We start from the raw sequence: 55363 nt of genomic DNA on the forward strand, positions 1-55363 counted from the left end.
CGTTCCGCGAGCGTGTCCAGCAGTCCGTCGTCCACGCGGTGCCCGTCACGGTGCCGGGCGGCGCGAAGGTCAGGCTCGCGCTGCGGCGCGACGAGGAGGGTGAGATCTTCACGCAGGTGCTGGGCGAACGGCAGGCGCGACGTCCCGCCCCAGACCCACGTGACCGACAGCACGCGCGTCGCGGGGTCGAGCGACCCGCGGTCCACCTCGCTCCAGGGGACGCGGGCGACCTTGCCGTCCTCCAGGAGGTGCAGCGCCCGGCGGGACGCGACCGCCCACCGGCCGTCGCTCAGGTGCGCCTCGACGAGGACGCGGTCGCCGGGGCGCAGGTCGAGCAGCGCACGGTCCGCCGCAGGGAGCCGGCGTCGACGGGAGAGAGCCACCGGGCAACGGTACCCGCGCGGGGTGCGGCGCCCGCGCACGCGCGAGGGGAGGAGCGTCGGGTGGGGCAGGTGGGGCTTGAACCCACGACCCACGGATTATGAGTCCGCTGCTCTGACCGGCTGAGCTACTGCCCCGAGGCGGAGCCCAGGCTACGGCAGCGGCGCTCCGGTCGCGTGCGTGCCGGTTCGCTGCCACGATCCGACGCGACAAGCACGGGGGACGGGCGGGGGGGAGAGCGGGTGGTGAGGCGCAGATGAGCGGGACGACGACGCACGCCGAGCACGGCTGGGAGCTCGCGGCTCGGGCGGGATACGCGGTGAGCGGGGTGCTGCACGTGCTCATCGGCGTGCTGGCCCTGCAGGTGGCGGTCGGCGGCGGGAGCCAGCAGGCCGACCAGTCGGGTGCGCTGGGGACGGTCGCGTCGACGCCGTTCGGCGGCGCGGTGCTGTGGTTCTTCGTCGTCGCGTTCGCGGCGCTCGGCGCCTGGGAGGTCGCCAAGGCCGTCCGCGGTGCGCCGCCCACGTCGGACGGAGGTGCCCAGGGCGGGAGGACGACGGGCTGGCGCGCCAAGGCGGCGGGCCGTGCGCTCGTCTACCTGGCGCTCGCGGCCGCGTCGTTCGCCTACGCACGCGGTGGCGGGGCGTCGAGCGAGCAGCAGACCGCCGACCTCACGTCGCGACTCATGTCCGCGCCCGGGGGTCGGGTCCTGGTGGCGCTCGTCGGCCTGGCGATCGTGGGCGTCGGCGCCTACCACGTCGTCAAGGGGTGGAAGAAGAAGTTCCTCGCCGACCTGCACCGCCTGCCCTCCGGGACGGCGGGACGCGTCGTCGAGCGCCTGGGTGTCTGGGGCTACGTCCTCAAGGGGGTCGCCCTCGGCGTCGTCGGCGTGCTGTTCGTCGTCGCGGCCGCGAAGGCGGACCCGCAGGCGGCGGGCGGTCTCGACCAGGCGCTGCACACGTTGCGCGACCAGCCGGGCGGTCCGTTCCTGCTCGGGTTCGTCGCGCTCGGGTTCGTCGCGTACGGCGGGTATGCGTTTGCCCGCGCCAGATACGGGCGGCTCTGAACTTCACCCGTTTGCCGCACGCAACCGACGCGGAGTTTCTTGACTAACTGTCCAGAAACGGTCATAGTTCTTCTTGTCAGCGACAACGGCAAACCCGCCGCAAGGTGGGGACGCAAAGCCACGGGACCCACGAGGTCAGCCGAGCTACCGAACGACAGGAGATGATCATGGCTGTGTCCACCGACGCCCCCCTCACGCAGGGTGCCCTTCTTACCCCGGGCGAGGTCGCGGTCCTGTTCCGAGTGGACCCCAAGACGGTGACGCGCTGGGCGCAGGCCGGCAAGCTCTCGGCGGTCCGCACGCTGGGCGGCCACCGTCGCTTCCACGAGGCCGAGGTGCGTCAGCTCCTCCAGGGCGTCCCCACGCAGCGCGCGGGCGAGTGACCTTCCGCGGCTGCGGCCGCGACCTGCACGACCCCGGGACGCCGGCGGTGACACCAGTCGCCGCCGGCGTCCTGCTGTGTCCGGCGATCGTCGTCCGGTGATCGTCGTCCGGTGCCCGGTGCCCGGCGACGACGACGGGCCGTGACACCGAGCGGCGGCGGCCGCGGGCGCGTCGCTCCGGTCAGCGGACCGTCGTCAGCACCGCCGACCGCACGTCGTCGAGCGAGCGCTCCGGCTGGAACACGAGCCACTCGAGCCCGGCCACGACCGTGGCACCGAACAGCGCCGCCGCCGTGAGCGACGGGTCCCGGTCGGGCCACGCCGCCGCGACGGCCCCCGCGAACACGCCCATCGCGTCGTCCCGCAGCGCGCGGATCGAGTCCTGCCACAGCCGGCCCGTGCGGAACACCTCGGCGACCATGACCTTCGCGAAGTCGGGGTGGTCGCGGACCTGGGTGAGCAGCTCGGTGACGAGCGCGTCGACCGCGTCCGTCCCGGTGAGGCCGTCGACGGCCGCCCGGAGCGCAGCGGTGAGCCGCGCGACGCCCTCGGCGATGATGGCCTCGAACAGCTCGGCCTTCGAGCCGAAGTTGTAGAACACCGACCCCTTGGCCACGCCCGCCGCGGCCGCGATGTCGTCGACCGCGGTCGCGGTGTAGCCGCGCTCGGCGACGAGCGCGAGGGCAGCGTCGACGATGTGCCGGCGGGTGTCGGTGGTCCGCATGCGTGCAGCCTCCCAGAACGTGCGCTCGCGGGCGCCGGTCAGATCGTGAGCGCGGGGTGCAGGCGCGACAGCGTCCACGTCCGCATGCGCCCGGCCCGCCAGGACGTCACCGCGAGCGAGGCGACGAGGAGCGTGACGAGGTAGGCGACCGCGGTCCAGAGCCGCCCGTCGGGGTTGCCCGTGAGCAGCGCGCGCAGGCCGTCGACGCCGTAGCTCATGGGCAGCAGGGGGTGCAGCGCCCGGAAGAACGCGGGCGACGTCTCCACCGGGTACGTGCCGCCCGCCGACGCGAGCTGGAGGACGAGCAGCGCGAGCGTCGCGATGCGGCCGGCCGCCGTGCCGAGCAGCGCGAGCAGCATCTGCTGCACCGCGAGGAAGGCCGCGACCACGAGCACGGTGAAGGCGAGCGCGCCGACCGGGTGCGTCGGCGTCAGGCCGACACCCACCCGCAGGACCGTGAGCAGCACGACGACCTGCACGATCCCCATGACGAGCGCGGGCGCGTACCCGGACAGGGCCGCACGGACGCCGCGCGCGGGCGTGGTGAGGGCACGCGGCGGGACGGGCCGCAGGATCATCCACGTCACGACGCCGCCGAGGAAGAGCGCGAGCGGCAGGAAGAACGGGGCGATGCCCTCGCCGAAACCGGCGGCGGTCGCGCGGTCCGTCGCGTCGAGGCCGACGGGGTCGGCGATCGCGGCGGCCCGCGCCGCCCGGGTGCCGTCGTCGTCGGCCGGGATCTGCGCCGCGCCGTCGTCGAGGGACCCCGCGAGCGTGGCCGTGCCCTGCCCGAGCTGCCCGGTGCCGTCGACCAGCCGCGTCGCGCCGTCGGCGACGTCCTGCGCACCGGAGGCGACCTGCGCGGTGCCGTCCGCGAGCGTCCGCGCACCGTCGCGCAAGGACCCCGCCCCGGCGGCGACCTGCGCGGTCCCGTCGTGCAGCGCGGCCGCGCCGTCGGCGACCTGGCGGGCACCCGTGTCGAGCGCGTCGAGCTGCTGCCGGGCCGCGGCCAGGGTCGCGGCGTCGGGCAGGTGGTCGGCGGTCGAGGCGAGGTGCGCGAGGATCTGCGCGGCGTCGCTGTCGCCGGCCTGGGCCCGCGCGGTGAGGTAGGCGGTGAGCGTCTGCAGGTCGGCGGGGAGCCCGGACACTCCCGCGACCAGCCCGTCGACCTGCGTGGCCGCGGCGTGCACCCCGTCGGCGACCTGGGCGCTCCCCGTCGCGAGCCTCGCGGCCGCGGTGTCGGCCTGCGTCGACCCGTCGGCGAGCCGGGCGGCCCCGTCGCGGACGTCCGCGGCACCCGACGACGCCCGCTCGGCGCCGTCCGCCAGTGAGTCGGCACCGTCAGCGAGCGTCCGTGCGCCCGCGCCGAGCTGGTCCGCCGCGTCCCGCAGCCGGACCGCGCCGTCGGCGGCCTCGGTGAAGCCGTCGTGCGCCTGCGACAGGCCGACGAGCACCGCGTCGACGGCCTGCTCGCCGGCGGTCGCCGAGACGGCCGCCGTGATCCGCTCCATCGCGGTGCGACCGAGCGACGTGACGAGGAACGAGTTGGCGTCGTCGTAGGCGACGTCGATGCGCGCCGAGCGCGGGGAGTCGCCACCCGCGGAGACGAGGTCGGCGGAGAAGTCCGCGGGGACCGTGACGCTGAAGTAGTAGCGACCGGAGTCGACGCCGTCGGCCGCGTCGGCGGGGTCGGTGACGACCCAGTCGAGGCGGTGCTCGTCGACGAGCCGGTCGACGAGGTCGGCCCCCGCGTGCACGGGCTCGCCGTCGCGCGTGGCGCCCGCGTCGGCGTCGACGAGCGCCACGGGGATGTGGTCGAGGTGCCCGGTGGGGTTCCAGAACGCCCACAGGTACAGGACGCCGTACAGCAGCGGCACGACGATCATCGCGACGACGGCCAGTCGCGGCAGCGTGCCGCGACGGAAGCGGCGCAGCTCGGTGCCGGCGGTGAGCGAGAGCATGACGGTCCTCGGGGTGCGGTGGGTTGCGGGTAAGGCGTAGCGGACGAGTCAGAGGGGGAGCGCGACGACGGTCGGCGGCGTGACCCATCGGGTCCGGGCGACCTCGTCGGCGCTCGCGCACGCGGCGACGACCGTGAGGCCGCCGGCGGCGAGCTGCTCGAGCCGGGTCCAGACGACCTGGCGGCGGGCGTCGTCGAGCACCTGGTCGACGTCGTCGACCACGAGCAGGCGGGGCTGCTGCAGCAGGGCGAGGGCCACGCGCAGGAGCATCGCGTCGAGCTCGTCGAGGTCCCACGCGACGGTGCGCGGCGACGGGACGGGGCGGTCGCCGAACGCCGGCGCGAGCGCCTCGTCGAGCGCGTGCTGCGTGGGGCGAGGCTGGCGTCGGTACCACGGCCCGAGCCAGGCGAGCCGCTCGCGGACGAGCGCGCCGACCGTGACGGACTGGTCGAGGTCGTCGATCCCGCCGAAGCCGGCGATCGCGGCGGTGCGCTGGACCGCACGGCGCTCACGCGGCAGGCGGTGGCCGAGCACGTCGAGCCGCGCGTCGGCGTCAGGCACCATGCGGCCGGCGAGCGTGAGCAGCAGGCTCGTCCGACCCGAGCCCTGCGCGCCCTGGACCAGGACGAGCTCGCCGGCCGCGACGTCCAGGTCGACGGGGCCGTACACGCGACCGCGCGGCCCGTGCAGGGCGAGGCGCCGGGCGCGGACGACGGGCGCTGCGGGTGTCGCGCCGGGAGCCTCGGGGTTGTCGCTCGTGGCGCCGGCTGCGGCGGTGGTGCCGATCGCGGGGGTGGCGGTCATGTGTCGGATCCCTTCTGACTGACCGGTCAGTACAAACGATACGCCCGGTTCGCACCGCCGTCCCTGTCCGCCTGTGTCTCGCTGCTCACACGCCGCCTCCGGACGGCCCTGGTCCGCTGCCCGGGCATGAAAGGATCGACGCATGGCCATGCGAGAGATCCGCACCGTCGGAGACCCCGTCCTGCGCACCCCGTGCGACCCGATCACCGCGATCGACGACCGCGTCCGCTCGCTCGTCGAGGACCTGCTCGAGACGGTCGACCACGAGGGTCGCGCCGGGCTCGCGGCCAACCAGATCGGCGTCGGCCTGCGCGCGTTCTCGTGGAACATCGACGACGAGATCGGCTACGTGCTCAACCCCGTCATCGTCGAGCTGTCCGAGGACGAGTACCAGGACGGCGACGAGGGCTGCCTCTCGGTGCCGGGCCTGTGGTATCCGACGCGACGCGCCTGGTACGCGCGGGTCGTCGGCACCGACCTCGACGGCAAGGAGGTCGTCGTCGAGGGCACCGAGCTCATGGCCCGGTGCCTCCAGCACGAGGTCGACCACCTCGACGGCATGCTCTACCTCGACCGCCTCGAGCGGTCCGTGCGCAAGAAGGCGATGCGGGCGATCCGCGAGCAGCTCTGACGCATCCCCGCCCGGGTGCTTGGCGGTGACGCTGCACGTCGGGCATAGTGTGCACAGCACGCCGCGAGACCGTGAGTGCTCCTGAGCAGGACCCGAGGACGTTGGGGAAGGCGAACCTCGAGCCGACCAGGAGGACGACATGGCAGGTGCGATCACCCGCGGTGTTCTTTTCGTGCACTCTGCGCCCCGGGCGCTGTGCCCCCACATCGAGTGGGCTGCCGGGAACGTCCTGAACGCGCGGGTGACCTTCGACTGGATTCCGCAGCCGGCAGGACCCGGCTTCTACCGCGCCGAGCACTCGTGGCAGGGGCCCCAGGGCACCGGCGCGCGGCTGGCGTCGGCGTTGCGTGGCTGGGCGCACCTCCGGTACGAGATCACGGAGGAGGCGAGCCACGGCGTCGACGGGTCCCGCTGGAGCCACACGCCCGAGCTCGGGATCTTCCACGCCGCGACCGACGTGCACGGCAACGTCGTCGTCCCCGAGGACCGCATCCGCGCCGCGCTCGAGCACGCCGACGACCCGGCGCGCCTGCGCGCGGAGCTCGACCTCGCGCTCGGTCAGGCGTGGGACGACGAGCTCGAGCCGTTCCGGTACGCGGGTGCGGGTGCGCCCGTGCGGTGGCTCCACCGCGTGGGCTGACCTGCACCGACGTCTCGGTGCGTGAGCGCCTAATCGATTCGCGCGTGGACAGCCTGCGGACCCCGTCCGCCAAGGTGTGACTCCGGCGTCGCCCCCTCGACGCCTGCCGACCCGGGACCGCCCGGGCCACGAGAGGACGCACCCCGATGACCACGCCCCGCACGCCCGTGCTCGCCCTCGCGGGCCTGACGCTCGCCGCCGCCCTGACGGGCTGTGCCGCCGACGCGACGGCAGCCGACGGCACGACCGCCGCGGGCGGCCCTGCCGGGGCGGGCGCCGCCGGCGCGCAGGGTGACGCGAGCGGCGCCGTCGGCAGCTCGGCCTCCCCGACGAGCCGCGTCGTCGACGGCACCTACGCCGGGGTCGGCATCTACACCTCGCCCGCGGGCAAGGAGAGCATCGAGGTGACGCTCACCGTCGACGAGGGCATCGTCGCCGCGATCGACGTCGTGCCGCAGGCGACCAACCCGACCTCGCAGACCTTCCAGTCCGACTTCGCCTCGGCCATCTCGGCGCAGGTCGTGGGGATCCCGCTCGAGGACGTCGACGTCGACGTCGTGGCCGGGGCCTCGCTCACGACGCAGGGCTTCGAGTCCGCGCTGGCGGCCGTCCTCGCTGATGCGCGCGCGTGAGTCGTTCGACGCGATCGGCACGCGGTGGACCCTGCGCACGCCGGCACCGCTCGACGGGGCCGTGCTCGCCCGCGTCCACGCGTGCGTCGCGGCGTACGACGCCGTGTGGTCCCGGTTCCGCCACGACTCGCTCGTCGCCCGGATCGCCTCCGCTCCCGGCGTGTACGCGCTGCCCGCGCACGGCGTCGCGCTGCTCGACCTCTACGACGTCCTCGACGAGCGCACCGACGGCGCCGTCTCTCCGCTCGTCGGCGGGAGCATGGAGCGGCTCGGCTACGACGCGGGGCTGAGCCTGGTCCCCGACGGCCCTCCTGTCCCCGCTCCGCGGGCGGCCGACGTGCTCGACCGCGACGGCGACCGGCTCGTCGTGCGCGAGCCCGTGCTGCTCGACGTCGGGGCCGCGGGCAAGGGCCAGCTCGTCGACCTCGTGGCCGCGGAGCTCGCCGCGTGCGGGATCGAGGACGTGCTCGTCGACGCGGGCGGCGACGTCCTGCGGCGTGGTGCACCCGTCCGGGTCGGGCTCCAGCAGCCGGGGGACGCGGGCCGTGCGGTCGGCGTCGTCGAGGTCGGCGGCGCCGCGGTGTGCGGGTCGGGCGTGGACCGGCGCGCCTGGGGCGACGGGCTGCACCACGTCGTCGACGCCCGCACCGGGGCGCCCACCCGGGACGTCGTCGCGACCTGGGCGGTCGCACCCACCGCGATGGTCGCCGACGGGCTCGCGACCGCGCTGTTCTTCGCCCAGCCCGAGCGACTGCAGGTCCGGTTCGACCTCGAGTACGTGCGCATCCACGCCGACGGCCGCGTGCAGTGGTCGCTCGGGCTGCCGGGGGAGGTGTTCGCATGAGCCGCGTCGACGACCTGCTCGGCCGCGTCACCATGTACCGGACCGTCTCGGTCGCGCTGGGTGTCGTGCTGGCCGCGGCGCTCGTGCTGGCCGTCACCGGGCGGGTGCACGTCGAGCCCGTCGCGCTCGGGGTGTCGGTCGTCGTCGCGGTCGCCGTGACGCTGCTGGTGAGCCTCGGCTGCGGCGCGCTGTGGCGCGTGCCCGTGCACGGGGAGTCGTCGGTGATCACCGGGCTCATCCTCGCGCTCCTGCTCCGCCCGTCGACCGCGCCCCTCGACCTCGCGGTCCTCGCCGCGGCCGCCACCGTCGCGGGGGCGTCCAAGTTCGTCCTCGCCGTGCGGTCGCGGCACGTGCTCAACCCGGCGGCTGCGGGTGCCCTGGCGGTGGGCGTCGCGGGCGTCCCGCTCGGGGTGGTGCCGGCCACCTGGTGGGTCGCGACGCCCGCCCTGCTGCCCGTCGTCGCCGGCGCCGCGCTGGCCGTCGTCGTGCGGACACGTCGCGGGCTGCTCGTGGGCACGTACCTGGTGGTCGCGGGCGGCGTCGTGACGGCGGCTCGTCGGGCTGGGGTTCACGCTCCCCGACGCGCTGTGGACCGCGCTCGCGTCGTACCCGCTCGTGTTCGCCGCCGCGTTCATGCTCACCGAGCCGCTGACCCTCCCGCCCCGGCGTCGCCAGCAGCTCGCGGAGGCCGCGCTCGTCGGGGCGCTCACCGTCACGCCCTTCACGCTCGGACCCGTGTGGAGCTCGCCCGAGCTCGCGCTCGTCGTCGGCAACGTGCTCGCCTTCGCGTTCGGGCAGCGGCGCGCCGTGCGGCTCACCGTCGTCGGCCACCGCGACGTCACGCCCGCGGTGCGCGAGGTCGCCTTCGCGCCCGAGCGTGCGCTGCGGTTCCGGCCCGGGCAGTGGATCGAGCTGCACGTGCCGCACGCGGGCGTCGACCGACGCGGCACGCGCCGCGTCTTCTCGGTCGCCTCACCGGCCGGGCACGGCGACGGCGTGACGGTCGCGTACCGGCTCACGCCGGCGCCGAGCTCGTTCAAGCGCACGCTCACCGCGCTGCCGCCGGGTGTCGTCGTGCGCGCGACGTCGGTCGGCGGCGACTTCCTGCTGCCGCGGCGCGCCGACGTGCCGCTGCTCCTCGTCGCGGGCGGGATCGGGATCACGCCGTTCGTCAGCCAGCTCACCGCGCTCGCACGGGCAGGGGAGCGGCGCGACGTCGTGCTGCTGCTCCTGCTCGGGCCCGGCGACGAACCGCCGTACGCCGACGTGCTCACCGCCTCCGCGGCCCGCGTCGTCGTCGTCGCCCCGACACGCCCACGTGCGCTCCCCGAGGGGTGGGAGCACCGCAGCGCCCCGCTGCTCGAGGACGCGGTGCTGAGCGAGGGGGTGCCGGACGCGCACCGGCGGACGGCCTACGTGTCCGGGCCGCCGCGCATGGTCGTGCATGCGCGTCGCACGCTGCGACGAGCAGGTGTGCAACGGATCAGGACGGACGCGTTCCCCGGGTACTGATCGAGCACGGCGCGCGGGACGACACCCCGCGTCGCACCGCGCGCCGCACGACGCTCCGCATCGGGGTGCCCGCGGTCGGCGCTTCGCGGTGCCCGCGCCCGCGGCCCGACCGGGCGCGCGCGTCGGTCGCACCCCTCGCCGAGCGGGGTCCCTCGACGCCGAGGGCGCGCCACCCGAGCAGGGGTGACGCGCCCTCGGTCCGCCGGGGCGGACAGGTGGTGCTGCGGGTCAGGCGGACGTGACGACGAGCGCCACGTTGTGGCCGCCGAACCCGAACGAGTTGTTGATCGCGGCGATCTGGCCGTCGGGCAGCGCACGCGGCTTGTCGCGCACGAGGTCCAGCACGAGCTCCGGGTCGGGGTCGTCGACGTTGATCGTCGGCGGCGCCTGCCGGTCGTGCAGCGCGAGGATCGTGAACACCGACTCGAGCGCGCCGGCGCCACCGAGCAGGTGCCCGGTCATCGACTTCGTCGCCGACAGGGCGACGTGGTCCGCCTCGTCGCCGAGCACGCCGCGGATGCTGCGCGCCTCGATGAGGTCGCCGACCACGGTCGAGGTCGCGTGCGCGTTGACGTGCACGATGTCGCGGTGCGAGACGCCCGCCTCCTGCAGCGCCGAGCGCATGGCCCGGATCTGCCCGTCGCCCGAGGGCTCGGGGGACGTGATGTGGTAGCCGTCGGCGGAGAGGCCGACACCGGCGATCCGCGCGTACACGCGGGCGCCGCGCGCGGCGGCGTGCTCGGCGCTCTCGAGCACGACGATGCCCGCGCCCTCGCCGACGACGAAGCCGTCACGCGCGACGTCGTACGGGCGCGACGCGCGCTGCGGGTCGTCGTTGCGCTGCGACAGCGTGCGCGACGCGGCGAACGCGCCGATCGGCATCGGGTGGATCGGGGCCTCGGTGCCGCCCGCGACGACCACGTCGGCGCGACCCGAGCGGATCATCTCGACGCCGTAGCCGATCGCCTCGGCACCCGACGCGCACGCCGAGACCAGCGCGTGGGCACCGGCGCGGGCGCCCAGGTCGAGCGAGACGAACGCGACGGGCGAGTTCGGCATGAGCATGGGCACCGTCATCGGCAGCATGCGCCGGGCGCCCTTCTCGCGGAGCGTGTCCCAGCCGTCGAGCATCGTCCAGATGCCGCCGATTCCGGACGACACGACGGCCCCGAGCCGCTCGCCGTCGACCTCGGGGGAGCCGGCGTCGGCCCACGCCTCGCGCGCCGCGATCACGGCGTACTGCGCGGTGGGGTCCATCTTCTTGAGCTCGGGACGCGGCAGCACGTCCGCGGGCGCGACCTTGATGGTCGCGGCGAACGAGACGGGGATGCCGTAGGTCTCGGCCCAGTCGTTGTCGAGGGTGCGGGCCCCGGACTCACCGGCGAGGGCGGCGGCCCACGTCGAGGGCACGTCCCCGCCGAGCGGCGTGGTGGCGCCGAGTCCGGTGACGACGACGTCGGTTGCGTGGCTCATCGGTGCTCCTGGTGGCGATGGGGGTGGCCCGTCCCGGCGCCGGCGGCGGTGCGGCCGCGGTGGCGCCGGGACGGTGCCCGGGTCACAGCAGGCTCAGGACTGCGCGCCCGCGATGAACGAGACGGCGTCGCCCACGGTCGTGAGGTTCTTGACCTCGTCGTCGGGGATGCGCACGTCGAACTTCTCCTCGGCGAGCGTGACGATCGTCATCATCGACAGCGAGTCGATGTCGAGGTCGTCGGTGAAGGACTTCTCCGGCAGGACCGAGTCGGCGGGCAGGCCCGTCTCCTCGCTCACGATCTCGGCCAGACCGGCCAGGATCTCCTGCTCGCTGTACGCCATGGTGTCTCCTCTGGTGACTGCTGGAAGGGTCGGACGAACGGTACAGCCCGAGGGTGGACCGTCCCCCGAGGGGGCGGGCGGGCCCGACGAGCGCCGGACCAGGGTGGATCAGGGCAGGACCACGACCTGCGCGGCGTACACGAGTCCCGCGCCGAAGCCGATCTGCAGCGCGAGCGCGCCGCTGGACACCTGGCCCTCGCGGAGCAGGCGCTCGGTCGCGAGCGGGATCGAGGCGGCGGAGGTGTTGCCCGTGTCGGCGATGTCGCGGCCGACGACCACCGACTCGGGGAGCTTCAGCTGCTTGATCATCTGGTCGATGATCCGCATGTTCGCCTGGTGCGGGATGAACGCCTCGATGTCGTCGGCGGTGACGCCCGCGGCGTCGAGCGCCTTCTGCGCGACGGGGGCCATCTGCCAGACCGCCCACTTGAAGACCGACTGGCCCTCCTGGCGCAGCGTCGGCCACCCGGCGCCCTCGTCGCGCGTCGCGAGCCACGAGTGCGTCTGCCGGATCGCCTGCGCCTGACCGCCGTCCGAGCCCCAGACCGTCGGGCCGATCCCGGGCGTGTCGGACGGGCCGATCACGACCGCGCCCGCGCCGTCACCGAGCAGGAAGGAGATGGTGCGGTCGGTCGGGTCGACGAACTCGCTCATCTTCTCGGCGCCGATGACGAGCACGTGCCGGGCGGTGCCGGCGCGGACGAGCGCGTCCGCCTGGCCGATGCCGTAGCAGTACCCGGCGCACGCCGCGGAGATGTCGAACGCCGCGGCGGGCGTCGCGCCGATGCGGTCGGCGACGATCGCGGCGCCGGCGGGCGTCTGGTGGAAGTAGGTGACCGTCGAGAGGATCACCGCGTCGATGTCGGCGCCCGTCAGGCCCGCGTTCTCGAGCGCGGCGCGTGCGGCGCCCTCGGCCAGGTCGAGCACGTCGGTGCCCTCGCCCGCGCGGCGGCGCGTGACGATGCCCGTGCGCTGGCGGATCCACTCGTCCGAGGAGTCGATGGGACCGACGAGGTCGTCGTTCGGGACGACGCGCTCGCCGCGCACGCCTCCGATGCCGAGGATCCGGGTGTGGGCCGGTCCGGTGGCCTGCGTCAGGGTGGGTCGGGTCACGACTGCTGCTCCTGGGTGTTCGCGGTGGTGCCCTCGGGCGTGGACGCGGACGCGGCGCCGTGGCGGCGCACGAGGTCGCGTGCGGCGTCGAGGTCGGCCGGCGTCTTGACGGCGACCGTCTCGATCCCCGGCAGCGTACGCCGCGCGAGCCCGGTGAGGACGCCACCGGGGGCGACCTCGAGAAGGCCCGTCACGCCGAGCGCCAGCAGCGTCTCCTGGCAGAGGTCCCAGCGGACCGGGTTGGCCACCTGGGCGACGATCAGCTCGAGTGCGCGGGCGCCGTCGGGGACGACCGTGCCGTCGGAGTTGGTGAGCAGCGGCACGACCGGGTCGCCGGGCGTGATCCCGTCGGCCGCGGCGCGCAGCTCGGCGACGGCCGGCTCCATGACCTGGGTGTGGAACGCGCCGGCGACCTGCAGCGGCACGACGCGTGCCCGGGCGGGCGGGGCTGCGGCGAACGCGGCGAGCGCGTCGAGCGGGCCGGCCGCGACGACCTGGCCGCCGCCGTTGACGTTGGCGGGCACGAGCCCGTGCGCGGCGAGCGCGGCGAGCACCTCGTCCGGGTCGCCGCCGAGGACCGCGTTCATGCCGGTCGGCGTCGCGGCGGCGGCGCGGGCCATCGCGGCACCGCGCACCGCGACGAGCGCGAGGGCCTGGTCGTCGGTCAGGACGCCCGCGACGGCCGCCGCGGCGAGCTCGCCGACCGAGTGGCCCGCGGTCGCACCGACGACGCCCGCGGCGGCGGCGCCGAGCGGGGTGTCCGCGTCGACGTCGAGCACCGCGCGCAGGCTCGCGAGGGCGGAGGCGACGAGCAGCGGCTGCGCGACCGCGGTGTCGCGGATCGTGTCCGCGTCCGAGGTCGTGCCGTGCGCGCGCAGGTCGAGACCGGCGGTCCGCGACGAGCGGTCGACCGACTCCGCGACGACGGGCAGCTCGAGCCAGGGGGCGAGCATGCCGGGGGACTGGGCACCCTGTCCGGGGCAGACGACGACGAGCACCTGTCCACCTTGCCGTGCCGCCGGTCCCGTCCGGGCTCGTGGCGCACACCAACGTTCGCGGACCGCGTTGTGCGGACCCTACAAACCGTGCGGACCGGTCAGGGGCGCTCGATGATCGAGGTCACGCCCGCGGCGTCGAGCCGCCCCAGGGCCAGGGCCGTCTGCAGGACGTACGACTCGCGCGCGTCGAGCGGGTCCCAGCCGGTCACGTCGGCGACCCGGCGCAGCCGGTACCGCACGGTGTTGGGGTGCACGTACAGCGTGCGCGCCGCGGCCTCGAGCGACCGGCCGGTGCCGAGGTACGCGGACAGCGTCTCGAGCAGCGACCCCTGGCTCGCGGCGAGCGGCTCGTACGCACGGTGCACGAGCGCGCGGCGGGCCGTCACGTCACCCACGAGGACGCGCTCGGGCAGCAGGTCGTCGGCCTGCACGGGGCGCGGTGCCTGCGCCCACGCCGCCGCGGCGGCCAGGCCGGCGAGCGCCGCCCGCGCCGACCGTGCGCAGTCGGCGAGGTCCTGCGCCTCCGGCCCGACGACGACGGGCCCGGGCCCGAACCGCGGCAGCAGCGCCGTCACGGCCGCCCGCAGGTCGCCCTCGCCGCCCACCAGCACGACCAGCCGGTCACCGTGGATCCCGACGAGCGCGTCGTCGGCGGCCCGGCGCGTGGCGCGGCGCAGGTCCGCGGCCCGCACGTCGTCCAGCGGGGACGCCGTCGTGCCGACGATGACGAGCGTGGACCCACGCCCGCTCCACCCCAGCGCGGCGACGCGCGACCTCAGCGCGTCGTCGACGTCGCCGCGCACGATCGCGTCGACCACGAGCGCCTCGAGCCGCGCGTCCCACGCGCCGCGCACCTCGGCGGCCCGCGCGTAGACCTCGGCGGCCGAGAACGCGACCTCGCGCGAGTAGCGCAGCACCGCCTCGCGCAGCGATCGCTCGTCGCCGGGCGCCGCGAGCCGGTCGCTGTTCGACTCGACGACGTCGACGACGACGCGGACCAGCTGCAGCGTGTGCTGCAGCGAGATCGAGCGGGTCAGCTCCGGCGGGGCGGTCGCGAAGATGTCGCCCACGCCGTGCGGCGGGCGCGTCGGGTCCATGAACCACGTGACGAAGGCGGTGATGCCGGCCTGTGCGACGAGCCCGACCCACGACCGGTCCTCGGCGGGCAGGGCGCGGTACCAGTCGAGGTCCTCGTCGAGCCGGCGCATCGCCGCGGCCGCGAGCAGCCCGGACCCCTCGCGCACGCGCCGCTGCGTCTCGGCGTTCGCCCCGGTCTCGGCGCCGTCGGCGGCGTCGACGGTGCGGGTGCGCGACGGGGCGGCGTCGGCCGGCCGGGCGGCCTGCGCGCCGCTCGGCGGGCGTCCGCCGTGCGAAGGTCGGGGCATAGGGGGAGCATAGGAGGCGCGCTTGTGGGAAGTCGACAAAGGCGCGCGCCGGGGTCGGCGAGCGGTCCGGAACGGGGCCGGGTGCCCCGCCCGGTCAACGGCTAAGGTCTCGACATGGCTCTCCTGCCCCGACTGCGACAGCTGATGCGCCGCCCGAGCTCCGCCTCGCGCGTCGGAGCCCGACGACCCACCACCGCCGCCCGGCGGGGGGACACCTTGCACGAGGACGCCCTGCGGTCGATGCTCAGCGACGACCCGAACAACGAGCGCGCCTTCCGCGCCCTCGCCGAGATCGTGCGGCGTCGCGCCGCCGAGTCCGGCTCCGAGGAGGACCCGCTGACGGCCCCCGGGAACGAGACCGAGCGCGAGCGCGCCGCCGACCTGGCCGTGTGGGCGCTGGGCGAGGAGCTCGCCGGAAACCCGCGTGCGTGGTACCCGCTCATCGAGGTCGCGCGGCTCTCCGTGCGCGACGACCACGAGGGCACGCTGCGGCGGCTCACGACGGCGTCCGAGCGTGACCCGTCGGGCCGTGCGCTGGTCGAGTCGCTCGCGCTCCTGCGCAGCGCCGGCCAGCCCGTCGACGCCCTCGGCCTCGGCATCGGTCACTGGCGCCCGCGCGAGCACGACCCCGAGGTCGCCCGCCACCTGGTGCTCGCCGCGATCGAGGCGGGCCGCCCGCTCGAGGCGAAGCAGCACCTCGGCTCGCTCGACCTCTACCCGGACCAGGCCGCCGTCGCCGACCTGCGCAACGACCTGGCGCGGGCGGTCGCGCACGCCGAGCAGACGATCCCCGGCACCTGACAGCGCGCGCCGCGTCGCCCTGCACGGCGCGGTCGGGACGACGCCCGGAGCGCCGGAGACCACGAGGGCCCGCGGCGGATGATCCGCCGCGGGCCCTCGTCCGTCAGGTGACGGCGACCGTCAGGAGTCGCCGCCCGTGTTCCCGGACGTGCCGGCCGTGACGTCGTGCAGGCGGTACCGCTCGATGGCCTGCGCCGGAGCGTCCGCCGCGACCGCGCCGGTCCGCGCGAGCTGCTGCAGCACCCGCACTGCGGTCGACGGGCCGTCGATCTTGAAGTGACGACGCGCGGCGGCGCGGGTGTCGGAGAAGCCGAAGCCGTCGGCACCGAGCGTCGCGTACGTGCCGGGGATCCACGCGCGCACCTGGTCGGCGACGAGGTGGTCGTAGTCCGTCGTCGCGACGAACGGACCCTCGGCGCCCTGCAGCTTCTGCGTGAGGTACGCCTGGCGCGGCTCCTCGCCCGGCTGCAGGAACGCCTGCTGGTCGGCCGCCAGGCCGTCGCGACGCAGCTCGTTCCAGCTCGTCACGGACCACACCGCGGCGCGCACGCCCCAGTCCTCCGCGAGCAGCTTCTGCGCCTCGAGCGCCCACGGCACGGCGACGCCCGACGCGAGGATCTGGGCGCGCGGCCCGTCACCCTCGGCCGGCGACAGCAGGTAGATGCCCTTGAGCACGCCCTCGACGTCCAGGTTCTCCGGCTCGGCCGGCTGGACCATCGGCTCGTTGTAGACGGTCAGGTAGTAGATGACGTCCTTGTCGCGGCCGTCACCCTCCCCGTACATCCGCTCGATGCCGTCCTTGACGATGTGGCGCAGCTCGTAGCCGTACGCCGCGTCGTAGTGGACGACGTGCGACATCGTGCCCGCGAGCAGCGGCGAGTGGCCGTCGGCGTGCTGCAGGCCCTCGCCCGTGAGCGTCGTGCGGCCGGCCGTCGCGCCGATGAGGAAGCCGCGGGCCATCTGGTCGCCGGCCGCCCAGAACTGGTCACCGGTCCGCTGGAACCCGAACATCGAGTAGTAGAAGTAGAAGGGGATCAGCGGCTCGCCGTGCGTCGCGTACGACGTACCGACGGCCTGGAACGCGGCCGCGGAACCCGCCTCGTTGATGCCCGTGTGCATGATCTGCCCGGACTCGGACTCCTTGTACGAGAGCATGAGCTCCCGGTCGACGGCCATGTAGTTCTGGCCGTTCGTGTTGAAGATCTTCGCGCTGGGGAAGATCGAGTCCAGGCCGAACGTGCGGGCCTCGTCGGGGATGATCGGCACCAGGCGGTGACCGAACTCCTTGTCCTTCACGAGGTCCTTGAACAGGCGCACGAGCGCCATCGTCGAGGCGACCTCCTGGTGGCCCGACCCCTTCGCGAGGCCCTCGTACACCTTGGCCTCGGGCAGCGTGACCGCCTTGTGCGTCGAGCGGCGCTCCGGCACGAACCCGCCGAGCTGACGGCGGCGCTCGAGCATGTACTGGATGCCCTCGTCGTCGGGACCGGGGTGGAAGTACGGCGGGACGTAGGGGTTGGCGTCGATCTGCTCGTCCGTGATGGGGATGTGCAGCGAGTCGCGCAGCGTCTTGAGGTCGTCCGCCTTGAGCTTCTTCATCTGGTGCGTGGCGTTGCGCCCGGCGAAGCCCGAGCCCAGGCCGTAGCCCTTGATGGTGTGCGCGAGGATGACCGTCGGCTGGCCCGTGTGCTCGCGCGCGGCCTTGTAGGCGGCGTAGATCTTGCGGTAGTCGTGACCGCCGCGCTTGAGCGCCCAGATCTCGTCGTCCGTCATCTTCTCGACGAGCTGCTTGGTGCGCGGGTCGCGACCGAAGAAGTGCTCACGGATGAACGCGCCGTTCTCGGCGCGGTACGTCTGGAAGTCGCCGTCGGGCGTCGTGTTCATGAGGTGCACGAGCGCGCGGTCCTTGTCGGCGTTGAGCAGGACGTCCCACTCGCGGCCCCAGATGACCTTGATGACGTTCCAGCCGGCGCCGCGGAACTGCGCCTCGAGCTCCTGGATGATCTTGCCGTTGCCGCGGACCGGACCGTCGAGGCGCTGCAGGTTGCAGTTGACGACGAACGTGAGGTTGTCGAGGCCCTGCTGCGCCGCGTGCTGGAGCATGCCGCGCGACTCGGGCTCGTCCATCTCGCCGTCGCCGAGGAACGCCCACACGTCCTGCTGGCTCGTGTCCTTGATCCCGCGGTTGTGCAGGTACTTGTTGGTCCACGCCTGGTAGATCGCCGACGCCGGGCCCAGGCCCATCGACACCGTCGGGAACTCCCACAGGTCCGGCGCGAGGCGCGGGTGCGGGTACGACGGCAGGCCGCCGCCCGGGTGCGACAGCTCCTGCCGGAACCCGTCGAGCTGGTGCTCCGACAGGCGGCCCTCGAGGAACGCGCGGGCGTAGACGCCGGGGGAGGCGTGGCCCTGGAAGTAGACCTGGTCGCCGCCGCCGGGGTGGTCCTTGCCGCGGAAGAAGTGGTTGAGGCCGACCTCGGTGAGCGTCGCGACCGACGCGTACGAGGAGATGTGGCCGCCGACCGCGATGCCGGGACGCTGCGCGCGCGTGACCATGACGGCCGCGTTCCAGCGGATCCACGAGCGGTAGCGCCGCTCCATGACCTCGTCGCCGGGGAAGTACGGCTCGTCGTGCACGGCGATCGTGTTGACGTACGGCGTGTTGAGCGAGGCCGGGATGGCCACGTTCCGCTGCCGCGCGTGACGCAGCATGCTCAGCAGCACGTAGCGGGCGCGCGGACCACCCTTGTCGTCGATGAGCCCGTCGAGCGACTCGAGCCACTCGCCGGTCTCGGCGGGGTCGATGTCGGGGACCTGGCTGAGCAGGCCGCCGATGAGCGGGCCCGTCTCGTCGATGGAAGCCACCGGTGCTCCTTCTGCCTTCTCGTCCGCACGCACGGGCCTCGTGGCCCCGGCGCGCATCTCGGCCCGACCCTGGTCGCGGCACGTGAGGCGCGCAAGCGGCAGGTGCGGGTAGTCGGCCCATTGTCGGCCCCTGTCGGGCACAAAGTCACACCGTCCCGGCACTCGGGCCACGTGACGTCCGCGACAGTCGTAGGACGACTCGTGCGTCGACCGTCCGTCGCGCGCGCCGGACACGCCCGTCCGTGCGGGGCGTCTTGCCAGGGCCCGCCCGCGTGCGGTGGGCTACGGTGTGCGGACATCAGCAGGTCGTCCCGCCAGGGGCGACGCGACGAAGGGATCGGTCGGGACGTGTCATCCAGCACGGACGACGCCGCCTCGCAGGTGGCAGCGCGTCTGGGGTTCACCGCAGGACAGGTGATCCAGGAGTTCGGGTACGACGACGACGTCGACGAGGAGCTGCGCGACGCCCTCCAGGCCGTCACCGGCACCGAGCTGGTCGACGAGGACTACGACGACGTGACCGACGGTGCCCTCATCTGGTTCCGGGACGACGACGGCGACCTCACCGACTTCCTCGTCGACGCGATGACCGTCCTCGAGGACAACAGCCCCATCTGGGTCCTCACCCCGAAGTCCGGCCGGTCCGGCCACGTGTCGCACAGCGACATCGAGGAGGCCGCCACCACGTCGGGCCTGCACGCGATGACGACGTTCGCCGTCGCCGCCGACTGGTCCGCCACGCGCCTCGGCACGCGCGGCCGCGGCAAGTGACCGCGACGCCCGTCCTCGGCGAGCTCGCGCCCGACTTCACGCTCGTCGACACCCACGGCACGCCCGTGACGCTGTCCGCGCTGCGCGGCACACCGGTCGTCGTCGTCTTCATCCCGTTCGCGTTCTCCGGCACGTGCCGCGGTGAGTTGTGCGAGATCCGCGACAACATCGCCGCCTTCGACACCGCGGGCGTGCGCGTCCTCGTCGTCTCGTGCGACTCGATGTTCACGCTGCGTGCGTGGCAGGAGCAGGAGGGCTTCGGCTTCGACCTGCTCTCCGACTTCTGGCCGCACGGCGACGTCGCCCGCGCCTACGAGGTCTTCGACGAGAAGGCGGGCCGGCCGCTGCGCGGGTCGTTCCTCGTCGACGCCGACGGCGTGTTGCGCTGGTCGGTCGTGAACCCCGCCGGACAGGCCCGTGACCTCGCCGCCTACCGCGCGGCGATCGCGGCCCTCGCCGCCTGACGCGTGCGCCGACCGGGCGCTCGGGCGCCCCTCGGGCCTGCCCTCGCGCACGGGTAGGCTGTGCGCCCGTCGCACCCCCGAGCACGTCGCGACGAGGGGCCTGTAGCTCAGCTGGTCAGAGCGCCGCGCTTACACCGCGGAGGTCGCCGGTTCGAAACCGGCCGGGCCCACCCGTCACCCCGGTCTCATGCCCGCGGCCCTGCCCGGACCACGGGTCGTCCGTGACGCGCCGGGCCACGAGGCTCACGCGACGCAGAACTCGTTGCCCTCGGGGTCGAGCATGACGACGTGGCCCAGCACCGAGCGCCCGGAGTCGTCGCCGTACCGCTCCTCGCGCACCGACGTGCCGCCCGCCGCGACGAGCCGGTCGACCGTCGCGCGGATCGCGGCCTCGCGCTCCTCCCAGTCCCACGGCGGCTCGCCCGCCACGCGGATGTCGATGTGCAGCCGGTTCTTCGCGGTCTTCGGCTCGGGCACGCGCAGCCAGCCGATCGCCGGCCCGACGCCGTCGGGGTCGACGATCGAGGCGCCGTCCGGCTCGTCGTAGCCCGGCTCCGGGACGTAGCCGAGCGCGAGCGCCCAGAACGCTGCCAGCCGGTGCGGGTCCGCGGCGTCGCCGCCGAGCGTCCATCGGGTCGCCATGTCCGGACCGTAGCGGCGCCCCCCGACACGCGCGGGACGGTCCGACGCGCCCGTGCGCGGGCGCCGGACGGGCACCGGGCGCGCCGCTGCTTGCTAGCGTCCTCGGCGTGGTCGCCGTCCCGCACGTCTCCTCGCTGCACGTCTTCCCCGTGAAGTCGCTGCGCGGCGTCGACGTGCCGGCGGCGCACGTCGAGCGGTGGGGCGTGCGCGGTGACCGGCGGTGGATGGTCGTCGAGCCCGCCGGCGGGGTCCTCACGGCGCGCGAGCACCCCCGGATGCTGGGTGTGCGGGCCGAGCCGCTCGACGGCGGCGTACGGCTGTCGGCGCCGGGCGCGTCCGACCTCCAGGTCCGCGAGCCCGAGGGCGTCGAGCCGGACGTCACCGTCGGGCTGTCGCGCCTGGAGTGCGCGACCGGGGCCGGGTCCGCCGCGGACGACTGGCTGTCGGACGCGCTGGGGCGTCGCGTGCGGCTGGTCTGGCTGGACGACCCCCGCCGGCGGACCGTGAGCCCGCAGCACGGCGGACGCGCCGGCGATGCGCTGTCGCTGGCCGACGCGGGGCCGCTGCTCGTGACGACGGAGGCGTCGATGGCGGCGCTGAACGCGTGGGTGGCCGACCGGGCGCTCGAGGCCGCGGACCCGACCGGGTCCCCGACCGTGCCCGCGCCGCTGCCGATGGAGCGGTTCCGGCCGAACCTCGTGGTCGGCGGTGACCTCGAGCCGTTCGAGGAGGATCGCTGGGCCGGACTGCGGGTGGGCGACGTCGAGCTGCGGTTCGCCGAGCGGTGCGACCGGTGCAGCCTCACGACGATCGACCTCGACACGCTGGTCACGACGAAGGAGCCGATCCGGACGCTCGCGCGGCACCGGCGCGAGGACGGGAAGACGTGGTTCGGGGTGCGGATGGTGCCGGTGACGACCGGTCGCGTCGCGGTGGGGGACCCGGTGACCGCGCTGCGCTGACGTGCCGTCGGCGTGTGCCAGGTGGCGGAGGTCGCCGGGGTGACGGGTAGCGTGCGTCGCGTGACCGCCCCGCGCCTGGCCGACGTCGTCCGCACGCTCGAGCGCCGCTACCCGCCGTCGACGGCGGAGTCGTGGGACGCGGTCGGGCTGGTCACGGGCGACCCGGAGCAGGAGGTCCGGCGCGTGCTGCTCGCCGTCGACCCGGTCGCGGACGTCGTCGAGGAGGCCGTCGGCTGGGGTGCGGACCTCGTCGTCACGCACCACCCGTTGCTCCTGCGGCCCGTGCACTCGATCGCGGCGACCACCTTCAAGGGCGCGCTGCTGCACCGGCTCGTGCGCGCGGGCGTCGCGCTGTACACCGCGCACACGAACGCCGACGCGGCGGTCGGGGGAGTCGCGGACGCGCTGGCCGACGCGCTCGGGCTCGTCGACCGGACGCCGTTGCAGCCGGCGGCGACGGAGGCGCTGGACAAGGTCGTGGTGATGGTCCCGGTCGCCGACGCCGAGACGCTGGTCGACGCCCTGGCCGCGGCTGGGGCGGGGGCGATCGGCCGGTACGCGCGGTGCGCCTGGACGACGACCGGTGAGGGGACGTTCACGCCGCTCGACGGCGCATCGCCCGCGATCGGGGCCGTCGGCGAGGTCGAGCGGGTCGTCGAGGCGCGCGTCGAGATGGTCGCGCCGCGCCGGCTGCGGTCGGCGGTCGTCGCTGCGCTCCGGGCCGCGCACCCCTACGAGGAGCCCGCGTTCGACGTGCTCGAGCTCGCGTCGTGGCCCGGGTCGACGGGGATCGGCCGCGTCGGGCGGCTCGAACGGCCGACGACGCTCGCCGCGTTCGCCGCCGACGTCGCCGCCGCGGTCCCGGCGACGGCTCAGGGGGTGCGCTACGCGGGCGACGTCGACGGACGCGTCGAGCGCGTCGCCGTGGTCGGGGGCTCAGGCGACTCGCTGTTCGACGCGGTCCGCGCGGCGGGCGTCGACGCCTACGTCACCGCCGACCTGCGGCACCACCCCGCGTCCGAGCTGCGTGAGCGCGCGGTGTTCGAGGCCCGCGACGGGCACGCGCCGCCGTACCTCGTCGACCTCGCGCACTTCGCCTCCGAGTGGCCCTGGCTCGCGCGTGCGGCCCGCGACCTGGAGACGGACCTGGCCGCCGCGGGCACTACGGTGGAGACCCGGGTCAGCACCCTCAGCACCGACCCCTGGACGGGCCGCGTCGCCGCGCCCGCCACCCTCCCGCCGGAAGGACACCCGTGACGACTGCCCCCGCGGCGGACCAGCGCCGCCTGCTCGACGTCCAGGAGCTCGACACGCGTCTCGACCAGCTCGCACACAAGCGCCGCACGCTGCCCGAGCTCGCGCGGCTGCTGGAGCTCGACTCGCAGCTCGCCGACCTCCACACCGCGCTCGTCACGTCGCGCACCGCCGTCGAGGACCTGCGACGCGAGCTCGCGAAGGCGGAGGCCGACGTCGAGCAGGTGCGCTCGCGCGCCGCCCGCGACCAGGCGCGTCTCGACTCGGGGCAGGGCAGCGCCAAGGACCTGCAGGCGCTGACCAGCGAGATCGCGTCGCTCGCGCGCCGTCAGGGCGACCTCGAGGAGGTCGAGCTCGAGGTCATGGAGCGGCTCGAGGCGCACGAGGGTGCGCTCGCCGAGGTCACGAAGGCCTACGACGCGCTCGTCGCCCAGAAGGAGGCCGTCGAGGCCGACCGCGACGCGGCGTTCCGGACGATCGACGCGGACGTCGAGCGGGTCCGGGGCGAGCGAGCGAAGACGGCCGACGGCCTGGACGCGGGTCTCGTCACCCTCTACGAGAAGCTGCGCGGCCAGCTCGGCGGGCTCGGTGCCGCGCCCCTGCGCGGGCGCCGCTGCGAGGGCTGCCGCCTGGAGCTCAACCCGCTCGACCTCGACGCGATCCGGTCGAAGGGCGAGGACCAGGTCGTGCGCTGCGAGGAGTGCGGCCGCATCCTCGTGCGCCTGCCCGAGCCGGCCGCCGCGGGCTGATGACCCGGCGGCTCGTCGTCGAGGCCGACGGCGGCTCGCGGGGCAACCCGGGGCCCGCCGGGTACGGCGCGGTGGTGCTCGACGGGGACACGGGGAGGGTGCTCGCGGAGCGCGCGGACTTCCTCGGGGTCGCGTCGAACAACGTCGCCGAGTACTCGGGCCTGGTCGCGGGGTTGAAGGCGGCGCTCGCGATCGACCCCGCCGCGCGCCTCGAGGTCCGCATGGACTCGCAGCTCGTCATCGAGCAGATGCGCGGCGCCTGGAAGATCAAGCACGCCGACATGCGCCGTCTCGCCGACGAGGTGCACGCGCTCGTCGACCCGACGGACGTCACGTGGACGTGGGTCCCGCGCGCGCAGAACGCCGCCGCCGACCGGCTGGCGAACCTCGCGATGGACCGTGAGAGTGGGCTGGTGACCGACGACGCCAGCACCGGCCCGCTCACCCCGCCGAGCACCGACCCCGCCGGGAGCGGCACGCAGTCCGCGACGACCGGCGCGGGGGACCCCGGGTCGGGCCGCGCGCCGCGTCCGTCCGGCGCGGGCGTCCGCTTCGACGAGGAGAAGCCCGTCACCGTCGTGCTCGTGCGGCACGGCCAGACCGCGATGACCGTCTCGCGCGGGTACTCCGGCTCGTCCGAGCCCGGGCCGCCGCTCGATGAGCACGGGCAGCAGCAGGCCCGGGCCGCCGCGGTGCTGGTCGACCGCATCGGGCACGACCTGTGGGGCGACATCGAGTACCCGTCGGAGATCATCGCGTCGCCGATGGTCCGCACGCAGCAGACCGCCGGCATCATCGCCGAGCGGCTGAAGCTGCCCGTCGAGACCGTCGACCTCGTCAAGGAGGCCGACTTCGGCGAGTGGCAGGGGCTGACCGCGGAGCAGATCGAGGAGCGGTGGCCGGGCGAGCTCGAGCCGTGGCACACGCGCGGCGACGTGCGCCCGCCCGGCGGCGAGTCGATCGCCGACGTGGGCGTGCGGCTGCAGCAGGTGTTCGACGACCTCCTCGCCGAGGGCCGCGGTCGCACCGTCGTCGTCGTGAGCCACGCGGTCGCGATCCGCGCGGCGCTCGGCGTCGCGATGGGCGCGCAGCCGGGGTCGTGGAGCCAGCTCCGGGTGGCGCCCGCGTCGGTGAGCATCGTGCGGCTCTTCGCCGACAAGCGGCACGAGATCGCCGTCGTCGGGGTGCCGAGCGAGGGTTGGTAGGCCGTCTTCCCGCGGTGACGCCCGCCCGCGCGGTCAGTGCGTCGCGGCGAGCGCGAGGACCGCGAGGACGACGACCGGCGGCGCGAGCAGCGCACCCTGCAGCACGATCGTGCGCGCCGGGACGTCGAGCATGACCTGACGGCACCGGTGCCACCACAGCACCGTCGCGAGCGACCCCCACGGCGTCAGGAGCGGGCCTGCGCCCGTCCCGATGAGGAGCGCCGCGAGCCGCAACGGGTCGCCCGCGGCAGCCGGTTCGAGCGCCAGGTAGGCGGGCAGGTTGTTGACGCCGTTCGACGCGAGCGCGGCGACGCCCGCGAGCCGCAGCAGCTCGACGGCGCCGTCACCGTCGCCGGCGAGGTCGTGCAGCAGCGCACCGAGACCGTGCGCGTGCGCCGTCTCGACGACTACGAACAGCCCGAGCACGACGACGAGCGTCCGCCACGGGACGAGCTGCGACGGCGGCACGGGCCAGGGTCGGCGACGCACGCGCGTCGCGACCAGCAGGATCACCGCGGCACCGGCCGCGAGCGGGGCGGGCGCCAGCCCGACGACGAAGCCGACGGCCATGAGCGCGGTGACGCCCGCGGCGAGCAGCAGCAGCGGGCGGTCGGCGGCGGGCGACGGCTCCTGCGGCTCGTACGTGCCGCGGAGGTGCCGGCGGTCCCGGACGGCCAGGATCGCGACGGTCACGAGGATCGCGACGAGCGCGGGCGCCCACATGAGCGGCAGGAACGACGCGCCCGCCCGCCGGATTGCGTGGTCCGCGAGCAGGTTGGTGAGGTTCGAGACGGGCAGCACGAGCGAGGCCGTGTTGGCGAGCGCGAGCACGGCGAGCGCGAACGGCAGGGGAGACGTGCGGGTGTGCCGCGCGAGCGCGATCACGACGGGCGTCAGGAGCACCGCGGTCGTGTCGAGCGACAGCACCGCGGTCGACAGCGTCGCGAGCACCACGACGAGCAGCCAGAGCACGACCCGTCGGCCGCGCGCCGCCCGGGCCGCGAGCCCCGCGGCCGCGTCGAACAGCCCTGCACCCGCGCTCGTCTCCGCGACGACCGTGAGCGCCGCGAGGAACAGCAGGATCGGCAGCGTGCGCTCGGCGAGCGTGCGCGCGTCGTCGGCGGGCAGCAGCCCGGTGGCCGGGAGCGCCACCACGACGACGGCGGCGACCGCCCACCACGGGAAGCCCCGGCGGGCCGGACCGCTCACGCGACGACGAGCGACAGCGTGCGCGCACCGCGCGCGGGCGGACCGAGCTCGACCGCGAGCAGGGCGTCGCCCACGAGCTCGGCGGCCGCGGCCGCGAGTCCCTCCGCGTCGCGCGGCGGACGCGCGCGGCGGGTCAGCAGGTGACGCGTGAGCACGCCCCGCGTGTGCTTCGCGTGGTGCGACACGACGGACCGCACGCCGTCGACCTCGCGGAGCACCCGCACGGCGACCCAGTCCGCCGAGCGCGGCGGGTGCCACGCGGCCAGGTACGCCGCCGACCGGCAGTCGACGACGAGCTCGCCGTCGGCGCGTGCGTCCAGCTCGACGCCGAGCGGCCCGCGCCAGGCCGACGCGAGCGGCCCGATGCCCGGCAGGTCCGTGCCCATCGACAGCCGGTACGCCGGGATCGGGTCCTCGGGCGTGACGGCACCCCAGAGCCCCGACACGACGCGCACCGACTCGTGCGCGCGTCGCCGGGCCGCGGGCGTCAGCGAGTGAAGGCCCGCGGCGCCGTACAGGACGCCCGTGTAGACGCGTCGCGCGGGCGCCGTCGGTGCGTCGCGCAGCGTCGTGTTGCGCGCGACCTCGTCCGCCAGGCTCGCGCCCACGCCGAGCACCGCCGCTGCGTCGGGCCGCGCGCTCACCTCGGCGAGCGCGTCGAGCACCTTCTCCCGCACAGGTGTCAGACCCGGCGACGAGAGGGCGTCCAGGTCGAGCGCCGGCCCCCGGGCAGGCGACGTCTTGCCCTCCGAGGGCGGCAGCAGCACGAGCACGCCCCGACTGTAGGCTCCGCGAGCCGGGGCGGCCGCATCAGCGGCACGGGTCTGCCGAAAGGGGACGGACGATGGCGCAGGTCAAGGTCTACGGGCGGCGCGACGTGTGGTCCACGCGACGTCGTGAGGTGTCCGACGCCGTCCACGCCGCGCTCGTCGGCGCCTGGGGCCTCCCCGAGGACAAGCGGTTCCACCGGTTCCTGCTGCTCGACCCCGAGGACCTCGTCGCACCCCGCTCGGACGCCTACCTCGTCGTCGAGATCGTCTGCTTCTCGGGCCGCAGCCTCACCGCGCGCCGCGCCCTCGTCGCCGCGTTCTTCGCCGACGTCGCCCCCGCGCTCGGCCTGGACGCCGACGACCTCGAGGTCGTCATCGTCGAGAGCCCGCCCGAGAACTGGGGGATCCGCGGCCGCGGCGGCGACGAGCTCGCCCTGCCCTACCGTGTCGACGTCTGACCCGCGCCGCTCGGCGGCGTGACCAGCCGGTAGACTCGTGGGCGCGGATGAGTCAGTCAGGCGACCGCGTCAGGCCCTCGGGCCTGCCGAGGAACGTCCGGGCTCCGCAGGGCAGGGTGGTGGGTAACGCCCACCCGGGGTGACCCGCGGGACAGTGCCACAGAGAACAGACCGCCGGCACCGCGTCGTGGAGACACGCACGCGGGCGCCGGTCAGGGTGAAACGGTGGTGTAAGAGACCACCAGCGCACCGGGTGACCGGTGCGGCTCGGTAAACCCCACCCGGAGCAAGGTCAGACAGGGAGCGTTCGAGGGCGGCCCGCCCGAGCTCCCGGGTAGACCGCTGGAGGCGTGCGGCAACGTACGTCGTAGAGGGATGGTCGCCACCCGTGCCGGGGCAACCGGGCACGGGGACAGAACCCGGCGTATCGACTGACTCATCCGCCCACCTGGCCGGGCTCAGCGGGCGACGCTCGTCGACGACGATGGCACGAACTCGACGTCGGCTGCCCAGCCTCGGGCTAGAACAGCGCCACGACGATCATGAGAAGACCACCAGCGCACCAGCCGACCGCGATCACCCGGAACTGGGTCGATGTCGTCATCCACTCCATCGTCCGGCCCAGCGGGCCCGATCGGTACACGTGCCCGAAGTTCTCCCAGTAGAAGTCGGCCATGTCGGGACTTCGCCAGAACAGCGCGACGCCGAGGGCTAGGAAGACGAACCCGAAGACGAGCATCGGCCACATGATCACGCGCGGATGCTCTCACCGACGAGTAGCGGGCACATGCTCGTCCCCGCGAGACCACCCGGGTGCCGCTGAACCCGAGCCCGGACCGCCCCGAGTCCGAAGGACACCGACGCATCGGGCCCTGTCCCTCCGCCAGTCGCCCACCCCGGCGCGAGACGGTCGCCGTTCCGGTCGCGGGTTGCCCCGGGGGATCGGAGGATGAGCACCAGACCTCTCCGGAGCAGTCGGAGTAGTCGTGCACGCCCGTCACCTGGACGGCAGAGTCGCCGAGGGGGACCACATGGCCACGATCCACGTCTCACCCGATCCCGCACCCGTCGCGCCCGTCGTGCCGGCGTCGGTGCTCCGTGACGTCTCCGAGACGTTCCCGACCGACGACGCCGTCAGGCAGGCGGTGCGCCTCCACGACGAGGCGCGCGAGGTGCACGAGCGCGCCGCGCTGTTCTTCGACGAGCTCGCCGCGGCGGGCACCGAGCGCCGCGACTACTACCTGGGCCGCGCGACCCGCCACCGGCTGCTCGCCGCGCAGGAGCGCGAGGCCGCCGCGCGGCAGGCGAACCGCTCACCGCTGGGGTTTTGAGACCGCCGGTCCGGCCGCGCAGCGCTCGCGGCCGGACCGGACCAACCCCCGTCACGCCGCAGGCGGACGTCGTCGGTCGACCCGACCGCAGCTGGCGCGAAGCCTGCCACCGGACGTCCCGCGCCGGGCAGCGGCTCAGGCGCCGCCCGCCTGGGCGGCCGCGAGGTCGCTCGGGGTGCTGCGCAGCAGGCAGAACTCGTTGCCCTCCGGATCGGCGAGCACGTGCCACGGGACGTCGCCCTGGCCGACGTCGACGGGTGTCGCGCCGAGCGCGAGCAGCCGTGCGAGCTCGGTCGCCTGGTCGGAGCCGTCGGGCGGACGTACGTCGGGGTGGAGTCGGTTCTTGACGGTCTTGTCCTCGGGGACCTCGATGAAGAGCCAGTTCGTCGCGGACCCGTCGGGCGGGGCGATCTCGATCTCGATCGGGCCGTCGTCGTCCTCGGGTTCGTCGAGCACGTCCCAGCCGAGCGCGTCCGCCCACCAGCGGGCGAGCGCGACGGGGTCGTGGCAGTCGATCGTGATCTGAGACACGTGGAGAGGCACACCGCGACGCTAGAGGTGTGCGCGGGGACCCGCGCGTCGAGCCGTCGGCTCGTGCGTCGCCGTCAGACGGTGCGGCCGGGATCGATCCGTGCCACCCCGGCGTCGAGGTCGACCGGCGGGGCCGCGTCGTCGGCGTGCTGGATGTCGAGCCGCTGGCGGTCCTGCTCCTGCGTGAGGTACTCACGGGTGGGCTGGAAGACGTCGACGAGGCCACCGAACATGCCCGACGCCGCGGAGCCGGACGGGACGCGCGTGCGGGGGCGGCGGCGGTCGAACAGGCCGCGCGCGACGAGGCGGTCGACGACGACGACGAGGACGACGACCACGCCCGCGACGGCCCACAGCCACTCCATGCGGCCATGGTCGCACGCGGTCGGCGAGGCCAGCGACCGGGGTGGATCAGCGACGCAGTGCGGCGAGCTGGGCGGCGTGCGCGTCGGCCACCCACGGGTCGGCGAGGCGGGGGTCGTCGGACCGGCCGACGCCCAGGTCGTCGAGGTAGGCGCGGTCGGCGTCGAGGCGCCGCTCGAGCTCGTCGCGGTCGCCGGGGGAGCCGTGCCCCGCGACGACGGAGGCGACGTCGAACCGCTCGACGGCCGCGGCGAGCGCGTCGAGTCCGGCGCGGTAGCCGCCCACGGGGTCGGCGGCGTCCAGGTCGAGGAGTGGCACCTCGCGGTCCGAGAGCATGTCGCCGCACACCAGCACACCGGCGTGCACGACGACGAGCGCCCCGTGGTCGGGGGCGTGCGCCGCGTGCGCGACGACGGCGACCTCCGGGCCCGGCCAGTCGAGGAGGTCGGTCCCCGCAATCTGCGGGTACGGCACGGGCGGCACGGCGACGACGTCGGCCGGGGCGTCCTGCGGGTACGTGGCGAGCGCCTCGGCGAGCGCGGCGTCGTCGTCCCGCTCGCGCGCTCTCGCCGTCGACCACGTCGCGTCGTCGGCTCGTGAGCCGCCGACCCGCCACCGGGGCAGCCCGCGCACGCCGTGCCCGTCGAGCACGTGGTCCCAGTGCCCGTGCGTCGACCAGACCGCGACCGGACGCCACCCCCGCCGCGCGACGGCCGCTCCGAGGCCCGCGACCTCGGCTGCGGTCACCGCCGGGTCGACGACGAGCGTCGTGCCGTCGTCGCCCACGACGAGCGTGGACGTCGTCGCGTACACCGCGCTCGTCGCGACGTGGACGCCCGCGGCGACCTCGACGAGCGGGCGCGGGCGGGTCGTCAGTGCGCCTTCGCCGCGAGGGCCGCGGCGCCGACGATCCCGGCGGCGTTGCGCAGCTCGGCGGGAATGATCCGGGTGCGGATGTCCAGCAGCGGAAGGAACTGCTCGTGGTGCTTGCTGACGCCGCCGCCGACGACGATGAGGTCGGGCCAGAACAGGTTCTCGACGACCGTGAAGTAGCGCTGGAGGCGCTGCGACCAGGCCGCCCAGTCGAGGTTCTCGCGGTCGCGCGCGGAGTCGGCGGCGCGGGACTCGGCGTCGAAGCCGTCGATCTCGAGGTGCCCGAGCTCGGTGTTGGGGACGAGGCGGCCGTCGACGATGAGCGCGGACCCGATGCCGGTGCCGAGCGTCACGACGAGCACGACGCCGTCGACGTCCTTCGCGGCGCCGTACTTCACCTCGGCGAACCCGGCGGCGTCGGCGTCGTTGACGGCGACGACCTTGCGGCCGGTCGCCGCGCCGACGGCGGTCTCGACGTTGGTGCCGATCCAGGACTTGTCGACGTTCGCGGCGGACTGCGCGACGCCGTGCAGGATCACGGCCGGGAACGTGACGCCGATCGGGACGTCCTTGTCGAGGTCGAACTTCGCGACGACCTCGGCCACGGTCTGCGACACGGCGTCCGGCGTCGCGGGGAGCGGGGTCGGGATGCGGACGCGGTCGGACGCGAACTCGCCGGCGTGCAGGTCGACGGGTGCGCCCTTGATGCCGCTGCCGCCGATGTCGATGCCGAACGCGACGTCGTGCTTCTTCTTGCCGTGCTTGTCGTGGTGGCTCATGGCAGTGTCAGGATCTCCGCTCCGGTGTCGGTGACCAGCAGGGTGTGCTCGAACTGCGCGCTGCGACGGCCGTCGGCCGTCACGACGGTCCAGTCGTCGTCCCACATGACCCAGTCGGGCGTGCCGAGGTTGAGCATGGGCTCGATCGTGAACACCATGCCGGGCTCGATGACGGTGTCGTAGAGCGGCGCAGCGTCGTAGTGCGGGATGACGAGGCCGGTGTGGAAGGCGGGCCCGACGCCGTGGCCGGTGTAGTCGCGCACGACGCCGTACCCGAACCGGGCGGCGTACTTCTCGATGACGCGGCCGATCACGTTGACCTCGCGGCCCGGCTTCACCGCCTTGATCGCCCGGTCGAGCGCCTCGCGCGTCCGCTCGACGAGCAGGCGCGACTCCTCGTCGACGTCGCCCGCGAGGAACGTCGCGTTGTTGTCGCCGTGCACGCCGCCGATGTACGCGGTGACGTCGATGTTCACGAGGTCGCCGTCCTCGACGACGGTCGAGTCGGGGATGCCGTGGCAGATGACCTCGTTGAGCGACGTGCACAGCGACTTCGGGAAGCCGCGGTAGCCGAGCGTCGACGGGTAGGCGCCGTGGTCGAGCAGGAACTCGTGGCCGATCGCGTCGAGCGCGTCGGTCGTGACACCCGGTTCGACGTGCCGGCCGACCTCCGCGAGCGCCTGCGCCGCGATGCGCGCCGCGACGCGGACCCGCTCGATCGTGTCGTCGTCGAGGACGTTGCTGCCGCGCCACGGCGTGGGGCCGGGCTTGCCGACGTACTCGGGGCGGGCGATGGTCGAGGGGACGGCGCGGCGAGGGCTCACCGTGCCCGGGACCAGGGCGGATCGTGGCGCGTGCACGGGCGGCATACCTGGCAGTCTACGGACAGCACGCCGGGGCGGCCCGGCCGGGACGAGCCGTGAGCGGTGACGCGGAGGGAGCGGACGATGGCGACGCAGTACTGGTACAACACCGAGACCCACGCCGTGGAGGAGGGCCGCCAGAGCGACTGGAGCAAGCTCATGGGCCCCTACGCGACGCGCGAGGAGGCCGAGCACGCGCTCGAGCGGGCGCGGCAGCGGACCGAGAGCTGGGACGAGGAGGACCGCCGCAGCCGCTGACGGCTGCGGCCCGGAACCCGCCGGGCGAGGCGCGCCGCGGTCGGGCTCACCGCGGGACGAGCCGCGCGACGACCGGGCGGTGGTCGCTGCCGCCCGTCTCGGGCAGGACGTCGAACGACGCGACGCGCCAGCGGCGTCCGTCGACGAGCACGTGGTCGATCGGCGCGGCGAGCAGCGTCGGCACCCCGGCCGGCCAGGTGCCCCGCGCACCCGCACCAACGGCGCGCGCCGCGTCGACGCACGGCCCGAGCGCTCGCAGCCCGGGGTGGTCGAGCGTCGCGTTGAGGTCGCCCGCGACGATCGCGCCCGGTGTCGCGGCGCACTCCTGCGCGACGAGGGCGGTCTCCTGGCGCCACGTCGGCATCGCCGACCGCTGGATCGGCGCCATGGGATGGGCGGCGACGAGCACGGGCCCGTCGCCGACGGCCTCGGCGCGGAGCGAGCCGAGCCGGGTGGGGAGCGCGTCGGCGTCGGCGTAGCGGCCGACGTCGGGAAGACGAGGAGCGCCGTCCCGGCGATCGTGCGCACGTCGCCGGGGGCGGTGAGCACCTGCATCGGCCGGCCGCGGTCGGCGAGCCCCGCGGCGACGGCGTGCGCCGTGGCCGCGGACGTCTCCGGGAGCACGACGACATCCGCGTCCTGGGCGTGCACGAGGTCGGCCAGGACCGCTGCGGGCACGACGTCGAGCGTGTTGAACGACAGGACGACGACCTCGCTGCCGGCGGCGGTGGCCGGGCCCTCCGCTGACGTGCCGGTCCCGGGCAGCGGGACCGAGCGCCACGCGAGCACGCCGGCCTGGCCGGCGCCGCCGACGGCGAGCACCACGACGAGCGGAAGCAGGCGCCGACGTGTCCACGGCACGGCTGCGAGGGGCAGGGCGACCGCGAGCGCCCCGATCCCGAGGACGGCGCGGAACGAGACCAGCTGCGCGACGCCGAACAGCCCGCCGCCGACGGGGACCAGGAGGACGACGAGCACGACCGCCGCGACCGCGGCGAGCGTCCAGCCCGCGACGCGCGCGGGCGTCACGCGTCGAACTGGTGCGCCGCGTCGGGGAACGTGCCGCCGCGGACCTCGTCGATGTACGACGCCGCGGCGGCCTTGAGCGCGGCGCCGACCTCGCCGAAGCGCTTGGCGAAGCGCGGCGACCAGTCCGTCATGCCGGCCATGTCGACCCACACGAGCACCTGGCCGTCGCACTGCGACCCGGCGCCGATGCCGATCGTCGGGACGGCGACGATCTCGGTGATGCGGGCCGCGAGGGGCGCCGGGACCATCTCGAGCACGATCGCGACCGCGCCCGCCTCCGTGATCGCGAGCGCGTCCTCCGACAGCCGCTCGGCCGCCACGTCGCCGCGGCCCTGCACGCGCGGGCCGCCGAACAGGTTCTCGGACTGCGGCGTGTAGCCGAGGTGCCCGACGACGGGGATGCCCGCGTCGGTGAGCGCGCGGATCTGCCGCGCGACGCGCTTGCCGCCCTCGAGCTTGACCGCGTCGACGCCGGTCTCCTTCATGAGCCGCACGCCGGTCGCGAGCGCCTGCTCGGGTCCGGCCTCGTACGAGCCGAATGGGAAGTCGACGACGACGAACGCGCGCTGCGCGGCCCGCGCGACGGCCCGCGCGGGCGGGATCAGGTCGTCGACCGTCACGGGAAGCGTCGTCGCGTGCCCGTGCATGGTGTTCCCGATGGAGTCGCCGACGAGCAGCATGTCGACGCCGGCCTCGTCGAAGATCCGCGCGGTCACCGCGTCGTAGGCGGTGAGCATGGACAGCCGCTCGCCGCGCTCCTTGGCCTGGCGCAGGTGGTGCACGCGCACGCGCTTCACGTTCTGGGTCATGGGTGCTCCTGGTTCCGGTCGGGTCGCGTCGAGCGCGGGGGCGGGGTGGGCGGTCAGGGCTCGCGCCACCGGGACGTCACGGGCAGGCGGCGGTCGCGCCCGAACGCGAGCGCGGTCACCTTGGGGCCGAGGGGGTACTGCCGGCGCTTCCACTCGGCGCGGTCGACGAGCGTGACGACCTTGTCGACGACGGCCGGGTCGAACCCGCGGGCGAGCAGCTCGGCGCGTCCTTCGGCGTGCTCGACGTACGCGTCGAGCACCTCGTCGAGCAGGTCGTAGGGCGGCAGCGAGTCCTGGTCGGTCTGGCCGGGCCGCAGCTCCGCCGACGGGGGCTTGGTGATCGACGACTCGGGGATCGGCGGGGTCTCGCCGCGCGCCGCGGCGTACGCGTTGCGCCAGCGGGCGAGCGCCCAGACGCGGGACTTGTCGACGTCCTTGAGCGGCGCGAACCCGCCGATGCTGCCCGCGTCGTAGATCGTCGCGTAGCCCGTCGCGAGCTCGGACTTGTTGCCGGGCGCGATGACGAGGTGCCCCTCGCGGTTGGAGATCGCCATGAGCAGCACGCCGCGCACGCGCGCCTGCAGGTTCTCCTCGGCGACGCCCACGAGCGCGAGGTGCTCCTGGAACGCGTCGACGACCGACGCGATCGGCTGCACGCGGTAGTCGGCGCCGATCCGACGCGCGAGGTCGGCCGCGTCGTCCTTGCTGTGCTCCGAGGAGAAGGACGACGGCATGGACACGCCGACGACGTGCTCGCCGCCGATCGCGTCCGCCGCGATCGCGGCGGTGAGCGCGGAGTCGATGCCCCCCGACACGCCGAGGACGACCGACCGGAACCCGTTCTTGCGCACGTAGCCGGCGAGGCCCGTGACGATCGCCCGGTAGACCTCCTCGTCGGCGTCGAGCGGCGCGGCGAGCGGGCCCGGCTCCGGCGCGGCACCGCGCTCGGGGAGGTCCCACACGAGCAGGTGCTCGACGAACTGCGGCGCGCTCGCGAGCACGGTCCCGTCGATGCCGACGACGAACGACCCGCCGTCGAACACGAGGTCGTCCTGGCCGCCGACGAGGTTGACGTACGCGACGGGCGCGTCGACCTCACGGGCGCGCCGGGCGGCCAGGTCCACGCGGACGTGCCCCTTGCCCTCCTCGTACGGCGAGCCGTTGAGGACGACCAGCAGGTCGACGTCGTTCTCGTCCATCTGCGCGACGGGCCCGCCGTCCTGCCAGATGTCCTCGCAGATGACGACGCCCACGCGCGCGTCCGCGACGTCGATCACGCACGTCTCGTCGCCGGGCGCGAAGATGCGGAACTCGTCGAAGACGCCGTAGTTCGGCAGGTGGTGCTTGTCGTAGCGGGTCTGCACCTTGCCGTGCCGCAGCAGCACCGCCTGGTTGGTGGGCAGCCCGCGGTCGTCCGGTGCGGAGGTGTCACCGGCGCCGTGCTCGCCGACGGTCCCGACGAGCACCGTGAGGTCGCCCAGCCCGGCGTCGACGAGGTCGGCGGCCGTCCGCTCGAGCGCGGCCTCGGCACCGCGGCGGAACGACGCCCGCAGCGCCAGGTCCTCGATCGGGTAGCCCGTGAGCGTCATCTCGGGGAAGACGACGAGGTCCGCACCGGCCTCGGCGGCCTTGCGCGCCCACGTCACGACCGCGGCGGCGTTGCCGTCGACGTCGCCGACGCAGGTGTCGATCTGGGCCAGGGCGATACGCGGCCTCGTCATGGCGTCGAGCCTAGTCACCGCCACGACGACCGCCCGCCACGTCGGCGTGGGGATGGCGGCCGGACGGCCCTCGCATCGGGCAGGATGTACGCCATGGACAGGCAGCAGGAGTTCGTGCTCCGCACGGTCGAGGAGCGGGACATCCGCTTCATCCGCCTCTGGTTCACCGACGTGCTCGGGATCCTCAAGTCCGTCGCGGTCGCGCCGGCCGAGCTCGAGAACGCGTTCTCCGAGGGGATCGGCTTCGACGGCAGCGCGATCGAGGGCCTCACGCGCGTCTACGAGGCGGACATGATCGCCCGCCCCGACCCGTCGACCTTCCAGGTGCTGCCCTGGCGCGGCGAGCGGCACGGCACCGCCCGCATGTTCTGCGACCTGCTGACGCCTGACGGGGCCCCGTCGCTCGCGGACTCGCGCCACGTGCTCAAGCGCGCGCTGTCCCGCGCGAGCGACCAGGGGTTCACCTTCTACACGCACCCCGAGGTCGAGTTCTACCTGTTCGAGGCCCCCGCGGACCCGAGCCAGACGCTGGTGCCGGTCGACCAGGGCGGCTACTTCGACCACGTGCCGCGCGGCACCGCGCACGACTTCCGCCGCGCCGCGATCACGATGCTCGAGTCCATGGGCATCTCGGTCGAGTTCTCGCACCACGAGGCCGGACCGGGCCAGAACGAGATCGACCTGCGCTACGCCGACGCGCTGACGACGGCGGACAACATCATGACGTTCCGCACGGTCGTCAAGGAGGTCGCGCTCGAGCAGGGCGTGTTCGCGTCCTTCATGCCGAAGCCGCTCGCGGACCAGCCCGGCTCGGGCATGCACACGCACCTGTCGCTGTTCGAGGGCGACCGCAACGCGTTCCACGAGCCGGGCGGCCACCTCGAGCTGTCGAAGACGGCGCGCTCGTTCATCGCGGGCCTGCTCACGCACGCCGCCGAGATCACCGCGGTGACGAACCAGTTCGTCAACTCGTACAAGCGCCTGTGGGGTGGTGCCGAGGCGCCGAGCTACGTGTGCTGGGGCCACAACAACCGCTCCGCGCTCGTGCGCGTGCCGCTCTACAAGCCCGGCAAGGGGAACTCGAGCCGCATCGAGTACCGCTCGGTCGACTCCGCGACCAACCCCTACCTGGCGTTCGCGGTCATCCTCGCCGCCGGCCTCAAGGGCATCGAGGAGGGGTACGAGCTGCCGGAGGGCGCCGAGGACGACGTGTGGGAGCTCACCGACGCCGAGCGTCGTGCGCTCGGCATCGACCCGCTGCCGCAGTCGCTCGACGCGGCGATCGCCGTGATGGAGAAGTCGGAGCTCGTCGCCGAGACGCTCGGCGAGCACGTCTTCGACTACTTCCTGCGCAACAAGCGTCAGGAGTGGGAGGAGTACCGCGCCCAGGTGACGCCGTACGAGCTGCGGCGGTTCCTGCCGGTCCTGTGACCGGGCACGTGACGGTGCGCACGACGGGTCGCGCGACGACGCGTACGGGCGGACGGGGGCGGTCGTGACGGTCGACGGCCGGGGCGGCAGCCTCGCGGGGCGGCTCACGCGGGCGGGCGTCTCCGACGTCGCGCGTGCGCAGCGGCTCCTCGACGACGCCGCGCTGCAGGAGGTCGTGCCGGGCGCGGCCGACGTCCTGGCGGGGGAGCTGCGCGAGCTCGCCGACCCGGACCAGGCCCTGCTCACGCTCGCCAAGCTCGCGGGTGCCGTCCGCGGTGACGCGGAGCTCGGCGGTCTGCTGCGCGACGTCGTGCTCGACGACGGCCCCGCGCGCGACCGCCTGCTCGGGGTCGCGGGCGCGTCCGTGGCGCTGGGCGACACGCTCGTCGCGCACCCCGAGAACCTGCGCGTGCTCGTCGACGAGGAGCCCGCGCTGGGCGTGCCCGTCGGAGCGGTGCGCGCCGAGCTGCTGCGCGCGGTCGGCGCCGACCCCGACGCGGCCGTCCCGGTCGCGCGCGTACCCGGCGGGACCGACGCGCTGCGGCGCGCCTACCGGACCCGGCTGCTGCGGATCGCCGCCGCCGACGTCACCGCCACCGACCCGCTGTCCCGGCTGCCGGGCGTCGCGGCGGCGCTCGCGGACCTCGCGGCGGCGGCGCTCGAGGGCGCGCTCGCGGTGGCGCGCGCCGAGCTCGACGACCACGGCGCGGGCGTCCGGCTCGCCGTGATCGGCATGGGCAAGACGGGCGGGCGAGAGCTCAACTACGTGAGCGACGTCGACGTCATCTACGTGGCCGAGCCCGTCGACGGCGTCGACGAGGCCGACGCGCTCGCGGCCGGCGCCCGACTGGCCGCCGGTCTCGCGCGCGTGTGCTCGACGGCCTCGGGCGAGCCCGCGCTCTGGCCGGTCGACGCCGCGCTGCGTCCCGAGGGCAAGGACGGGCCGCTCGTCCGGACGGTCGCGAGCCACCGTGCGTACTACGAGCGGTGGGCCAAGACGTGGGAGTTCCAGGCGCTGCTCAAGGCGCGTCCGCTCGCGGGTGATCCCGAGCTCGGCCGCGAGTACGCGGCGATGGTGCAGCCCTTCGTCTGGGCCGCCGTGCAGCGCGAGAACTTCGTCGAGGACGCGCAGGCCATGCGCCGTCGCGTCGAGCAGCACGTGCCCGCCGCGGAGGCGGACCGGCAGCTCAAGCTCGGCGTCGGGGGTCTGCGCGACGTCGAGTTCACCGTCCAGCTCTTGCAGCTCGTGCACGGGCGCGCCGACGACTCGATCCGCAGCCCCAGCACGCTCACGGCGCTCGCGGCGCTCGCGGCGGGCGGGTACGTCGGTCGCGAGCACGCCGCGCGCCTCGCGGTCTGCTATCGGTGGCTGCGGCTCGTCGAGCACCGCATCCAGATGCACCGGTTGAGCCGGACCCACCTGCTGCCGACGGCCGACGCCGACCTGCAGCGGCTCGCGCGGTCCGTCGGGCTGCGGGCGGAGGGTGCGCAGGGTCTGCTCGAGCGGTGGCGCTCGGTGCGGCGCGACGTGCGGCACCTGCACGAGGAGCTGTTCTACCGCCCGCTGCTGCCCGCGACGGCGCAGCTGTCGACCGAGGAGGCGAGCCTCGCCCCCGACGCGGCCCGCGCGCGGCTCGCGGCGATCGGCTACCGCGACCCGGCCGGCGCGCTGCGCCACATCGCGGCGCTCACCGAGGGCGTGTCGCGGCGCGCGTCGATCCAGCGTCAGCTGCTGCCCGTCATGCTCGGCTGGTTCGCGGACGGCGCCGACCCGGACGGCGGCCTGCTCGCGTTCCGCCGGCTCTCCGACGACCTGGGCACGACGCACTGGTACCTCAAGCTCCTGCGCGACTCGGGCACGGTGGCGCAGCGCCTCGCGCACGTCCTGTCGACGTCCCGCTACGTCGCGGACGCCCTGTCCCGGTCCCCGGAGTCGGTGACGTGGCTGGCCGACGACGCCGAGCTCGAGCCGCGCACGGCCGAGCGGCTCGCGGCCGAGGCGGACGCGGTGCTGACGCGCGCGGACGAGCCGGTGCCCGCGGTCCTCGCGCTGCGCGGGCTGCGGCGCCGGGAGCTCGCGCGCACCGCGGCCGCCGACGTGCTCGACGTCGTCACGAGCGTGCGTGCGTCGCAGAGCCTGACCCGCGCGGCGGACATGGTGCTGTCGGGGACGCTGCGCGTCGCCGAGTGGGAGGCCCGCGTCGCGCTCGGGGTCGACGAGAACCCGACCCGGATGCTCGTGGTGGCGATGGGCCGGCTCGGCGGCGGCGAGATGGGGTACTCGTCGGACGCGGACGTGCTGTTCGTGCACGACCCGCTGCCCGGCGCCGACCCGGCCGTCGCGCAGGAGTTCGCGCTGTCCGTGGCGACGCAGCTCCGGTCGCTGCTCGGCTCGGTGGGGCCCGAGCCGACGCTCGCGGTCGACGCTGACCTGCGCCCCGAGGGCCGCAACGGCCCGCTCGTCCGGTCGTTCGACGCCTACGCGGAGTACTACAGCCGCTGGTCGTCGCCGTGGGAGAGCCAGGCGCTGCTGCGCGCACGGCCCGTCGCGGGCGACACCGAGCTGGGGGAGCGGTTCGTCGCGCTCGTCGCGCCGCTGCGCTACCCCGCGGGCGGCCTGGACGCCGCGACGGTGCGCGAGGTCCGGCGGATCAAGGCCCGCGTCGAGGCCGAGCGCCTCCCACGCGGCGTCGACCCGGCCCGGCACCTCAAGCTCGGGCGCGGCGGCATCGCCGACGTCGAGTGGACCGCGCAGCTCCTGCAGCTCCAGCACGCCCACGAGGTGCCCGGCCTGCGCACCACGTCGACGCTCGACGCACTGGCTGCGGCGCGCGACGCCGGCCTGATCGCGGAGGACGACACGCGCGTGCTGGTCGAGGCGTGGGAGCTCGCGTCGCGCCTGCGGGACGCGAACGTGCTGTGGACCGGCCGTGCCGAAGGTGCGCACGCGGACGTCCTGCCGCACGACCGGCAGGCGCTCGGCGGGGTCGCACGCGTCGCCGGGTACCCGGCAGGCGGGGGAGCGGACCTCGAGGAGGACTACCTCCGGACGGCCCGACGGGCGCGGGCCGTCGTCGAGCGGGTCTTCTACGGCTGACGCGGGCGCGTCTACGGCTGGCGCGCCGCGGTCCCGTCGGCGTCGGTAGCCCCGGCGTCGGGCGGCGCGACCTTCGGCGTGACCGACGCGGGTGACTCCTCGTCGACGTCGTGCCAGCCCCGCGCGCGCAGCGCCTGCGCGTCCTCCTCGAGGATCGCGGCGTCGACGAGCTCGTGCCGGCGGATGTAGGTCGACGACACCGCCTGGATGGTCGCGGCGACGGGCAGCGCGAGGAACGCGCCGATGGGGCCGAACACCGCGCCGAACGCGATGACGGCGAGGAACGACACCGCGGGGTTGAGCTCGAGCGACCGCGCGGACACCTTGGGGGAGAAGATCAGGTTCTCGACCTGCTGGTAGGCGATGATGAACGCGAGCACGGCGACGCCCTTGATGGGGTCGACCGCGAGCGCGACGGCCACGGGCAGCGCACCGCCGATGTAGGTGCCGACGGTCGGGACGAACTGCGAGACGACGCCGGTGAACGCGGCGAGCGGCAGCGAGTACGGGATGCCGAGGATCGCCAGGAAGATCCACGTGAACACCGTGCAGAGCGCAGCCAGGACGATCCGCGAGTTGATGAAGTCGGCGACCTTCTCCTGAGAGACCTCCCACAGCCGCAGCACCTCGCGCTGGCGTTTCGGCGCGAACAACCGCAGGACGGCGGCGCGGAACTTCGGGCCGGCGCTCGCCATGTAGTAGACGACGAGCAGGATCGACGTGAGCGTGAACAGACCGCCGACGATCGACGCGCCGACCCCGATGAGGCCGGGCGCGAACGACTGCCAGTTGTGGCCGACGTTGGCGATCACCTCGTCGGACTCGGGCAGCTCGACGCCGAAGGACGTGCCGAGCCACTCCTTGAGCTGCTCGTAGTAGGCCGGCAGCGACTCGACGAGCTCGACGACCTGTGCGACGAACAACCCGCCGAACAGTGCGGCGATCACGAGGATGACGAGGATCCCGCCCACCATGACGATGCCGGTGGCGCGCGTGCGCCGGACGCGGTGCGCGACGAGCCAGCGGATGAGCGGCTCCATCGCCAGGGACACGAACCACGAGATCACGACGATCGTGATGACGGACCCCAGCAGCGAGAGCGCGCGCCACGTGAACAGGCCGAGGAACACGGCGACCGCCGCCATGAGCAGCGCGCGGGGGAGCCACGCGGGCGGCTGGCGCGGGTCGCGAGCGGCGGTGTCGTGAGCGGGGACGGGCGGTCTGGGCATCGGGTCCCTCCGGGGACGACGTGCACGGGACGTGCGGCCGACGGTCGCGCGGGAGCGCTCGGGGGGCACCGTACCGCGCCAGGGGTCGCGCGCTGACCTGCGACGCTGCCATGCTCGGGACCAGCGGGACGAATCGGGCATGTCGAGGAGGGGCGATGGCCGGTCAGGATGTGCCGCGCGAGGTCGCGGACGGCAACGTCACCGACGAGCTCACGGCGTTGCGCGCGCGGCTCGCCGCCCTCGAGGAGGAGAACGCGCGCCTCCGGGCCGCCCCGCCGTCGTACCCGCCGGACGCGCCCGTCCCTCCCTCGGCCGCGCCACGGCAGCGCAGGCCCGGCCGTGTCACCGCGGCGGTGGTGCTGGTGGTCGTCGCCGCGCTGCTCGCCCCTGTTGCGGTCGTGGCGTCATGGGCCCGCGGGCTCGTCACCGACACCGACCGCTATCTCGCGACCGTCGGGCCGCTCGTCGACGAGCCGCAGATCCAGCAGGCCGTGACGAACCGGGTCACGGGTGCGATCGTCGACGCGATCGATCTCGACCGCCTCGCCGCCGACGCGACGGCGGCGGTGTCCGAGCTCGGGCTCCCGCCGCGGCTGGCGACCGCGGTCGACTCGCTGCAGGGGCCGCTGGTGAACGCGGCGACGAACTTCGTGCACCAGGCCGTCGAGCGGCTCGTCACGTCGGACGCGTTCGACGCCGCCTGGACGGAGGCGAACCGGACCGCGCACGAGCAGCTGGTCGCCGTGATGCGGGGCGACCCCGACGCGATCGCGTCGATCAACGCGGAGGGCACGCTCACGGTCGACCTCACGACGGTGATCGAGGCCGTGAAGTCGGCGCTGTCCGAGCGCGGCTTCACGATCGTCGACCGGCTCCCGACGATCAACGCGAGCTTCCCGCTCGTGCAGAGCGCCGACCTGGTGCGCCTGCAGGACGCGTACGGGTGGCTCGACGTGCTCGGCACGTGGCTGCCGTGGATCGTCGTGCTGCTGCTCGCCGGTGGCGTGCTGCTCGCCCGGGACAAGTCGCGGGCGCTCGTCGTCGCGGGCCTGACGCTCGCAGGGGCGATGCTGATCCTGGGCGTCGCGCTGACGGTCGGGCGCTCCGTGTACGCGAACGCCCTGCCGCCCGAGGTGCAACGTCCCGACGCCGCCGTCGTGGTCTACGACCAGGTGGTGTCGCTGCTGCGGGTCGCGCTGCGGTCGGGGCTCGCCCTCGGCCTCCTCGTGGCGGTCGTGGCGTTCGCGTCGGGCCGCAGCGCAGCGGCGGTCGGCCTGCGGTCGTCGTGGACGCGGTCCGTCGCGTGGCTCCGCGGCGCGGGGGAGCGCCGTGGCGTGACCACGGGCCCGGTCGGGGTGTGGCTGGACGAGCAGCGCACGTTCGTGCGCGTCGTCATCGCGTCGGGCGCGGCGCTCGCGATCGCGCTCGGCATGCCCCTGACCCCGGGGTACGTCGTGGGCGTCGGGATCGTGGCCGTGGTCCTGCTCGCGCTGACGACGATCCTGGCCCGTCCCCGGCCCCCGGAGGAGGCGCCGGCGACCGGCGTGTGACGAGCGCGACGTCCGGCTCGTCCGCTGCCGAGCCTTTCGTCCCATGAATCCGGCAAGCGCTGTCCGTAGGCTGGGAGCGTTCCCATCTGCGAAGGGCCCCGCCATGAACCTCACCTTCCTCGCCGCCGTCGGCGCCGGCCTCACGGGCCACCCCACCGCCGGTCTCGTCGCGCTCCAGGCCGCGACCCACGGCGACCTCACCGCCGAGCGCCGCATCCACACGTCGCGCCGCGGCCTGCCGTGGCGCCGTCGCGGGGCCGCGGCCGCACCGGCACCGACCACGACCCTCGTGACGCTCGCCCCGCTCCCGTCGGCCGCCGTCAACCGGCCTGTCCGCGAGAACGACGTCGTGCCTACGACGGTCGTCACGTCCGCCGGAGCCGGCTCCCGCTGACGCCGTCCGCCGCCGGCACGCCGCAGGGCGCGTGTCGCCCGGCGTGGCGCGCGCCCACGGCCGCTCGCCGCGCGGGAGGGCGTCCGAGCCGGTAGGAACGGTCACCATGACCGTCGTCGGCTTCCACCACTCGCACGAGCAGATCCACCCGCGCGCGCTGCTCGAGGCCGCCCGGCACGCCCAGGACGTCGGCTTCGACGCGGGCATGTGCTCCGACCACTGGGCGCCCTGGAGCGCCACGCAGGGCCACTCCGGCTATGCGTGGACGTGGCTTGGCGCAGCCCTCGCGACGACCGACCTCCCGTTCGGCGTCGTCAACGCGCCCGGCCAGCGGTACCACCCGGCCGTGATCGCGCAGGCGGTGGCGACGCTCGGGGCGATGTTCCCGGGCCGCTTCTGGGTCGCGCTGGGCTCGGGCGAGAACGTCAACGAGCACATCACGGGCGACCGCTGGCCCTCGAAGGCCGAGCGCGACGCGCGGCTGCGCGAGTGCGTGGACGTGATCCGCGCGCTGCTCGACGGCGAGGAGGTCTCGCACGACGGCCTCGTCCGCGTCGACCGCGCCCGCCTGTGGACGCTCCCCGCGGAGCGCCCGCTGCTGATCGGCCCCGCCGTCACGCCCACGACCGCCGCCCGGCACGCGGACTGGGCCGACGGTCTCGTCACCGTCAACCAGGACCCGGCGGTGCTGCGCGAGGTCGTCGACGCCTACCGCTCCGCGGGCGGCCGTGGCACGGTCGCGCTCCAGGTGCACGTCGCGTGGGCGCCCGACGAGGGCGCCGCGTTCGCGCTCGCGCGCGAGCAGTGGACCGCCAACGTCGTCGGGCCGCCCGTCGCATGGGACCTCGACACCCCGGAGTCGTTCGACGCGCTCGTCCCGAACCTCACCGACGACCTGGTCCGGCGCTCGGTGCTCGTCGAGCACGACCACGCGCGCCTGCGGGACCGCATCACTGCGCTCGTGGGGATCGGCTTCGACGCCGTCTACCTGCACCAGGTCGCGACCGACGAGACCGCCCGCCGCGACAAGCACCCCGCCGCCGAGCCCACGAGCACCCCGGCGGCGTACAACCTGCGCGCCTTCCTCGACATGGCGGGCGAGCACCTCGTCCCGCAGCTGCGTGAGGTGACCGCATGAGGATCCGCGACACCGGCGACCTGTGGTGGAAGAACGCGGTCGTGTACTGCCTCGACGTCGAGACGTACATGGACTGGAACGACGACGGCGTGGGCGACCTGCCGGGCCTCGTGCAGCGCATCGACCACCTCGCCGACCTCGGCGTGACGTGCCTGTGGCTCATGCCCTTCTACCCGACGGCCGATCGCGACGACGGCTACGACATCGTCGACTTCTTCGGCGTCGACCCGCGGCTGGGTGACGCCGGCGACCTGATCGAGCTCATCCGCACGGCGCGCGACCGCGGCATCCGCGTCATCGCCGACCTCGTCGTCAACCACACGAGCGACCGGCACCCGTGGTTCCGCTCGGCGCGCAGCAGCGTCGACTCGCCGTTCCGCGACTTCTACGTGTGGAGCGCGACGAAGCCGCCGGACACGTCCGACCAGGTCGTCTTCCCGGACCAGGAGACGGGCATCTGGACGCTCGACGAGAAGACGGGTGAGTACTACCGGCACCGCTTCTACCGCCACCAGCCGGACCTCAACACCGCGAACCCGCGGGTCCGTGACGCGATCGCGAAGGTCGTGGGGTACTGGGCCGAGGTCGGCCTGTCGGGGTTCCGCGTCGACGCCGTGCCGTTCTTCCTGGCCGACGCCGCCAAGGGCAAGGGTGACGACATCGAGCGCCCGCACGACTTCCTCAAGTCGCTGCGCGCGTTCCTCACGCGCCGCACGGGCGACGCGATCCTCATGGGTGAGGTCAACCTGCCGTACGAGGAGCAGCGGCACTTCTTCGGCGACGACGACGGCGACGGGCTCGCCGACGGTGACGAGCTCACGCTCCAGTTCGACTTCGTCCTCATGCAGCAGCTCTACCTCGCGCTCGCGCGCCGCGACGCCGGACCGGTCGCGACCACGCTGGCCTCGCGACCGCCGATCCCGCGCGACGCCCAGTGGGCGACGTTCGTGCGCAACCACGACGAGCTGACCCTCGACAAGCTCTCCGACGACGAGCGCGCCGAGGTGTTCGAGGCGTTCGGCCCCGACCCCGACATGCAGCTGTACGGCCGCGGCCTGCGCCGCCGGCTGCCCACGATGCTCGACGGCGACCCCCGGCGTGTGCGGATGGTCTACTCGCTGCTGTTCTCGCTGCCCGGGACGCCCGTGCTGTTCTACGGCGAGGAGATCGGCATGGGGGAGAACCTGGCCGCCGAGGGCCGGATGGCGGTCCGCACGCCGATGCAGTGGACGTCCGAGCGCAACGGCGGATTCTCGCGCGCGCGCGCGTCGCGGCTCAGCGGGCCGGTCGTCGAGGGCGGGTACGGGCCCGAGCACGTCAACGTCGCCGACCAGCGGCGCGACCCCGACTCGCTGCTCACGTTCGTCCAGACGCTCGTGCGCCGCTACCGCGAGAGCCCCGAGCTCGGCTGGGCGACCGACGTCGAGATCCTCGACCCGCCGCACGCCGCCGTCCTCGCGCACCGCAGCACGTGGCAGGACGGCTCGACCGTCGCGCTGCACAACCTGGGCGACGAGGCCGTCGAGGTCCCGCTCGACCTGCCCGACTGCGTCGCGGACGACGACGGGGGCGCGGGCGTGCGGCTCGTCGACCTGCTGCACGCCCAGGAGTGGACGTGCGACGAGCGCGGCCGGGTCACCGTGCCGCTCGACGCGTACGGGTACCGGTGGCTGCGCGTGGTGCGGGAGGACAGCCGCCGCCTGCTGTGAGGGTGGCGGCGGTCAGCCCTCGACGCCGGTCGCCTCGTGCGACGCGCCGACGGGTTTCGACTCGGGCGACCCACGCTCGCGCAGGTAGATCGACAGCACGACCATGGAGAGCACCGCGAGGAACTCGGACTGCCAGTTCTGCATCGTCCGGTTCCAGAAGTCGGGCAGCGTGAGGTACTCGGACCACGTGACGGGGTCGAGGTGGTCGCGCAGCTGCTCCTCGGAGTACGCGACGCTGCCCGCGAGCGACTGCGCGTACCAGCTCAGCAGGAAGATCGAGCCCATCACGAGCCCGAGCGAGTGCGAGTAGACCGACAGGCGCCAGCCGCGCACGCGCGCCCACGCCGGGGAGTCCGCGCGCGCGTGCGCGGCGACGCGCTGCTCCTCGTCGCTCTCCCGGCCGACCTCCTCGGGCTTCTTCGACTCCGGCGACCCGCGCTGCACGAGCCAGACCGTCGCCAGGATGTAGAGCAGGAACTGCAGGAACTCCGACTGCCAGTTCTCGGTGATGTCGACGGCGAACTGCGACGACGTGAGGTACCGCCCGAACGTGACCGCGTCGAGCCCGTCGGCGCGCTGCTCCTCGTTGTAGAGCGCCACGCCGCTCAGCGCCTGCCCGACGACCGCCGCGACGAAGATCAGCGCGAAGAAGAGGCTCAGCGAGCTGTCCCGCAGCGTGCGTCGCGCGCTCATCGGTTCACCATCGCGAGCACGATGCAATAGGCGAGCCCGGCGTAGATCCCCGCCAGGGTCACGACGAACACCACGCGGCGGGCCATCACGCCTCCAGCGCGCAGTCGTAGGGACGCGGCGGCTGCGGGTCGCAGGCCGCGGCGGTCACCACCCACCCGTCGCCGGACGCCGCGAGGAACACCGTGTCGTCCGGCGTGCGCGCCTGCGCCTGACCGCCCGCGCGGCGCACCGTGACCTCGCCGTCCGACGCGCGCGACGCGAGCTCGGACCCGAGGTCGCCCGACGTCAGCGCGTCGGCGCAGGCCTCGCCCTCCTCGTCCTCGACGGCGTCGACGACCGCGGGGGCGAGCAGGGCGCAGGCGGCCTCGCCGTCACCCGCCTCGATCGCCGCGTAGAACTCGCTCGCGGCGTCGGCGACCTCGTCCCGCACCTGTGCGGGCGAGGAGCACGCCGCCGCGGCGACGACCACGAGCGCGAGCAGCGCACTCGCGGGACCACGTCTGGTGAGCATGGACAGATGCTCGCCTCCGACGAGCGGTTCGGCACGTCAGGACGCTGCCGGCGCTCACCACCGGACGTCCAGGTCGTCGCACGACGCGGGCGGCCACGAGGTCGGCACCGCGTGCGAGGCCCCGACGTCGGCCGCCCGGGCGCGGCCCAGGTTCCACCCGAAGCCGCCCTCGGCGTCGCGCACCGCCATCCCGTCGAGCACGCACGACCGCAACGGCTCGTCGAGCGCGTCGACGGCCGGGACCGCGTCCGCCGAGAGCCCCTGCAGGTAGCGCACGTCGAGGGGGACGTCGAGGTCCGCGCTCGTGTTGTGCCGCACGACGAGCGCGTCGGGGTCGACGGCCGCGAGGACGAGCAGCGCCGCCCCGACGACCCCCAGCGCGGCCGACGGGAGCCACCCGGCCCGCCACCGGACGCCGGCCACGAGCACGAGCAGCAGCACGACGCCCATGACGCCCTCCGCGAGCGCGACCCACAGCCGCAGGCGCGTGAGCCCGAACGCCTCGACGTACAGGTCCATCCGGAGCAGCGCCGACGCCACGACGCCGAGCGTGCCGACGCCGAGCACCCCGAGCGCCACGCGGACCGCCCCCCGCTCGCGCGACGTGGAGCGCGGCGCGTGTCGCGCCGCGACGGCGACGACGACGAGCGTGAGCGCCGTCGCCGCGACGAGCTGCGCGAACCCCTGGCGCGCGTACTGCGCGTACGTCAGGCCGGCGGTCTCGAGCACGTGCCGGTGCCCGCCGGCGAGGGCGGTCGCCTGCACCGTCACGAACGCGACGACCAGGACGTCGAGCGCGACGACCGGGATCGCCCACTCGGTGAGCGCCGCCGGACGTCCGGACCCGGTGCGCAGCGTCGACCACGCCGGCGGATGCGTCGCGAGCTGGGCGTTCGTCGCCACCGCGACCGCCACCAGGATCACCACGACCACCTGGCCGGGCAGGTGCCCGAGGTCGAACCGGGGGAGCAGGCTCGCGAACACCCGGTCGGCGCTCGCGAACAGCGCACCGAACGTCACGACGACGACCGCCGCGAGCGCCACGGCACGACCGACGCGGAGCGCCTGCCTGCGCCGCGCCCCGATCGTGGCGCCCACCCCGTGGCGCAGCCAGGGCAGCGCACGCGCCACCCCGACGCCCCAGCTCAGCGGCGCCGCGACGACGGCTAGGGTCGCGCGCGCCCCTGTCAGCGCGGCCGCGGCGGTCCACGTCGCGGTCAGGAGGCAGAGCGCGACCACCCACGGTGCGTCCCGGACCGCGACGACCGCGACGAGCGCGACCGACACGAGCGCGAGCGCGGCGTCCGTCACCGAGCGTCGCCGCACGAGCACGGGCGCGACCGCGGCTCCGACCAGGACGCCGGCCAGCGCCACGCCGAGCCCGGGCTGATGACCGACGACCATGACGGCGGAGGCGGCGCCGACACCGGTCGCGAGCGCCAGCGTCGGAAGCGGAGCGGCACCGCGGCCGTCCCACCGGAACGCGGCGACCGCCCGCCCGAACGGGCCGGGCGGCGGGGGCGGCCCGAGCAGCGGGCCCAGGGGGACCGGGCGGGCGTGCGGGGGGACCGCAGCGGGAGTCTGGGAGGCGGCTGTGCCGGTCATGTGCGTCACGCTAGGACCGGGACCCGTCCGCGCGGACGCCGTCGGGGCGGAGGGGTCGTGCACGTCCCGTGCGAGGCTGTGGAGGTTCCCACCTGCGCCTTCACCGCGACCCGCGTGGCGCACCCGGGCGGTGGCGGGTCGGCCCGACCTCTCCCGGCGCGCGAGCACGACGCCTGCGCACTACCCTCGACCGGTGGGACGGCGGCACACCGTCCGCCGGAGCGGGTTGGGAAGTCAGCTCGGAGCACTTGTCGGCGGCCGCTGCGGCCGCATGGAGGCGCCGTGCACAGCCAGGCAGAGGCTCAGGTCGGCCAGTACCGGTTCTCCTCCGGCGACGACCGGTGGCGATGGTCCGACGAGATGTTCGAGATCCACGGCATGGAGGCGGGCGAGGTCGTGCCCACCCGCGACCTGTTCCTGCGCCACGTCCACGCCGACCACCGCGACCGCGTGGCCGCCGCTCTCGAGGCGTGCGAGCGCGACGGGACCCCCGTCGGCGAGCACTACGTCCTCGTCGACCTCGCGGGCACCGAGCGCGCGGTCACCCTCAGCGGCGGACGCGACGGGTCCGCCGTCAGCGGCTTCCTCGTCGACGTCAGCGCGAGCCAGCGCGCGACGGTCGCGAGCGCGGTCAACGCGCAGCTCAACCAGGCGCTCGAGTCCCACGCGGTCATCGACCAGGCCAAGGGCATCCTCATGCTCGTCTACGGCATCGACGGCGACGCGGCATTCGAGCTGCTGCGGTGGAGCTCGCAGCAGCGCAACGTGCGGCTCCTCGCGCTGGCCGAGCGGCTCGTCGCCGCGGTCGAGGGGGCCGGCGGGCTCGCGCCCACGTCGCGCGCGCGGCTCGACGAGCTGTTCTTCCAGTCGCTCGGCGGAGAGAGCTCCCCGACCCCCGCGGCGCACCCCAGCAACGGCCTCACGGTCTCCTCCCGCGTCGTCGGCGGCGTGCCCGTCGTGGCCGCCCGCGGACCCGTCGACCTCGCGACGGCGGGCGTCCTGTCCGCCGCGATCGCGGCCGCGTCCGGCGCGGCCCGGAACGCAGGGCGGCTCGTGGTCGACCTCCGCGAGGCGACGCACGTCGGCTCGGCCGGCGTGTCGGTCCTGGCGTCGCTCGACCGTCGCGCCCGCACGCAGGGGACGACCCTGCGCGTGCTCGTCGGGCCGGACAGCTCGCTGCTCCTCGCGTCCGGGCACGGGCTCGAGGTCGCCGTCGTCGACCCCGCCGGTGCCGTCGGCGCGCTCAGCTGACCGACCCGACCGGGGTCGTCGCCGCGCCGCGCCGCGCCGCCGACCGGTGCGGTCGCCGCGCCGACGCGACCGATCGGTGCGGGGAGCCGATCGGTGCGACCCTGGGTCCATGACGGACCCCTCGCGGCCCCCGCTCGCCGTCGAGGCCACGCTCCAGGCGTTCGACGGGATGCCCGTCGCGGTCGCGGCGATCCGCGAGGACGGCGTGGTCGTGGCCGCCAACCGCACCGCGCGGGACTTCGGTGTCGGGCAGGTCCTCGGACGACCGGCTGTTGAGACCCTCACGGACGTCGTCGGCCGGCGCATGATGCCGCGGCTCGAGCAGGCGCTGCGCACGCGCCGCGGGCTCGCGCCCGAGGAGGTGCTGCTGGAGGTCGGGGACCAGCACCGTGACGTCTGGGTGCGGCTCTCCCTCGCGCCCTGGCTCGACGACGACGGCGAGTACCAGGGCATGATCGTGATGGCCGAGGACGTGAGCGCCGCCGTCGAGCAGCGGCTGGCCGAGGAAGCGCGCGTCGCGGGCGTCGAGGAGAGCTACGAGGTCGCGCGCGACGTCATCATCGCCCTGCAGGGTGCTCTTCTGCCGTCGTCGGTGCCGATCCTGCCGCGGGTCGACGTCGCGGCGACCTATCTCGTCGCCGGGCGCGAGCAGGCTGCGGGAGGGGACTGGTTCGACGCGGCGGTCACCCCCGACGGGCGCGTCTCGCTCACCGTGGGCGACGTCGTGGGCCACGGTGTCGCGGCGTCCGCGGCCATGAGCCAGATGCGCGCGATCCTGGCGTCGCGCCTGCTCGACGGGGCTGCCGTCGTCGACGCGCTCGCGTCACTGGACCGGTACGCGCGCGTCGCCACCAGCGCGTTCGCGACGTCGGTGTGCGTCGTGCTGCTCGACCCGAAGACCGGCGCCCTCGAGTACGCGACGCGGGGGCACCCTGCTCCGCTGGTCGTGGGTCCGACGCGCTCGCGCTGGCTGCCCACCACGGGCGGCGGGCCGCTCGGCATCGACGGCGGGAGCGAGGTCCGGACCGCCCGGCTCGCCGAGGACGAGGCGCTGCTGCTGTTCACCGACGGTCTCGTCGAGCTCGTCGGCCGGCCTCTCGACGAGCGCATGCAGCAGGTCGTCGACGCCGCCGAGCACGCCGTCCGCGGGGCCGTCATCGGCCGCTACGCCGGGCGGACCGTCGCCGAGCGGCTCTGCCTGCACGTGCCCTGGGCGCTCGACGAGGGCTTCGTGGACGACGTCACGGTCCTCGCGGTCGCGCGGCGGGCCGCCCCGCCGGACCTCGCGCTCGACGTGCCGGCCGACGCCGCGAGGCTCGCCGACGTGCGTGGCGAGGTGGACGCGTGGGCGCGGACCGTCGGGCTGGAGCCGCGCGAGCGCGCCGCGCTCGTGCTGGCCGCGAGCGAGGCCGCCGCGAACAGCATCGAGCACGCGTACGCCGGGACGACCGGAGGGCGGATCCGTGTCGACGCGCGGCTGCGCCGCACCACCGTCACCCTCGGCGTCTCGGACGACGGCGCGTGGCAGGCGCCCGCTCCCGACCCCGGCGACCGTGGCCGCGGGCTGAGCATGGTCACGTCGAGCGGTGTGCGGCTGTCGGTGGACACGGGGGAGACCGGGACGCGGGTCGAGTTCGAGCTCGATGCGCGCCGGCGTGCCCCCGTCGGGTCGCCCGTGATCGGACCCACCGCCGTCCTGACGGGCGGTCCGCAGATCGACGTCCAGGACGACGGGGTGATCCGGGTGGGCGGTGTGCTCGACACCGAGGCGGCCGCTGCACTCGTCGACGCGGAGGTCCGGTCGCGGTCTCGCGGCGGCGTCGTCCCCGTGACCGTCGAGATCGCGCCGACCACGTTCCTGGGCAGCGCGGCGGTCCGGGCGATCGAGCGCTACGTGCGCGGTGCCGACCCTGGCGCGCCGCACGTCGAGGTCGTGGTGCACGGTGGCAGCGCCGCGGCGCAGACGCTCGCCGTCGTCGGCACGCCCGTCACCACCCGGTGAGGCGGTGGCTCAGTCGTTGAGCCACCGGATGACGACCTGGCCGAACGTCGACACGACGGCCAGCTGCGACGTCGCACGGCAGCTCTCGCACGTGACCGTGTGGTTGGTCCACGACACGTTCGGGTCCGTGTCCGTCGACGTGACGGCGATCGACGGGGAGCTGCAGCGGGGGCAGCGCAGGCGCGCCTGCTCGTCGATGACGGGTGTCGCGCCCGGCATCGTCGCCGGTGATGAGTGGCTCACGGGGTCCTCCGGTGGTGCATGGTGCGGGGACGTGCACCTCTCAGAAAACCACGACATCCGGCGATCCGCGGAATTCGTCCGGTCCCCGACCGCCTCGCGACCGCCCGATCGCCGGGATCTGCGTGCTCGGCGGCGCGGTGGTCGCGCGTGCGCCGGCGGTCAGGTCCCGACCCGAGGGTGTGCGAGCGGCAAAACGATTACGGCGAGATGTGAGCGATAACATCCAGCCGTCGCGCAAGGCGAGGAGGCCCTGAGCCGGACATCCCGGTGCGCGACGAGGGCGACGACCGCGAGCCGGGCACCCGGCGGGTAGCGGCCTCCCGCCCGAGGACCGACCGCACCGCCCGACGTGGCGCACCCCGTCCACGCGGCCGCCGGCCGCGACGGACGCAGCGGCGCCGACCGGTGCCGGTCCGCGACAGCGCACCGCTCGTGACACCCGAGGAGACATGGTGAAGCAGCCATCAGCCAGCCCGCACCGGAGGCGGCTCCGGTCGGCCATCGCGTTCCTCGCCGCGGCGGTCGGCGCCGTGACGCTGCTCCCTGCCCCGGCGCAGGCGGACAACCCGATCGTCCAGCACATCTACACCGCCGACCCCGCACCCCTGGTGCACGACGGCCGCGTCTACCTCTACACCGGGCACGACGAGGACGGCTCGTCGTACTTCACGATGCGCGACTGGCGCGTCTTCTCGTCGACCGACATGGTCAACTGGACGGACCACGGCTCGCCGATGTCGCTCGCGACGTTCGCCTGGGCCGACGCCGACGCGTGGGCCGGTCAGGTCGTCGCGCGCAACGGGAAGTTCTACTGGTACGTGCCGGTGCGGCAGCGTTCGACGGGGCAGCGCGTCATCGGGGTCGGCGTCGCCGACAGCCCGACCGGGCCGTTCCGCGACGCGATCGGCCGCCCGCTCGTCGGCAACGGCGAGATCGACCCCACCGTGCTGATCGACGACGGGGGCCAGGCGTACCTCTACTGGGGCAACCCCCGCCTCTGGTACGTCCGGCTCAACGCGGACATGATCTCGTACTCGGGCAGCCCGACCCAGATCCCGCTCACGACCGCCGGCTTCGGCACCCGGACGGGCGACCCGAACCGGCCGACCCTCTTCGAGGAAGGGCCCTGGGTCTACAAGCGCGGCGGGACCTACTACAACGTGTTCGCGGCCCGCTGCTGCTCCGAGTTCATCGGCTACTCGACCGCGCCCGGTCCGACCGGCCCGTGGACCTACCGCGGGACGGTCATGCCGACGCAGGGCACCAGCTTCACGAACCACGCCGGCGTCATCGACTACCGAGGCGGCTCGTACTTCTTCTACCACAACGGCGCACTGCCGGGCGGCGGCGGCTACACCCGCTCCGTCGCGGTCGAGAAGTTCACCTACGGCGCCGACGGCAGCATCCCGACGATCACCATGACGACCGCGGGCGCACCCCAGATCGGCACCCTCGACCCGTACGTGCGGCAGGAGGCCGAGACGATCGCCTGGGGATCCGGGATCGAGACGGAACCCTCGAGCGAGGGCGGGATGAACGTCGGGTGGATCGAGAACGGCGACTACGTCAAGGTCAAGGGCGTCGCGTTCGGCACAGGAGCGACCTCCTTCTCCGCGCGGGTCGCGTCCGCCACGAGCGGCGGGCGCATCGAGGTGCGGCTGGACGGCACGGGCGGACCGCTCGTCGGGACCTGCACCGTCGGCGGCACAGGCGGGTGGCAGAGCTGGGCGACCACCACCTGCCCGGTCACCGGCGCGACCGGGACGCGCGACCTGTACCTGCGGTTCGCGGGCGGCAGCGGCAACCTGTTCAACGTCGACTGGTGGCAGTTCAGCGGAGGCACGACGCCCACGCCGACGGCGTACCGGGTGACGAACCGGAACAGCGGGCAGGTCGTCGACGTGCAGCAGGGGAGTCTCGCCGACCTCGCGGTCGTCGGGCAGTGGCCCAGCACCGGCGTGGCGTGGCAGCAGTGGCGCTTCGTCGACGCGGGCAGCGGCAACGTGCGGCTGCAGAGCGTGCACAGCGGCAAGTGCCTCGACGTGAGCGGCGCGTCGACGGCCGACGGCGCGGCGGTCATCCAGTACACGTGCCACGACCGGAGCAACCAGGTCTTCACCTGGCGCTCGAGCGGCGACGGCTACAGCCAGCTCGTCAACCTCAACAGCGGCAAGTGCCTGAACGTGGTCAACGGCTCGACGACCGCGGGCGCCGCGCTGGAGCAGCGGACGTGCAGCTCCGCGACGAGCATGCAGTGGTCGCGCTCCTGACCCGCCGCACGACGAGGCCCGGAGGGCGGCGGTCCGGTCCGCCGCCCTCCGGGCTGTCTCGTCCCTGGTCGAGGCCGGGCTCGCGGCGTCGACCGCCACATCAGCGGACGCGGACCACCGACCGCTCGGAGGCCTGTCGCCGGGTGGGCCGGCGCGAGTAGCGTCCTGGACATCGGCTCCGGGAAAGGGGGCGGACATGTCCGAGGACGGGCACCCGGGCGCCGCGCGGACGCGGCAGGTCGTGCAGCGCTATCTCGACTCCGACCACGGCGACACGAGCGCGATGGCGCCCGACGTGGTCTTCCGGCTGATGGCGACGGGGGACGAGTACCGGACGCCGGAGGGCGTCCAGGGGCTGCTCGACTTCTTCTACCACCAGGCGTTCGACGCCACGGCCGAGCGGACCCGGCTCGTCGTAGACGACGGCACGGCCGTCTTCGAGGGGTTCGTCGTCGGCCGCCACACCGGCGAGTTCGCCGGGGTCGCGGCGACGGGCAAGCAGGTGCGGATCCCGCTCGCCGTCGTGTACGACGTCCGGGACGGGGCGATCGTCGAGGGCCGCGTCTACGTCGAGATCCCCGCCTTCCTCGCCCAGGTGGGCGCGGGGGCCTAGGTCGTGCCGCCGCCGTCGAGCGGCGAGCGCA

At 74.6% G+C, this 55363-nt stretch carries 54 protein-coding genes, 2 tRNA genes, 1 other RNA gene and 1 riboswitch; of the genes, 29 read left to right on the top strand and 28 right to left on the bottom strand.

What is annotated here, in order from left to right:
• Together OMK64_RS12320 and OMK64_RS12325 are read right to left on the bottom strand one after the other, a co-directional pair.
• Window positions 1-383, bottom strand: a 383-nt coding sequence (locus tag OMK64_RS12320; RefSeq protein WP_272728672.1) for a hypothetical protein, incomplete at its 3' end; no start/stop codon positions are given.
• A gap of 61 nt (window positions 384-444) precedes the next feature.
• A tRNA-Ile gene (locus tag OMK64_RS12325) sits at window positions 445-518 on the bottom strand.
• Between the two features lie 119 nt (window positions 519-637).
• On the opposite strand from OMK64_RS12325, the gene OMK64_RS12330 reads away from it, so the two are divergent.
• Both OMK64_RS12330 and OMK64_RS12335 read left to right on the top strand, forming a co-directional pair.
• A complete protein-coding gene (locus tag OMK64_RS12330) occupies window positions 638-1447 on the top strand; it encodes a DUF1206 domain-containing protein (RefSeq protein ID WP_272728673.1) in 810 nt (269 codons plus the stop codon).
• Between the two features lie 77 nt (window positions 1448-1524).
• Window positions 1525-1599, top strand: a riboswitch (cyclic di-GMP riboswitch).
• 15 nt (window positions 1600-1614) lie between these two features.
• The gene (locus tag OMK64_RS12335; protein ID WP_272728674.1) at window positions 1615-1830 is read left to right on the top strand and encodes a BldC family transcriptional regulator; all 216 of its coding nucleotides are present in this window, start codon (window positions 1615-1617) and stop codon (window positions 1828-1830) included.
• Window positions 1831-2011: 181 nt separating this feature from the next.
• Here the strand turns inward: OMK64_RS12335 and OMK64_RS12340 are convergent, their stop codons facing one another.
• From OMK64_RS12340 to OMK64_RS12350, 3 genes are read right to left on the bottom strand one after another with little or no spacing between them, the layout of a single operon-like run.
• Window positions 2012-2554 (bottom strand): TetR/AcrR family transcriptional regulator, encoded by a 543-nt coding sequence (locus tag OMK64_RS12340; protein ID WP_272728675.1) that lies wholly within the window; start codon window positions 2552-2554, stop codon window positions 2012-2014.
• A 38-nt stretch (window positions 2555-2592) separates the two neighbouring features.
• The gene (locus OMK64_RS12345) at window positions 2593-4515 is read right to left on the bottom strand and encodes a YhgE/Pip domain-containing protein (protein WP_272728676.1); all 1923 of its coding nucleotides are present in this window, start codon (window positions 4513-4515) and stop codon (window positions 2593-2595) included.
• Between the two features lie 48 nt (window positions 4516-4563).
• The gene (locus OMK64_RS12350) at window positions 4564-5319 is read right to left on the bottom strand and encodes a P-loop NTPase family protein (protein WP_272728677.1); all 756 of its coding nucleotides are present in this window, start codon (window positions 5317-5319) and stop codon (window positions 4564-4566) included.
• A 142-nt stretch (window positions 5320-5461) separates the two neighbouring features.
• On the opposite strand from OMK64_RS12350, the gene def reads away from it, so the two are divergent.
• The 5 genes from def (at window position 5462) to OMK64_RS12375 (ending at window position 9578) form a co-directional block, all read left to right on the top strand.
• Entirely contained in the window at window positions 5462-5950 is a 489-nt protein-coding gene (def, locus tag OMK64_RS12355; protein ID WP_272728678.1) for a peptide deformylase, read from the top strand.
• Window positions 5951-6089: 139 nt separating this feature from the next.
• The gene (locus OMK64_RS12360; RefSeq protein ID WP_272728679.1) at window positions 6090-6590 is read left to right on the top strand and encodes a DUF3145 domain-containing protein; all 501 of its coding nucleotides are present in this window, start codon (window positions 6090-6092) and stop codon (window positions 6588-6590) included.
• 146 nt (window positions 6591-6736) lie between these two features.
• On the top strand, window positions 6737-7222 hold the full coding sequence (locus tag OMK64_RS12365) for an FMN-binding protein (protein WP_272728680.1): 486 nt from the start codon (window positions 6737-6739) through the stop codon (window positions 7220-7222).
• On the top strand, window positions 7209-8066 hold the full coding sequence (locus OMK64_RS12370) for an FAD:protein FMN transferase (protein WP_272728681.1): 858 nt from the start codon (window positions 7209-7211) through the stop codon (window positions 8064-8066). Before OMK64_RS12365 ends, OMK64_RS12370 begins: the two co-directional genes overlap by 14 nt.
• Before the next feature lie 615 nt (window positions 8067-8681).
• Window positions 8682-9578, top strand: a complete 897-nt coding sequence (locus OMK64_RS12375; protein ID WP_272728682.1) for an FAD-dependent oxidoreductase — start codon at window positions 8682-8684, stop codon at window positions 9576-9578.
• Window positions 9579-9806: 228 nt separating this feature from the next.
• Here the strand turns inward: OMK64_RS12375 and OMK64_RS12380 are convergent, their stop codons facing one another.
• From OMK64_RS12380 to OMK64_RS12400, 5 genes are all read right to left on the bottom strand, one after another.
• Window positions 9807-11051 (bottom strand): beta-ketoacyl-[acyl-carrier-protein] synthase family protein, encoded by a 1245-nt coding sequence (locus OMK64_RS12380; protein ID WP_272728683.1) that lies wholly within the window; start codon window positions 11049-11051, stop codon window positions 9807-9809.
• A gap of 93 nt (window positions 11052-11144) precedes the next feature.
• The gene (locus OMK64_RS12385) at window positions 11145-11393 is read right to left on the bottom strand and encodes an acyl carrier protein (RefSeq protein ID WP_124341502.1); all 249 of its coding nucleotides are present in this window, start codon (window positions 11391-11393) and stop codon (window positions 11145-11147) included.
• Window positions 11394-11501: 108 nt separating this feature from the next.
• Window positions 11502-12506 carry a beta-ketoacyl-ACP synthase III gene (locus tag OMK64_RS12390; protein ID WP_272728684.1) on the bottom strand — a complete coding sequence of 335 codons (1005 nt, stop codon included), beginning with the start codon at window positions 12504-12506 and terminating at the stop codon, window positions 11502-11504.
• Complete coding sequence (locus OMK64_RS12395) at window positions 12503-13504, bottom strand: ACP S-malonyltransferase (RefSeq protein ID WP_272728685.1); 1002 nt, start codon at window positions 13502-13504, stop codon at window positions 12503-12505. The genes OMK64_RS12390 and OMK64_RS12395 overlap by 4 nt, the downstream gene beginning before the upstream one ends.
• Before the next feature lie 98 nt (window positions 13505-13602).
• Window positions 13603-14889, bottom strand: coding sequence for a PucR family transcriptional regulator (locus OMK64_RS12400; RefSeq protein WP_272728686.1), 1287 nt, complete (start codon window positions 14887-14889; stop codon window positions 13603-13605).
• Between the two features lie 240 nt (window positions 14890-15129).
• Here OMK64_RS12400 and OMK64_RS12405 point away from each other — a divergent pair, with 240 nt between their 5' ends.
• Window positions 15130-15690 carry a hypothetical protein gene (locus OMK64_RS12405; protein WP_272728730.1) on the top strand — a complete coding sequence of 187 codons (561 nt, stop codon included), beginning with the start codon at window positions 15130-15132 and terminating at the stop codon, window positions 15688-15690.
• A gap of 120 nt (window positions 15691-15810) precedes the next feature.
• On the opposite strand, the gene aceE is transcribed toward OMK64_RS12405, so the two are convergent.
• A complete protein-coding gene (gene aceE, locus OMK64_RS12410) occupies window positions 15811-18555 on the bottom strand; it encodes a pyruvate dehydrogenase (acetyl-transferring), homodimeric type (RefSeq protein ID WP_272728687.1) in 2745 nt (914 codons plus the stop codon).
• Window positions 18556-18903: 348 nt separating this feature from the next.
• Here aceE and OMK64_RS12415 point away from each other — a divergent pair, with 348 nt between their 5' ends.
• The 3 genes from OMK64_RS12415 (at window position 18904) to OMK64_RS12425 (ending at window position 19960) form a co-directional block, all read left to right on the top strand.
• Entirely contained in the window at window positions 18904-19326 is a 423-nt protein-coding gene (locus tag OMK64_RS12415) for a DUF3052 domain-containing protein (protein ID WP_272728688.1), read from the top strand.
• Window positions 19323-19790 (top strand): peroxiredoxin, encoded by a 468-nt coding sequence (locus OMK64_RS12420; RefSeq protein ID WP_272728689.1) that lies wholly within the window; start codon window positions 19323-19325, stop codon window positions 19788-19790. Before OMK64_RS12415 ends, OMK64_RS12420 begins: the two co-directional genes overlap by 4 nt.
• 96 nt (window positions 19791-19886) lie before the next feature.
• Window positions 19887-19960, top strand: a tRNA-Val gene (locus OMK64_RS12425).
• 73 nt (window positions 19961-20033) lie between these two features.
• Here OMK64_RS12425 and OMK64_RS12430 read toward each other — a convergent pair.
• Window positions 20034-20432: a VOC family protein gene (locus OMK64_RS12430; protein WP_272728690.1), complete on the bottom strand. Its 399-nt coding sequence runs from the start codon at window positions 20430-20432 to the stop codon at window positions 20034-20036.
• A 107-nt stretch (window positions 20433-20539) separates the two neighbouring features.
• Here OMK64_RS12430 and OMK64_RS12435 point away from each other — a divergent pair, with 107 nt between their 5' ends.
• Genes OMK64_RS12435 through OMK64_RS12450 form a run of 4 tightly spaced genes read left to right on the top strand, consistent with a single transcriptional unit; the run spans window position 20540 to window position 24602 of the window.
• A complete protein-coding gene (locus tag OMK64_RS12435) occupies window positions 20540-21394 on the top strand; it encodes an MOSC domain-containing protein (RefSeq protein ID WP_272728691.1) in 855 nt (284 codons plus the stop codon).
• Between the two features lie 60 nt (window positions 21395-21454).
• Complete coding sequence (locus tag OMK64_RS12440; protein WP_272728692.1) at window positions 21455-22651, top strand: Nif3-like dinuclear metal center hexameric protein; 1197 nt, start codon at window positions 21455-21457, stop codon at window positions 22649-22651.
• Window positions 22648-23397: a zinc ribbon domain-containing protein gene (locus OMK64_RS12445; RefSeq protein WP_272728693.1), complete on the top strand. Its 750-nt coding sequence runs from the start codon at window positions 22648-22650 to the stop codon at window positions 23395-23397. The genes OMK64_RS12440 and OMK64_RS12445 overlap by 4 nt, the downstream gene beginning before the upstream one ends.
• Window positions 23397-24602, top strand: a complete 1206-nt coding sequence (locus OMK64_RS12450; protein ID WP_272728694.1) for a bifunctional RNase H/acid phosphatase — start codon at window positions 23397-23399, stop codon at window positions 24600-24602. The genes OMK64_RS12445 and OMK64_RS12450 overlap by 1 nt, the downstream gene beginning before the upstream one ends.
• A gap of 33 nt (window positions 24603-24635) precedes the next feature.
• Here the strand turns inward: OMK64_RS12450 and OMK64_RS12455 are convergent, their stop codons facing one another.
• Entirely contained in the window at window positions 24636-25811 is a 1176-nt protein-coding gene (locus tag OMK64_RS12455) for an SLC13 family permease (RefSeq protein ID WP_272728695.1), read from the bottom strand.
• Window positions 25808-26584, bottom strand: a complete 777-nt coding sequence (locus tag OMK64_RS12460; protein ID WP_272728696.1) for a YaaA family protein — start codon at window positions 26582-26584, stop codon at window positions 25808-25810. The genes OMK64_RS12455 and OMK64_RS12460 overlap by 4 nt, the downstream gene beginning before the upstream one ends.
• Before the next feature lie 71 nt (window positions 26585-26655).
• Between OMK64_RS12460 and OMK64_RS12465 the strand changes: the two genes are divergently transcribed.
• Both OMK64_RS12465 and rnpB read left to right on the top strand, forming a co-directional pair.
• Complete coding sequence (locus tag OMK64_RS12465; protein ID WP_272728697.1) at window positions 26656-27039, top strand: tautomerase family protein; 384 nt, start codon at window positions 26656-26658, stop codon at window positions 27037-27039.
• 48 nt (window positions 27040-27087) lie between these two features.
• Window positions 27088-27482, top strand: an RNA gene (gene rnpB / locus OMK64_RS12470) — RNase P RNA component class A.
• 77 nt (window positions 27483-27559) lie between these two features.
• On the opposite strand, the gene OMK64_RS12475 is transcribed toward rnpB, so the two are convergent.
• Window positions 27560-27793, bottom strand: coding sequence for a hypothetical protein (locus OMK64_RS12475; RefSeq protein WP_272728698.1), 234 nt, complete (start codon window positions 27791-27793; stop codon window positions 27560-27562).
• Between the two features lie 277 nt (window positions 27794-28070).
• Between OMK64_RS12475 and OMK64_RS12480 the strand changes: the two genes are divergently transcribed.
• The gene (locus OMK64_RS12480; protein ID WP_272728699.1) at window positions 28071-28370 is read left to right on the top strand and encodes a hypothetical protein; all 300 of its coding nucleotides are present in this window, start codon (window positions 28071-28073) and stop codon (window positions 28368-28370) included.
• Window positions 28371-28505: 135 nt separating this feature from the next.
• On the opposite strand, the gene OMK64_RS12485 is transcribed toward OMK64_RS12480, so the two are convergent.
• The 5 genes from OMK64_RS12485 to map form a co-directional block, all read right to left on the bottom strand.
• Window positions 28506-28913 carry a VOC family protein gene (locus OMK64_RS12485; RefSeq protein ID WP_272728700.1) on the bottom strand — a complete coding sequence of 136 codons (408 nt, stop codon included), beginning with the start codon at window positions 28911-28913 and terminating at the stop codon, window positions 28506-28508.
• 62 nt (window positions 28914-28975) lie between these two features.
• On the bottom strand, window positions 28976-29266 hold the full coding sequence (locus tag OMK64_RS12490) for a DUF6191 domain-containing protein (protein WP_272728701.1): 291 nt from the start codon (window positions 29264-29266) through the stop codon (window positions 28976-28978).
• 46 nt (window positions 29267-29312) lie between these two features.
• The gene (locus OMK64_RS12495) at window positions 29313-30077 is read right to left on the bottom strand and encodes an MBL fold metallo-hydrolase (RefSeq protein ID WP_272728702.1); all 765 of its coding nucleotides are present in this window, start codon (window positions 30075-30077) and stop codon (window positions 29313-29315) included.
• A gap of 59 nt (window positions 30078-30136) precedes the next feature.
• Window positions 30137-30916: a polyphosphate--glucose phosphotransferase gene (ppgK, locus tag OMK64_RS12500; protein WP_272728703.1), complete on the bottom strand. Its 780-nt coding sequence runs from the start codon at window positions 30914-30916 to the stop codon at window positions 30137-30139.
• Window positions 30913-31785: a type I methionyl aminopeptidase gene (gene map / locus OMK64_RS12505; RefSeq protein ID WP_272728704.1), complete on the bottom strand. Its 873-nt coding sequence runs from the start codon at window positions 31783-31785 to the stop codon at window positions 30913-30915. Before map ends, ppgK begins: the two co-directional genes overlap by 4 nt.
• A 78-nt stretch (window positions 31786-31863) precedes the next feature.
• Here map and OMK64_RS12510 point away from each other — a divergent pair, with 78 nt between their 5' ends.
• Window positions 31864-32037, top strand: coding sequence for an SPOR domain-containing protein (locus OMK64_RS12510; RefSeq protein WP_272728705.1), 174 nt, complete (start codon window positions 31864-31866; stop codon window positions 32035-32037).
• Between the two features lie 46 nt (window positions 32038-32083).
• Here the strand turns inward: OMK64_RS12510 and OMK64_RS12515 are convergent, their stop codons facing one another.
• The 3 genes from OMK64_RS12515 to OMK64_RS12525 all read right to left on the bottom strand — a co-directional run bounded on the left by OMK64_RS12515 (window position 32084) and on the right by OMK64_RS12525 (window position 35596).
• On the bottom strand, window positions 32084-32446 hold the full coding sequence (locus OMK64_RS12515) for an endonuclease/exonuclease/phosphatase family protein (protein WP_272728706.1): 363 nt from the start codon (window positions 32444-32446) through the stop codon (window positions 32084-32086).
• Window positions 32447-33062: 616 nt separating this feature from the next.
• A complete protein-coding gene (gene panB, locus OMK64_RS12520; protein WP_272728707.1) occupies window positions 33063-33875 on the bottom strand; it encodes a 3-methyl-2-oxobutanoate hydroxymethyltransferase in 813 nt (270 codons plus the stop codon).
• 53 nt (window positions 33876-33928) lie between these two features.
• Window positions 33929-35596 carry an NAD+ synthase gene (locus OMK64_RS12525; protein ID WP_272728708.1) on the bottom strand — a complete coding sequence of 556 codons (1668 nt, stop codon included), beginning with the start codon at window positions 35594-35596 and terminating at the stop codon, window positions 33929-33931.
• A 93-nt stretch (window positions 35597-35689) separates the two neighbouring features.
• On the opposite strand from OMK64_RS12525, the gene OMK64_RS12530 reads away from it, so the two are divergent.
• Together OMK64_RS12530 and OMK64_RS12535 are read left to right on the top strand one after the other, a co-directional pair.
• Window positions 35690-37027: a glutamine synthetase family protein gene (locus OMK64_RS12530; RefSeq protein ID WP_272728709.1), complete on the top strand. Its 1338-nt coding sequence runs from the start codon at window positions 35690-35692 to the stop codon at window positions 37025-37027.
• Between the two features lie 64 nt (window positions 37028-37091).
• Window positions 37092-40124, top strand: coding sequence for a bifunctional [glutamine synthetase] adenylyltransferase/[glutamine synthetase]-adenylyl-L-tyrosine phosphorylase (locus OMK64_RS12535; protein ID WP_272728710.1), 3033 nt, complete (start codon window positions 37092-37094; stop codon window positions 40122-40124).
• Between the two features lie 11 nt (window positions 40125-40135).
• Here OMK64_RS12535 and OMK64_RS12540 read toward each other — a convergent pair whose 3' ends face one another.
• Window positions 40136-41353, bottom strand: a complete 1218-nt coding sequence (locus tag OMK64_RS12540) for an AI-2E family transporter (protein ID WP_272728711.1) — start codon at window positions 41351-41353, stop codon at window positions 40136-40138.
• Window positions 41354-41508: 155 nt separating this feature from the next.
• Here OMK64_RS12540 and OMK64_RS12545 point away from each other — a divergent pair, with 155 nt between their 5' ends.
• The 4 genes from OMK64_RS12545 to OMK64_RS12560 all read left to right on the top strand — a co-directional run bounded on the left by OMK64_RS12545 (window position 41509) and on the right by OMK64_RS12560 (window position 46144).
• The gene (locus OMK64_RS12545; RefSeq protein WP_272728712.1) at window positions 41509-42903 is read left to right on the top strand and encodes a hypothetical protein; all 1395 of its coding nucleotides are present in this window, start codon (window positions 41509-41511) and stop codon (window positions 42901-42903) included.
• Between the two features lie 103 nt (window positions 42904-43006).
• Window positions 43007-43297: a hypothetical protein gene (locus OMK64_RS12550; protein ID WP_272728713.1), complete on the top strand. Its 291-nt coding sequence runs from the start codon at window positions 43007-43009 to the stop codon at window positions 43295-43297.
• Between the two features lie 106 nt (window positions 43298-43403).
• The gene (locus tag OMK64_RS12555; protein ID WP_272728714.1) at window positions 43404-44435 is read left to right on the top strand and encodes a TIGR03885 family FMN-dependent LLM class oxidoreductase; all 1032 of its coding nucleotides are present in this window, start codon (window positions 43404-43406) and stop codon (window positions 44433-44435) included.
• The gene (locus tag OMK64_RS12560) at window positions 44432-46144 is read left to right on the top strand and encodes an alpha-amylase family protein (RefSeq protein WP_272728715.1); all 1713 of its coding nucleotides are present in this window, start codon (window positions 44432-44434) and stop codon (window positions 46142-46144) included. Before OMK64_RS12555 ends, OMK64_RS12560 begins: the two co-directional genes overlap by 4 nt.
• Before the next feature lie 12 nt (window positions 46145-46156).
• Here OMK64_RS12560 and OMK64_RS12565 read toward each other — a convergent pair whose 3' ends face one another.
• From OMK64_RS12565 to OMK64_RS12575, 3 genes are all read right to left on the bottom strand, one after another.
• Entirely contained in the window at window positions 46157-46837 is a 681-nt protein-coding gene (locus OMK64_RS12565; RefSeq protein WP_272728716.1) for a DUF6766 family protein, read from the bottom strand.
• 85 nt (window positions 46838-46922) lie between these two features.
• Window positions 46923-47348 (bottom strand): hypothetical protein, encoded by a 426-nt coding sequence (locus OMK64_RS12570; RefSeq protein ID WP_272728717.1) that lies wholly within the window; start codon window positions 47346-47348, stop codon window positions 46923-46925.
• A gap of 54 nt (window positions 47349-47402) precedes the next feature.
• Complete coding sequence (locus OMK64_RS12575) at window positions 47403-48953, bottom strand: DUF4153 domain-containing protein (protein ID WP_272728718.1); 1551 nt, start codon at window positions 48951-48953, stop codon at window positions 47403-47405.
• A 282-nt stretch (window positions 48954-49235) separates the two neighbouring features.
• Here OMK64_RS12575 and OMK64_RS12580 point away from each other — a divergent pair, with 282 nt between their 5' ends.
• Both OMK64_RS12580 and OMK64_RS12585 read left to right on the top strand, forming a co-directional pair.
• On the top strand, window positions 49236-50204 hold the full coding sequence (locus OMK64_RS12580) for an ANTAR domain-containing protein (RefSeq protein ID WP_272728719.1): 969 nt from the start codon (window positions 49236-49238) through the stop codon (window positions 50202-50204).
• Window positions 50205-50313: 109 nt separating this feature from the next.
• Window positions 50314-52206, top strand: coding sequence for an ATP-binding SpoIIE family protein phosphatase (locus OMK64_RS12585; RefSeq protein WP_272728720.1), 1893 nt, complete (start codon window positions 50314-50316; stop codon window positions 52204-52206).
• Window positions 52207-52215: 9 nt separating this feature from the next.
• Here the strand turns inward: OMK64_RS12585 and OMK64_RS12590 are convergent, their stop codons facing one another.
• Entirely contained in the window at window positions 52216-52449 is a 234-nt protein-coding gene (locus OMK64_RS12590; protein ID WP_272728721.1) for a hypothetical protein, read from the bottom strand.
• A 452-nt stretch (window positions 52450-52901) separates the two neighbouring features.
• Between OMK64_RS12590 and OMK64_RS12595 the strand changes: the two genes are divergently transcribed.
• Together OMK64_RS12595 and OMK64_RS12600 are read left to right on the top strand one after the other, a co-directional pair.
• Window positions 52902-54719: a family 43 glycosylhydrolase gene (locus OMK64_RS12595; protein WP_272728722.1), complete on the top strand. Its 1818-nt coding sequence runs from the start codon at window positions 52902-52904 to the stop codon at window positions 54717-54719.
• A 196-nt stretch (window positions 54720-54915) separates the two neighbouring features.
• Window positions 54916-55332: an ester cyclase gene (locus tag OMK64_RS12600; protein WP_272728723.1), complete on the top strand. Its 417-nt coding sequence runs from the start codon at window positions 54916-54918 to the stop codon at window positions 55330-55332.
• Window positions 55333-55363 lie beyond the last annotated feature (31 nt).

The sequence above is a fragment of the Cellulomonas fimi genome, from assembly GCF_028527925.1.
Lineage (GTDB): Bacteria > Actinomycetota > Actinomycetes > Actinomycetales > Cellulomonadaceae > Cellulomonas > Cellulomonas fimi_C.

Excerpts from the sequence above, each read along its gene's own strand:
- OMK64_RS12490 (WP_272728701.1), bottom strand. The coding sequence starts at position 29,266 with ATGGAGTGGCTGTGGGCCGTCGCGGGCGTGGTCGTCGTCCTCGTCGTC.
- OMK64_RS12550 (WP_272728713.1), top strand. The coding sequence starts at position 43,007 with ATGAACCTCACCTTCCTCGCCGCCGTCGGCGCCGGCCTCACGGGCCAC.
- OMK64_RS12585 (WP_272728720.1), top strand. The coding sequence starts at position 50,314 with ATGACGGACCCCTCGCGGCCCCCGCTCGCCGTCGAGGCCACGCTCCAG.
- panB (WP_272728707.1), bottom strand. The coding sequence starts at position 33,875 with ATGACCCAGAACGTGAAGCGCGTGCGCGTGCACCACCTGCGCCAGGCC.
- OMK64_RS12340 (WP_272728675.1), bottom strand. The coding sequence starts at position 2,554 with ATGCGGACCACCGACACCCGCCGGCACATCGTCGACGCTGCCCTCGCG.
- OMK64_RS12360 (WP_272728679.1), top strand. The coding sequence starts at position 6,090 with ATGGCAGGTGCGATCACCCGCGGTGTTCTTTTCGTGCACTCTGCGCCC.
- ppgK (WP_272728703.1), bottom strand. The coding sequence starts at position 30,916 with ATGAGCCACCACGACAAGCACGGCAAGAAGAAGCACGACGTCGCGTTC.
- OMK64_RS12370 (WP_272728681.1), top strand. The coding sequence starts at position 7,209 with ATGCGCGCGCGTGAGTCGTTCGACGCGATCGGCACGCGGTGGACCCTG.
- OMK64_RS12405 (WP_272728730.1), top strand. The coding sequence starts at position 15,130 with ATGCTCAGCGACGACCCGAACAACGAGCGCGCCTTCCGCGCCCTCGCC.
- OMK64_RS12350 (WP_272728677.1), bottom strand. The coding sequence starts at position 5,319 with ATGACCGCCACCCCCGCGATCGGCACCACCGCCGCAGCCGGCGCCACG.
- OMK64_RS12525 (WP_272728708.1), bottom strand. The coding sequence starts at position 35,596 with ATGACGAGGCCGCGTATCGCCCTGGCCCAGATCGACACCTGCGTCGGC.
- def (WP_272728678.1), top strand. The coding sequence starts at position 5,462 with ATGGCCATGCGAGAGATCCGCACCGTCGGAGACCCCGTCCTGCGCACC.
- OMK64_RS12480 (WP_272728699.1), top strand. The coding sequence starts at position 28,071 with ATGGCCACGATCCACGTCTCACCCGATCCCGCACCCGTCGCGCCCGTC.
- OMK64_RS12570 (WP_272728717.1), bottom strand. The coding sequence starts at position 47,348 with ATGCTCACCAGACGTGGTCCCGCGAGTGCGCTGCTCGCGCTCGTGGTC.
- OMK64_RS12380 (WP_272728683.1), bottom strand. The coding sequence starts at position 11,051 with ATGAGCCACGCAACCGACGTCGTCGTCACCGGACTCGGCGCCACCACG.
- OMK64_RS12365 (WP_272728680.1), top strand. The coding sequence starts at position 6,737 with ATGACCACGCCCCGCACGCCCGTGCTCGCCCTCGCGGGCCTGACGCTC.
- OMK64_RS12450 (WP_272728694.1), top strand. The coding sequence starts at position 23,397 with ATGACCCGGCGGCTCGTCGTCGAGGCCGACGGCGGCTCGCGGGGCAAC.
- OMK64_RS12560 (WP_272728715.1), top strand. The coding sequence starts at position 44,432 with ATGAGGATCCGCGACACCGGCGACCTGTGGTGGAAGAACGCGGTCGTG.
- OMK64_RS12335 (WP_272728674.1), top strand. The coding sequence starts at position 1,615 with ATGGCTGTGTCCACCGACGCCCCCCTCACGCAGGGTGCCCTTCTTACC.
- OMK64_RS12565 (WP_272728716.1), bottom strand. The coding sequence starts at position 46,837 with ATGAGCGCGCGACGCACGCTGCGGGACAGCTCGCTGAGCCTCTTCTTC.
- OMK64_RS12555 (WP_272728714.1), top strand. The coding sequence starts at position 43,404 with ATGACCGTCGTCGGCTTCCACCACTCGCACGAGCAGATCCACCCGCGC.
- OMK64_RS12510 (WP_272728705.1), top strand. The coding sequence starts at position 31,864 with ATGGCGACGCAGTACTGGTACAACACCGAGACCCACGCCGTGGAGGAG.
- OMK64_RS12345 (WP_272728676.1), bottom strand. The coding sequence starts at position 4,515 with ATGCTCTCGCTCACCGCCGGCACCGAGCTGCGCCGCTTCCGTCGCGGC.
- OMK64_RS12385 (WP_124341502.1), bottom strand. The coding sequence starts at position 11,393 with ATGGCGTACAGCGAGCAGGAGATCCTGGCCGGTCTGGCCGAGATCGTG.
- OMK64_RS12540 (WP_272728711.1), bottom strand. The coding sequence starts at position 41,353 with ATGCCCAGACCGCCCGTCCCCGCTCACGACACCGCCGCTCGCGACCCG.
- OMK64_RS12530 (WP_272728709.1), top strand. The coding sequence starts at position 35,690 with ATGGACAGGCAGCAGGAGTTCGTGCTCCGCACGGTCGAGGAGCGGGAC.
- OMK64_RS12575 (WP_272728718.1), bottom strand. The coding sequence starts at position 48,953 with ATGACCGGCACAGCCGCCTCCCAGACTCCCGCTGCGGTCCCCCCGCAC.
- OMK64_RS12545 (WP_272728712.1), top strand. The coding sequence starts at position 41,509 with ATGGCCGGTCAGGATGTGCCGCGCGAGGTCGCGGACGGCAACGTCACC.
- OMK64_RS12465 (WP_272728697.1), top strand. The coding sequence starts at position 26,656 with ATGGCGCAGGTCAAGGTCTACGGGCGGCGCGACGTGTGGTCCACGCGA.
- map (WP_272728704.1), bottom strand. The coding sequence starts at position 31,785 with ATGCCGCCCGTGCACGCGCCACGATCCGCCCTGGTCCCGGGCACGGTG.
- OMK64_RS12600 (WP_272728723.1), top strand. The coding sequence starts at position 54,916 with ATGTCCGAGGACGGGCACCCGGGCGCCGCGCGGACGCGGCAGGTCGTG.
- OMK64_RS12430 (WP_272728690.1), bottom strand. The coding sequence starts at position 20,432 with ATGGCGACCCGATGGACGCTCGGCGGCGACGCCGCGGACCCGCACCGG.
- OMK64_RS12330 (WP_272728673.1), top strand. The coding sequence starts at position 638 with ATGAGCGGGACGACGACGCACGCCGAGCACGGCTGGGAGCTCGCGGCT.
- OMK64_RS12400 (WP_272728686.1), bottom strand. The coding sequence starts at position 14,889 with ATGCCCCGACCTTCGCACGGCGGACGCCCGCCGAGCGGCGCGCAGGCC.